The following is a 57,671-nucleotide window of genomic DNA, read 5'->3' on the forward strand; positions in this document are numbered from 1 at the left end:
GGCGCGGCAATAATTGGGGTAGGGTCCTCGTCCCGGTTGTTGGTATCGTCCAGCTCGGTGCCATTGGTACCGTCGTCTGTAATTTCGATCGAATTAAGGATTTCTTCCAGACCTGCAGGTACCGGTTCATCGACGATTACCGCAAGCTGGATAGTGAAAACTTCTCCCGCAACCACATTGCCTGCATCAAACTCGACGGTATCGCCGTTCAGTACCCAGCCGGGAGTGGAGTTGGTCGGATCGAAGGTAACAAAATCCGGCAAAGTATCGGTGATCACCACACCAGATGCATCCGCATCCCCGAGGTTTGAATACTCGATGGTGTAGATCACGGTATCGCCGGGCTCCGCGCTGATACCTCCATCATCCTTGGTAACCGCAAGATCGATGGCAACGATCGGTGCGCTTTCTGAAGTCAAATCAAAATACAGCCGCTCGGAATTGGAGCCGGTAGCGCCATCATCCAGGGAAGAAGAGAGTACCCCCATTTCATTGATGGCGATTGTGCCCTGGGCATCCGGATCGGTGGTGACCGTTGCTTCATAGGTGATTGTGACGAGAGTATCGGGCCCAATCTCTGGAATATCCGCCAGGATAAAACTCGGCACCGAGCGTGACGCGAGCATACTAATATCGCGCGTTCCGCTAGCGTCAGTTACCTCCACAACCACGCTGTCCGGGTCGAGATTCAGCTGCGGAGGAATAGTGTCTTCGATAATCACATCGTAGGCATTGGCGGTTGCTGTTGGGGCCAGCTCAACGGTCAATCGGTATTGCACGACTGTGCCAAGTGCGATCGGTGTGCCACTGATAATTTCCTTGTTGATCACAAGGTCCGGTTCTACCACCGTAATTTCATCACTGTCCTGGATGCTGGTATCAAGAGTGCCGTCGCGATCGGTGTCATAACTGAGTACTGCGGAGTTGGCCAGCACATCGCCCGCAGTATTTTCTGGGATATCCAATACGCGCAAACGGTAGGTGAGTGTCAGTGTTTCCGTGATATCGGTAAGGTTGGTGTTTTTCAGAGTGCCTAGATCAAAGGTCACCTGATTGTTGGCCGGATCGTTTACCGCAACGATGCTGGAAAGGTCTCCGTCGATCGCATCCGGGTTGCTCGCAACTACACCAATTAAATCGATAAATTCATAACCCGCGTCATAGGTATCGGTGATGGAACCGGTCAATTCGGTTTCCGGCAGAGTGATGACCAATTCAAACGTGACAAACTCGCCCAGGGTCGCTTCGTCGTTATCATTGAGGTCATCATTCTGACTGGTCTCTACCAGGTTCTTCTCAAATTGCGGCGCCGCAACCTGTATATCCACAGAGCCGCTGTCGATGTAATCATTCAGGCCTCCGCTACCATCGCTGCCATCACGCTCATTCGCATTGATTCCCGGGAGACTGGTCCAGACACCGGTTCCGGTATTGGTGATCGTCTCGCCCGCAACGGTATCAAAAAGAATCCCGCTGACGATTATTTCGATGAAGTCGCCAGGCGCAAGATCAATGATCGCTCGATCGACCGTGCGGAGGGTGTTGCCGACCAATTCGAATTCGCGGCTGATATCCGTTGCAACCCCATTGCTATTGAGAATCGCTCGGAAGCGGTTGGCGTCGATCTGCGGAGGTATGGTGTCCTCAAACCGGACGTCGTAGGCCTCACTGGCAAAGGGACCGGTTTCGGCGCTGATGGTGATCCGGTAGGAGACGCCATCACCATTGTCACTTGGTGCAGTAATCGTGGTTTTTTCTACGAGCAATTCAGGCTCGACCACGGAGATGGTTGCCTGCTCCGAGACCGATTCATCCCCCGGATCGATGACCCCATTGCCATTGGAATCAAACGTGGCAGTGGCCGTATTGACGAGGTCGGTACCTGCCTGATTCGTCGCCACATTCTGCGTTCTGACGGTATAGATCAAGGTGATTAGATCTGGTTCGTTACTGCCGTCGGGTGGGTTGGTCAGGTTGCCGAGTAAAAATAAAATATCCCCGGTAGTTCCTTCTGGTGGTGGCGCCAGTGTGTCTGGATCGCTCAGGTCTCCGCGATCGGAAGTGATTGGGCCCGTCACAATCACCTGATCAAGACTGACAAACTCCAGTCCGGGGGGAAGGCTATCCACGATTTGTACCAGCGGAATATCGCCATCGGGTATCTGGAAGGTCGTGCTGTAGGTGGCCTCCTCGCCAATGGTGACTTCATCGATTGCGTTGTCGGGGGTGACGATCGACGAGTCAATGACCAGCTTGCTGCGGGCGACCACCTCCTGCACAACGAATGTCTCGCTGCCAGTGTTTGCGTAGTCATTGGGGCCGTTCGGTGCATCGACACCGGTGCGTTCAAATTCAGAGTCGCCTTCGATGCTCGTCCAGGCTGTGGTGGCATCATTGGTGACACTTGTGCCAGCGATGATGTCATCATTGACGATGGCATCCACCTCAATGGTAACGGTTTCTCCAAGCAGTAAGTCGAAGTCCTGACCGGGGATAGTCTCGATCGTGTTGCCGGTGATTTGAAAACGATCGGTGATGTCACCGAGTCGAGAGTGGACAACACTCAGGTTGCTGACGCTGTTTAAATCCGGCGGCAGTGTATCGGTAAACACTGCATCGTAGGCATCGGTATCCGAACTTCCGGAATGCTGTATCACGATTTGGTAGGTAATCGGATCACCCGCATCGATCACACCGGTCGGTGCAATCAGGTCCTTGGTCACCCGGAGGTCGGGCTCGATCACTGTGACCCGTTCTGCGGAGACATCGCCGTGGCCTATCGGGTTATCGATATTGTCATCGGTCTCATCCCAGAAAAAACTCGCGCGGTTAACCAGGCGATCGCCACTCTGGTTGCCGATAACGTTATCTACTCGGACACGATAGGTGATGGTAATAGTTTCATCGACATCGTTATCGCGGTTGCTATTGGTGAGATCACCGAGATCAAACGTCAGGGATTGCCCGTTCTGCTGCGGATTGAGTCCGTCGGGGGTGAGAGGCACTGTCGACGAAATATCTGGGGATGAAACGACGACATCGGTAATGTCGATAAACACAAGCCCGCTATTGAGCAAGTCTGAAATGCTAGCACTCGGGCTCTGCCCCTCGGCCAGCGTCAGCGTCAGCTCGTAGGTAATCAGCTCGCCAATTACCGCTTCATTGTTGGCATTGTTGGGGGTATTGATACTGGTACTAACCAAGCGCTTGGCGATGTCATTCTCGCGAATGTCGGTAGCGGCGTCATCGTCCCAATTGGGGTCATTGATCCGTTGGCCGGTATTCTCGTCGAGAGTAAAGTTGTTGCCACCATTGACTGCGGCAAACGAATTAACCTGCGTATTATTGATGACGGATTCGTTGGAGCGGATCAGCGGCTCCACTGCAAGGTCGAACACAATGACCACCAGATTCGTGCCGTCGTCGGTGGGTTGGCCGTTATTCGCATCGCGACCGCTTTCGAGGGCACCATTAGGATTGCTGGGATCATTGTCCTGAGGGTCGGTCAGTACCAGTCCGCTGCCAAACAGGTTGCCGGTAAAGGGAATGGCATCGCCTGCGCCATTAAATACCTGCAGGTTGGTACTGCCCGCGGGGAACACGAAACCACTGGGCAGGTCTTCCACAATCGCAATATCAAATGCATCGGCGCCGCCCGTATTTTCCACTGTGATTACAAACCTCACCAGGTCGCCGGCGTCCACTCCGTCGAGGTTGGAATCAATGGGCAGCAGGTCCAGGTCCTGGCTGGTGATCGTACCGGTCCAGGGGGCGTTGCCGGTTGCGGCGGTGCCCGCCGGATCGAAAGTCACTGGTGCGGCGGGGTCGGGGTCCAGTACGCCGTTGGTATTATCGCTGGAGACAATGCCCTTGGTGATGTTGATATCGGGAGAGAGTACTTCGAGTGGCGCGGTGTCCGGATCGAGCAGCACGGTACCATTGGTGTTGGCAATCGACACTTGCGAGACATTATTGATAAACAATCCGTCGGCGAAGGCAGCATCGAGTGCCTCTACGGTAAACAAAATCTGCAGGGTGCCGCCGTTGGAGGCATCTTGGCTGATGGGAGCAAAACGCCAATCGATGGCATTGTCGCCGGCACTCACCGATGTAGTGACATTGGCCGGGTCCAGGTAACCGGGAGGAAATTCGGAAAAATCCGTGGCCGGGCCAAAGCCCCATTGATTTACCCCCGGCAAGCTGGCGCCATTACCGGTATCGACATAGCTTGGATTGGTTGCCTGAAATACTGGTAACGGGAGGTAGTCGGTTATCGTCAGCCCCTGGTGATCGAAACTGCTCAGCTCGATGGTAACCGCGAAGGTTACCAGGTCGCCCGCGCGTACCTCGTCCACATCTTCCGGTGCCGAAGAGCCATTGACCGCGAAGACCTCCTTGTCAGAATCAGCACCACCGATGGTGACGCTCTCGGAGCTTCCATCCTCCAGCGGTACGTTGATGTTGGGCAGCTCGCCGGCGATATTTGCGCTGTTGCTAACGCTGTCGAGAGTGTCGACATTCGCATTTGGGGTGCCTGCCAGCGGGGCCCCAATATACTGCTCGCGGATTTCCACCTGGTATGTGACCACTACGGTGGTGGTGCCCTGGGTGACGGCATCGGCGAACAAGTCCCCATCGAGCGTGCCGTTTGCATTGATACCGCGGTCGATCAGTTCCTGGCTGATGTCAAAACTCAGGTTGGTGGACCCGTCACCAGGGTCGGGGTTCTCGGTCACTGACACATTGCCGCTGCCGAATGCATCCGGGCCAACGCTGTTGCCATTTTCAAACAGTTCAAAAGTGGCTGAACCATCCACATAATCAAGGCCATCGCCAAGCAGGTCGCTGAGGTCCAAATTATTAACCTGCACATAATCGGAAACCTGAATAGACAAGGTATATTCCAGTCGATCACCCGGTGTTGGCCCATTGCCTTGCGGATCGCTCACCAGCGCCACGCTTTTTTGTGTGGCAAGTGCCTTCGCAGTAATGATGTCCGAGTCTCTATCGGAAATCGCCTGTCCCTGGTAGGTACCTTCAACCGCAACCTGGTTGCGGACACTTTCCATCCCGCCGTCATTGATAACAATTGGATTGCCATTGGCATCGACGTCTGGCACATAGCCGTCAAAGGATACGACGATGTCACTGCCGGACAGGGTGCCGGTGACTGGCGTCAGGAAGGTCACGATTAGTTCGGCACCGGTGCTGGTCCCTAACGGTGGTTCGGTAAGCGTATAGTCCACGCCCTCTGTGAAGGGCCCGGCAGCACCGGTCACCGTGACGTTACCCAGGTAGAAAAAATCTACTGGCACTTGATCGGTAATGACCAAATTCTCCACCGTGGACATATCGGCGAGATTGACGTTCACGCGCCACACTACTTCCTCACTGGGGCCTGTGACCGTCTCGTTGTCATCATTGATCGACTGGTTATCGCCATCACCGTCGACGGCTTCTTTGTTCACCAGTAGCACCGTCGGTGTGATCGTATCGGAAACTGTCGGGCCCACGATCGGTGGGTCGATGTCGGGATTATTCAGCGGGTCTTCACCAAAGCAAAACCCGGGACGTGAAGTTACGCTAATCGGCACGCCTACCATGGCTCTCGCAGATTCATCCACCAGCACCGAAATATCCAGCTCAAATGCGGGCTGGTTGGGCGCGTAGGACCCAAACGGCAGGGTTATCGCCAACCAGGTCGCTCCCTCTACGCTATTGGCGGCGAGGGGAGGCTGGCCCGATTGCGTGGTGTCACAGGGATGAAACTCGACGATGGCACCGCTGCTGTCGGTCCAGGCACCGCCGGTAAAGGTGTAGGTTTCGAAGGCTAAATTCAGCCCGCCGCCGCTGACCGACTGCGGGACGAGTCCAGGGCCGAGTACGGTATCGACAATTGGTGCATAGCCGGTATCGGCTCCCACATTTTCAAAGGAAACCGTGATCGTGGTGGTTTCATTGATCAGGTCTTCCGCCGGTACACTCAGGGCGTTGGCTGGCCCTGCCGCCATCAATCCGTCCCATTCGCCCTGCAGCAATTTGGAAAATGCGATATCAGTTTCCACATTACCGCGCTGCTGCTCCAGATCCCAATCCCCACCAAGCCGGGCACTGCCGGTGGCGTCGTCGGAGGCTGCCACGTCGGAACCCGTTAGCGCGGCAAACTGATCGATAAATTGTTCACCAGTGGCACTAAACGCGGTATTACAGCCGTACAGTAAAATATCGGCATCCGCCCGCAAGTGGGCTTGCCAGCTTTGCAGCTGGGCGCGGTGGCTGTCCTCGCCAGACGCTTGCAGTGAGGCGAGCGATAGTTCCTCACCGCCGATGGTAATGCCTGCAGCATCGCCATGACTGACCAGATGGATAGCATCGAAACTTTGTCCACTCTGCGCGAGGAAGTCGGTAATGGTCTGCAGACTGTCATCGATATCCATTGCCAGCAGGGTTACGCGACGCTCACCAATGGTCAGGTACAACTTACTATCGCCCTCTTCGACGGTATCGGCCTGGCCGAGCAAATCATCCACCAGTGCCTGGGCATTATCCAGCTGCAAGTCAATCACCACCAGGGTATCGCGCGCATCGGATGCGGGTGTCAGTGCCTCACTATCCTGCGGGTCAACACCAGCCGCGCTGTGGGTGTCTGATTCCAGCGTTGTCGTATCCTCGGCCAACGCCGTGAGGGATTGGTTGGCATCAACGGCTACGGTGGCATCCAGCAGAATCCGCTTTTCCAGGGCGCGATGGACGCTGCTCAGCGGGCGGCCCTGACTTACGATCGTGTGCGCCAGGGATGACCTGGAAAATACCTTCGGTTCCATTGGGTACCTCTTGTCTGTTCCGTGTGGATAGACGGATCTGCTGCCTTATGGGTCGGCCCTTCCTTGGGCACGCCAAAAATGTGATTGAACGTCGCTCTTACATCACTCGCATGCTACTCACATGCCGCTCTCGCGAATGAACACGCCAGCAATGCGTTGTACCAGCATGTAGGCCAGGCTGACCGGCTCGCCGAATAGCACAAGGTGACCTGTGCGCTGCGCGGTCGTTGGTCGGGAAGCATTGGCGTGTGCGGCTGCGGGCGGAAATTCAAAACTGATGAGGTGCAGCGCGTCAGCCGCGCGCTCGCGATCATCCGCGAGGGTTTGTACTGGGCCGCCGAAGTTTGACGCGAGTGCCGGGTCCACCAGAGCGTGGGAGGCGATGTCCTCGATATTGCGCAGCTGCACGGTTACCGGGCGCCACTGGCCATCCAAAAATAAACGGCCGCGCCGCTGGGCATTGGTGGATTCCGATAACCGTGAGAATTGTTGTGTACTCGCATAGGCGCGGCCTGCCAGCGTATCTCGCGCGGCAATGCTGAGAAATGCCTGGTTAAGGGTGAGAAACTGGCCGACATGTAACCCTGGCAGCGTCCAGTCAACATTGCCGTCAACCTTGGCGAGAACCTGCAGTTGCTGTTTGTGCGTGTGTAATTGGCGGAGTAACTGCTGCTTGCTGAGTAGGTCCTGCAGATAGACGCCCTCGAGCACATCCAGGTTTTCAGCAAAGCGATCGGCTTGTTGCCTTTGCTGGAGTAGCGCCAGCTCGGCGCGGGTACGCTGTATTCGGTACTCAAGTTCGTCATCGGCCAACTCGGCAATGGGCTGGCCGGCGCGAACAAATTCGCCACGTGCAACGAGTAATGTGCGCAATTTTGCGTTCGCTGGTGCCATGAGTGTTTGCTGACTTTCAAAGTACGTGCTTGCCGGCAGCTGTATTGGCCATGGCAATGGGGCTAGTGCCAGTATAAGCAGCGTCGCAATACACCAGAGACTGGCCGAGCGAAACATGGGCAGTAGCCTCGTATTAGAGCGCGTTGGAGTGTGCGATTCTTGCTGCGCTGCAGAACTCTTCATGTGCCGACCTTTCGCTGCCCCGGTTTTTTTTGGCTGTGTGGACTGGATCTGGCGTTGGCGCTGCAGGTGTGACCAGAAGCCTTGTATCTCGCGCACCGCAGGTAGGACCACGAGCAGGCCGATGCACAAGAAAAACACCAGTATGCCGGCGGCCTTGAACAGCAGCTGGTAGGCGGCGTAGCTGATCGCTGCAAAAATCAATAACCGGTAGATCAGGCCCGCGAGTCCAAACGCGCCGAGCAGCTTGTGCCGGTATCCGGTAGGCCGTTGGGTGTCGCGAAGCAACAACGCCCAGCACCACTGCCGCAAGGTATTGGTGGCTGTTTGCTGCAAATTTCTTTCCCGAAGGAAGTCGCTCAACAGGTAATAACCATCAAATTTCATCAGCGGATTGGCGTTGATCAGCAGGGTGGTTACCAGCGATGTTGTGAACAGGTAAAACATCAGTGTGCGGATCACACCATCATTTACCAGGCACCAGATCAATGCTGCGGCAACGCCAAGACAGAGTTCAAATGCGACTCCTGCGGCTGAAATATGTAACCGTGCCTTGCGCGGCAGTCGCCATGCATCGGTGATATCGCTGTACATGATGGGCATCAACGCGATAAGCCCAACCCCCACACTATTGGCGCGAATGCCATAGAGGCGCGCGACGCTGGCATGTCCGATCTCATGGAACAGGCTCAAGAGCAGGTAGCAAATGAAAAAGGCGAGCCCACCGAGAGGGTTCCAGCTCGCGCTGAAGTAAGCAAGGAATTCGGTACTGTGTTGACCAACGGATATTGCGCAGAATAACGCGGTAACTGTGAGCAGCAGGTAGAACCCCGGTAGCGCTGTGGCGCGGGCAAGTGGACGCAGCAGGCGGCTGCTCAGGGTTGGGACAAACAGCGCACGGCGAAAAAATAGCGTTTTCTGCAGCCTGCCAAGACCTTGCTGCATGGGCGTGATCTGCGCACGCTTCTGTGCGAGCGCATCGCTGCTGTTTTGCAGGAGCTCATTGTCACTGGCAAAGCGAAAAATGCTCTCGATTTGCTGCGGCGAAATCCTGCAGCCCTGTTGCTGGGATAACGTACTGGCAATAGCTTCCGCGCTGCCCAGATTCCATTGTTGCAAGGTCAATAGCTCCAGCTCTCCCAGTTCCAGGTACTGCCCACGCAGTGGGTCGTAGAGCAGCCAGACTTGCGTAAGCGGGTCTTCCTCCATCCGGTGAAACTGCAGGTCAGAGCGCAACGGTCGCCAGGCGCTGTCATTGGATGGCGCTGAAGGGGAGGCTAGCGGTAGCGTGGTGGCGGCATGTGACACTGGTGTAGTTACCTCATACCAGAGCCTAAACGCCGAGCCAGCGACGGGCGGTGCTGATGGGTTTGCGCAGGAGGTAGTACACGAGCGGCACTCGTGCACCGTAGATGCGCGCATGGCCGCGGGTGTTGATCCTGATGTGTGGCTGGTCCTGCTCGATGGCCGCCAGCAGCCGATAGCTGGCGGGCTGGTTTTCCCCTTCGCTGGTAAGCAGGCTGTGGTACGTCAAATGGCCTGCAATTGGTGTGAGGGGGTTGGATTCTGCGTAGAACATCACCCGCGCTGTTTCCGGCAGCGCAATGGCATCGCTGGTTGGCAGGTCGATTTGAATTCTACGTGCATTCGGCTGCACAATTTCCATGACCTTTTCCCCTGCGCGAATGCGCCGCCCGATCCACGCGGCCGGGTCGGTGTAAATGGCTACCCCGGAGCTGGGGGCTCTGATGCGGGTTTTTTCCAGCTGTGAATGCTGGAACTCCAGGTCGAGTTTGCGGATGAATAGATCGGTTTCGGCCTGGGCGAGCTTGTAGCCAGCGGCGGTTTGTTGAAAGTTATATTGGCGTGCCATGCGCAAGCGTTCGCTGTAGAGCGCGATCTCCTGCTGCACGCGGTCAATTTCTGCGGTGACCTCCGCATCTTCCAGAGTGAACAGTAGTTGGGTGTTGTCCACGCGCGCGTTCGGTGGGACGTCGATTGTACGGATTACGCCATCGGTACGTGCCGACACGATGCGCGGCTCGATAGCGGCCAGGCTAGCGGGTGCCAGTACGCTCTGGCGTACCGGCAGCAAACTCACGGCGATAATTGCGGCGGCAAAAATCAGCGGGCGTCGCTGAATCCAGCGGCGCAGAGAAAAGGATTTTGTGCCGCGCAATGCGAGGAGGGCCTGGCGCACTGCGGCCGCCAGCTCCCGAAAAACTTCCAGTTCCTGTGGCGAGAGCGGGTGCCGGCGCAGGAGTGCAATGCAGCCCAGGTCTGGTCGCTTACGCGAATATGCATTGTCTGGAGCGTCCAGCGGCATCAACACCATAAGCTGCCCGCTCGCCGCGGCCTTGTTGTTTTCCTGCGAGTCAGTGTGCTGTGGGTCAACGTGCTGGCGGTCAATCGGTGGCGGGGAAGGAATCGCGACTTCCAGCGGACCCTTATCCAAGCTCTGCTGGATATTTTCGCGCACTAGCTTTTGCCAGCGCTGGGTATCGCAAGCGGTGTTGTCTACCGCGCTTACGTTTGAGGCTGCGGTAAGAGTCAGCCTGCTGCCAGAGAAAAACAGGCAGGTATCAAAGTTCAGCAAGAATTGACTGTCGCTACAGGCAATCTGTGCCACCTGCGCAACGTTGGCTGCCTGGCGCAGCTTTTTTTCCAGCGCCAGAAAACTGTTGAGCCGTTTCAGCAGGCGCGCATCCACTAGTTTGCCCCGACCTGTTGCGCTGCAACCTTGCCGAGGCTGTTGCCTCCATCCGGGGCAAAATAGAATTGCGCTTCGCCGCTCATGCCGGAGATCAATAGGGCGTTGATGCCAGGATTTTCTGCGTCAGATTCGATTGTGCCGATCACGCGCACGGTGCGGGTTACCGGGTCTACCAGTGGCACTATGCGTTGCACAGAGGCCGTGTAGGTGCGGTCGGTCTCGGTAATCGTGACCAGGAACGTGCTGTTGAGTGTAAGCTGGTCCAGCCAATCGGAAGGAACGATGGCCTCGACTTCCAGTGCCCGGTTGTCGACCAGTTCGAACAGGGGCATCCCCACTTCGGCACGCTGGTGCGGTTCCGCGTTGCGCGTGATTACAAAGCCACTAAACGGCGCGCGCACTTCACAAAATGAATGGCGGTGTTTCAGTACTTTGGCATTGGCTACGGCTTCGGCCAGCTGCGCCTCACTCTGCACCAGCTCCAGCTCGCTGATGTTGCCACCCAGCTTTTTGAGGGAAATATTTGCATTGCGTTGCCGGCGTGCGAGATCACGCTTGGACTCGGCACCTTCCAGTTCTGCCTGCAACTCGGTGCAGTCGAAGCTTGCCAGCAGGTCGCCTTTGCTGAAGCGGTCACCGGCGCGCAAGCGCACTTCGGTGACTCGCGCGGCGAGTTCACTGGATAGTTGCACCTTGCTGAGCGCATTGAGTTTTGCCGGCGCGGTAAACGGTTGGGCCGAGCACACGCTGGCGATGAGCAGGCAGCCAACGAGAGTGACCGCAGCGCGGGAAAGTAACGAATTGTTCATAGCAGTTACCACAGGTACATCCTTGCAGCGCTTCTGGGTTACCAGTGGGCGGCCGCTGCGCCATCTTCTTTTAATTCCGCTTCCCTTTGTTCGACACCCTCCGGGCTGTATCCACCCACCGGTAACAACTCGATACTGCCGCTTTGGGTGCGCATGTCTGCCACTTGTTGCTCAATCAACGGCAGTGGCTGGCGATAATCGATGTAGAACTCGGGCTGGAAACCCACAGCATTACTCAGGCGTCCGTTGGCGCTGCGCCAGTCGGCGTAGCTGACGTCGCGTCGCACACTGGAAAGCAGGGCCTGGGTATTGGCGTGAATGCTCTCCAGCTCGGTGCCCTGGCTGGATTGCCACCGGGCGTAGGACTGACTGGCGAGGGCGCTGTCGATTTCTGCCATTTCCACTGCGTAACCATGATTGAGACGCGCGCGGTGCATATGGCTGTAGGCGAGGTCCACCTGCGTGAGTACGGCAACGGTGAGTGCGGCACGACGTACATCGCCCAGCCGTTCACTGTCGCGGGCATAGCCAACCAGGTCGCGCCCGGCTACCACGGTACCGAGCAGGTCCCAGGTGAGGCGCAGGCTGCTTTCGGCCCAGTCGTTGTAGAGCAGGTAGCTGTTATCGTCGTAGAAATAGCCGCTGCGCAGCTCCAGGCCGGGCAGCAGTTGCAGGCAGGCCTTGCGGATTTCGGCGGCGGCGATGCGCTGGCGATAGTCCTCTTCGAGCAGTTCCGGACGGTTGCGCAGGCTGTACTGTTCAAGCTCCTGAATATTCAGTTCGGCAAAGGGGCTGCGCAAAATATCGCGCTGGCCAGCGCGCACGCTAAACGGGGTGCCCGGGGGCAGGCCCATCAGCGAAGCCAGCTCCATTTTGGCGCTGTGCATATCCCCTTCCAGCGCCAGCAGTTGCTGCATCAGGTCCAGCAAGTCGCGGCGATAGGCCAGGCTGGCCTCGGTCTGGCGCAGCCCACGCTCGGCGCTCTTGCGGGATCTTTCCAGGGCGCTGCGAGTTTGTGCAATCAGTGCGGGTAATTGTTCTTCTGCCCGCTGCGCGGCCGCGGCCATCCAGAAGGCGTACTCGACATCCATGATGACGTTGTGCATCAGCTTGCGCTGGCGTTCGATCGCAATCATCACCCCATCGGCCGCCTGCTTGGCGGACAGGTAGTTGATGCCAAAATCCAGCACGTTCCACGACAGTTCCAGGCCGGCGGTGCTGTAGGTTTTATCCAGGGAGGTTGATTGGGCGAGGGATTCGTTGCCGTTTACATCCTCGCTGCTGGCAAAGTGCTGCTTGTTGCGGTGGTTGTAGCCGGCACTGGCGGCGATTTCCGGGAGCATGTCCCAGCGCGCCAGGCTCAGGTTGCGATTGGCGACAACCGCTTCCATCAACTTCAGCCGGTTGTCCATGTTGTAGGCAATGGCGCGGGCGATCGCTTCGTTGAGATCGATGGGGTCGGTGACGGGCTCCTGGCTACCAAACGCCGTTTGCCAGTCGCCGCTGGCACGCTGGTCAATGGTTGCGTCATCCATTGCAACAGGTCGCACCGAGCAGGCGGACAGGATCGCGAGGGAAACACAAAATGACGCTAGAGCAGCCACAAATCGGGCCTGACGCATAACGCTGAGTCCTTTAGGTACTTATCGACTACTTGCGCGCGGTACATCTACGCCCGCTAAATCTAGTACACGTGTGCGGAATTGCAGCTCTGGGGCCGCGTCAGGGGGATATTTCGTCACCCTAATGAACTAGAAGACGCAGGCAGTGTTCTGAGGCACAATCGAGATCAGGTAGACGGAACTGCCATCCATAATAAGACAATAATAAACAGGAGCAGCGACGATGAGAGAGGCCCGAGCCATTGGCCAATATTGAGTTTCGTGGAGTCAGCAAGCGCTACGACGACGGTCCGCCGACGGTACCGGGGCTCGACCTGGAAATTCGCGATGGCGAAATGATGGTGCTGGTGGGACCCTCCGGCTGCGGCAAGTCCACCACCCTGCGCATGATCGCCGGGCTCGAATCGATTTCTGCCGGTGACCTGTATATTGGCGGTCACCGGGTCAATGACCTTCCCCCCAAAGACCGGGACATCGCCATGGTGTTCCAGAACTACGCCCTCTACCCGCACATGAGTGTGTTCGAGAACATGGCGTTTGGCCTGCGCGTACGCAATTTCCCCAAGCTGGGTATTGAAAGACGGGTGCGCGACGCGGCCGAAACCCTCGGGCTTGCCGACTTACTGCACCGCAAACCAGGGCAGCTGTCCGGTGGCCAGAACCAGCGTGTGGCGCTGGGACGGGCCATGGTGCGCGACCCGCAGGTGTTTTTGTTCGACGAACCCCTGTCCAACCTCGATGCGGAACTGCGCGTGCAGATGCGTGGCGTGATCCACCGCCTGCACCACCAGCTGCGCACCACCTCGGTCTACGTTACTCACGATCAGGTGGAAGCCATGACCCTGGGCACTCGTATCGCCATTTTGAATGGCGGTGAACTCATGCAGGTGGGCACGCCACTGGAGCTATATAACGACCCGGACAACACCTTTGTTGCGGGCTTTATGGGCTCGCCACCGATGAACCTGCTGCAGGTGGCGAACGATGGCCGACAACTGAGCTGCGACCTGCTCACGCTGCCCCACGGGCAACTGCAGGGGCTCAACCGGGAACTGCTGTTGGGGCTGCGCCCGGAGAAGCTGGTGTACGCGGCGAGTGCGCCCGCCAACTGGCCACGCCTGACGGGCAGTATCGAGCTGGTGGAGAGTCTGGGGGCGGAGATGCTGGTGCACCTGCGCGCCGGATCTGCGCAGCTGGTGGCACGACTGGCCGGGCTGCGCGCCTTCCCCCTCGGCGATACCCTCGAGCTCGCCTTTGATCCCACCGCGCTGTACCTGTTTGATGGCGCCAGCCAGCAGCGTATCCGTTCCGGGTGCGCCAGGGCAGGAGTCAGTCAGTGCTGAACTGGCGAGGCGCCCGGCACTCTCTGTGTCTATTGCGGCTGCTTGTACTGCTGTTGCTGGCCAGCCAGGTCAACGCCCGGGAAACCCTGTCCCTGTGGCACGGGTACCGCGGTGCGGAGCGCGTCGCCTTTGAACAGTTGATCGAAGACTTCAACCGCAGCCAGGGTGATATTCAGGTGAACGCGTTGGCGGTGCCATTTGGGGGCTACGCCGACAAACTGTCTGCCGCCCTGCCGCGCGGGCAGGGGCCGGATCTGTTTGTGTTTGCGCACGACCGCCTGGGCGGCTGGGCCAGTGCCGGGCACACGGTGGCCCCGATAGATCGCCTTGTCAGTGAGCGCTTGCGCCAGCGCTTCCCGCCCAACCTTATCGACGCGATGACCTTCGCCGGCGATCTTTACGGCCTGCCACTGGCATTCAAAAGCCCGGCCCTGATTCTCAATACTGACTTGGTGGCGACTGCGCCGGCGACCACCGACGACATGGTGGCCATCGCCCGCCAACACACCGACCGTAGCGCCGGACGTTTCGGCCTCACGTATGTTTACACCGAGCCGTTTTTCCACGGCATGCTGATGAACAGCTTCGGCCCGGGACCGTTTCGCCGCGGTGGAAGCCTGGACGTGGATAGCCCGGGCAATATCGCCTCCGTTGAGATGCTGGTGGACTGGGCGCGCGAAGAGCGGATTCTGCCGGAAGAACCCAGTAGTGCCCTGGTTACCAATTTGTTCAACCAGGGGCGCGCGGCAATGGCGATCAGCGGCCCGTGGATGCTCGGCGAGATTGCCCCTGAAGTGAATTACCGCGTGGTGCCATTGCCGCTGAATAGCGAAAGCGGCCGGCCGCTGGCGCCCTGGGTGGCGGTAGAAGGGTTATTCCTTTCTGCGCGCTCGGCCAACCCCGCGGCGGCAGTCGCGGTCATGGAATACCTTACCCGGCGTCAGTCGGCCGAGCGGATGGCCATTCAGGGTGGCCAGCTGCCGGCGAATACCCGCGCCTTCGCGCATCCAAGCATCGCCAATAATGACACGGCCATGGCGTTCCGGCGCCAGTTGGAAGAGGCGGTGCCGATTCCCAATCTGCCGGCCATGACCCTGGTGTGGGTGCCGCTAAAAAACCTGTTGAAGAAAGTGGTCAAAGGCGCGGCGCAGCCGGAGGCCGAATTGCATTTGCTGCAGCGCCAGTTGCAGGGGGATCTCGCGCGGCTCGAGCGCTCCCGTGAGCGCAGTGAGGTCACGGCGCAGGTGCCCATTTGGCTGTGGCTGGTGCCCGTTGCGTTGGTGCTGGCTGCGCTGTGGTTGTGGACACGCTACCGGCGGCGGCTGATGGCCAACTGGCATGCCAATCGTACGGCCTACTTGTACATTCTGCCGGCCATGCTGGGCATGCTGGTGCTGGTGTTCTTCCCGCTCCTGTATGGACTCATCCTGTCTTTTACCGACACTACGGTATTCAACGAGCACACCCCGCTGTGGTCGCGCTTTGTCGGCCTCGACAACTACGCCGCGATCCTTGGGGATTTCGACCTGTGGCGGGGCGAGGGCGTGGCGCGCAGCCTGGACTTCGACAATTTCTACTGGACCCTGCTGATCACTATTCTGTGGACCGCGAGCAATGTCATCCTCGCCGTGGGGCTGGCCCTGATCATGGCGCTGGCCCTGGACAAGCCGATCTTCGGGCGCAATGCCTTCCGCCTGCTGTTGATACTGCCCTGGGCCATTCCCAACTACATTACCGCGCTGGTGTGGAAGGGTATGTTTCACCCGCAGTTCGGGGTGATTAACCAGGGCCTGCAGGTGCTGGGGGTGGCGCCGGTGGCCTGGTTTGACTCCATCGGCGCGAGCTTTTTCACCGGCGTGGTCACCAATGTATGGCTGAGTATCCCGTTTATGATGGTGGTGATCCTCGGGGGCCTGCAGTCGATACCGCGCGAGCTGTATGAGGTGGCGCGAGTAGAGGGCGCCGGACGCTGGTTCCAGTTCCGCTCCATCACCCTGCCACTGCTGAAACCGGTGCTGATCCCGGCGGTGATCCTGTCGGTGGTGTGGACCTTCAACATGTTCAACGTGATCTACCTGGTGAGTGACGGTGCCCCGGCCGGGGCCAACGATATCCTGATCACCAAGGCGTTCCGTATCGGTTTCGAGAAATATCAGTACGCCTACGCGGCGGCTTATTCGATCGTGATCCTCGCCCTGTTGTTCTGTTACGCGGTATGGCAGATGCGGGTGAGCCGGACCATGGAGGCGGTGCGATGAATGCTGTGATTGGCCGCCTGGGGCAGGGCAAAGCGGTTGCGCTGAGGCGGGCGCTGCGGGATATCTTTAGCTGGCGCTTCGCGCTGCTGATTGTCTCCGTCCTGATCGTAATCTATCCGCTGCTGTGGGTTGTGAGCCTCGCCTTCTCCGGGCAGCAGTCGCTGACCCTGGTGCAGTTGCCCCCCGATGCGGGTGTCGGGCAGCAGCTGCTGGCCCTGGTTCCGTTGCCGGAGCAGTGGACCCTCGCCAACTTTCGCGCGGTATTGACCGAGCAACCCTTCCTGCGCTGGATCGGCAACAGCCTGGTGGTCGCGGTGGCTACCACTATCGTTGGCCTGAGCTTGAGCTGCACGGCCGCCTATGCGTTTTCTCGCTTCCGCTTCGCCGGGCGCCAGCGGGGGCTGACCCTGTTCCTGATTTCGCAGATGTTCCCCGCGGTGCTGATGCTGATCCCGCTGTATGTCATCGTGGTGCAGTGGCTGGGGTTGGGGAATTCCTGGCTGGGATTGATTCTGGTGTACGCCATTACCGCACTGCCATTCTGCGTGTGGATGCTGAAGGGGTACTTCGACTCCTTGCCCTACGAGATCGAGGAGTCCGCGCTGCTGGAGGGCGCGAGTCGCTGGACCATCTTCATCCGCATCATCCTGCCGCTGGCACGCCCGGCCATCGCGGTTACCGGCCTGTTCGCCTTTATGACGGCCTGGAACGAGTTCATCCTGGCCTCAATTTTTATGGATGATGAATCCCGCTACACGGTGCCGGTGGGCTTGCGCTTCTTCGTCAGCGACTACGCCTCGGAGTGGGGCTACTTCGCGGCAGGGTCTATTCTGGTGTCTCTGCCGGTCATTTTGTTGTTTTTGTCGCTGCAGAGGTTTCTCGTGTCCGGGCTATCTGCGGGTGCCGTGAAGGGGTAGGCCGGACGAAAAATTTGGTTGTTTCGTAGTTTTATTACGTAGCTGGGGTGGCGCAAGCTTCCTCCCAAGCTGGCTGGTTTCTGCATTTTCGGGCGGTTTTTTGTGCTCAGGGTCTGGAATTTATTGTCTGAAATCATTACCTTAGCGCGCCTTCGCAGCACTTTTGTAAATTTACTACAGGGCCTTGAGCCCCTCGTGTCGACCCAAGGAACGCATTCATGACCAGAATCGTCGCAGATATCGGCGGTACCAACGCCCGCTTTGCGGTGGCCATTCCGGAAGGGACGGGTTATCGGCTGGATGCTATTCAGGTGGTGAACTGCGCGCAGTTTGGTGACTTCTACGCTGCAATGAGTCAGTGGATTGAGGCGCTGCCGTGCGAGATGCCAAAAGAGGCGTGCGTCGCGGTGGCGGGCCCGGTGGAAAAGACCCCGCAGGGCGGTCGCGTGACCATGACCAACCTGGGCTGGGATATTCGCGCTGAAGAGCTGTGTGCGCGTTTTTCACTTGAACGCGCGCTGGTTGTGAATGACTTTGCCGCGTTGGCGCTGTCGCTGCCGCGCCTGCCGGAAAATGACAAGTGGGCCCTGCGCGATGTCCCCGCGCAGCAGGGCGGGCCGATGGTTGTACTTGGCCCGGGTACCGGCCTCGGAGTAGCCGGCTTGGTGAGCGAAGGCGGCAGCTACCGCGTGGTGCCGGGCGAAGGTGGCCATGCCAACCTCTCCGCCGGCAGCGAGCGCGAGCTGGAGCTTCTGCGGATCCTCGCCCGCGAGCAGATGCCGGTATACAACGAGTATGTGCTGAGTGGTGGCGGGCTGGTAAACCTCTACCGCGCAGTGTGTGCCCTGCACGGCCGCCCGGCGGAAGACCTGACCCCGCCTGACGTAAGCGGTCGCGGCCTGGATGACTCCGACCCAATGTGTCGCGAAACCCTGATCGACTTCCTCAATTTCCTCGGCAGCGCCGCCGGCGACGCCGCCCTCTACTACGTTGCCCGCGGTGGCGTATTCCTCGGTGGCGGCGTGCTGCCACGCATCGAATCCCTGTTGCCGGAAAGTGCATTCGAACAGCGCTTCGTCACCAAAGGCCAGCTCGGCGACTGGTTGCAAGGTGTCCGGGTGGAGGTTCTGAAGGCCGGCTATCCGGCGCTGATCGGTGCTGCTGCCTGGTTGGAGCGCTAAGCAAACCTCTCCCTTTTTTGGCTCTGGGTTTAGCGGGTGTAGAATTGCTCTGGTCAAATTTTGGCCGATATGTATAATCCGCCCGCGATGGTGACCTCGGCCGGCTCCATTTCCTCCTCAAAACGTCTGCCGGCCCTTAATTCTCCCTCCTCCTCCCCCCCTGGGGGTGGAGGCTAAGGATATTGGGTAGGCCTAGGATGGCGGTACTCACCATAACCATAAATCCAAGGGAGAAGATGATGAGTCTGACCAACAAGCGTTTTCGCCCGGCGCTGCTGTCCGTAGCTATTGCTGCGACCGCGAGCTCAGCCGGCGTATTTGCCCAGGAAGAGGGAAACACCTCACTGGAAGAAATTACTGTTACCGGTTTCCGCAAGAGTGTGATGGACTCTATCGGAACCAAGCGCGACGCCTCGTCGGTAGTAGAAGCCATTTCTGCTGAAGACATTGGCAAGCTGCCGGATTCCTCTATTGCTGATGCAATCTCTCGTCTGCCGGGTTTGGCGACCCAGCGTCTGGACGGTCGTTCAAGCCGTGTATCCATCCGTGGCTTCGGTGAAAATGAGAGCGCCACTACCTTCAACGGTCGCGAGCAGGTTTCCATCTCTGACAACCGCGGTGTTGAGTTTGATCTCTACCCATCCGAGATCATGAGCGGTGTTACCGTTCACAAAACCCCGCAGGCCAGTATCGATGCTGAAGGCATCGCCGGCGTGATTGACATGCAAACCGTCAAGCCGCTGGAGCGCGGTGAGCGCACTGTGCAGTTCAACGGCCAGATGGAAATGACTGGATTCGATAAGTTGAATCCAGACGGCGAAGATCAAGGCCAGCGTTTCACCTTCTCTTATATTGACCAGTTCGCCGATGACACCATTGGTGTGGCACTGGCTGTAAACTCCATGAGCTCTCCGAGCCAGGAAGAGCGCTGGAACTCCTGGGGTTACCCTGAATTTGAAGTAGATGGTGAGCAATACTCAATTCTTGGCGGTGCCAAGCCATTCGTACGTTCTTCTGTACTGGATCGTGACTCGGTCATGTTGGTTGTTCAGACTCAGCCCAATGACCGCCTGAACACAACCTTTGATGCTCTGTACGTAGATTTTGCTGACGAAAAAATTCTGCGCGGTATCGAAGTGCCGTTTGCTTGGGGCCAGGGTTCCCTGTCTGCAGATTTTGCTGACGTTGATCCTGCGACTGGCTTTATCACCAGTGCAAATACCGACGGCCAGCGCGTAGTCGTCCGTAACGATTTTGAAAGCCGCAAGGCGGAGCTGACTTCTTTCGGCTTCAATGCCGAGTTTGAAGCGACCGACGATCTGCAACTGGAGTTTGATGTCAGCCACTCTGCGGTTGAGCGTCAGATCTGGAGCTTCGAAAGCTACGCGGGTACCGGCCGTGGTAACGACAACGGCGTTGCCGACAACCTGAGCTATACCTTCAAGCCGGGCAACACTGGAGTGAACTTCACTCATGAACTGGATTACAGTGATTTTGACCTGATCCAGCTGGGTGGCCCGCTGACTTGGGGTTGGAGCCAGGCGCTGAATGACAGCCTGGGTATTACTGGCACTCCGCTGGAAAACTCTGGTCAGGACGGCTTCCTGAATACTCCGGAAATTGATGACGAGCTGACCTCGTTGAAACTGGCTGCGACCCAAATGGTTGAAGCTGGTATCGTCAATGAAATTAGCTACGGTATCTCTTACCGTGATCGCGAAAAGACCAAGCGCTCGCAGGGTTACTACATGACCCTTGCAGGTTTCCCGACTGAGTTTGAAGGCACTCTGGTTGTTCCTGAAGAGTACCGTCTGGGTAGCACGTCCCTCGACTTTATCGGTATGGGTGACATGGTTGCGTACGACGCACGCGGCCTGCTGCGCGATGGTTACTACACCCTGACCGACGAAGCTTTGACTGGTATTCAGCACCTCACCGGTTCTTACACCGTGCAGGAAGCGGTTACCGCTGCGTTTGTACAGGCTAACTTCGAAACTGAAGTTGCAGGCTTCCCGCTGACAGGTAACCTGGGTGCGCGCTACGTGCACACCGACCAGCGCTCCGAAGGCTATGCCGGTGATGTTCTAGACGGACTGGTTGTCGGTGTTGAGAACAACGTTGATCACGACTACGGTCATTTCCTGCCCAGCTTGAATATGGCGCTGGCACTGACCGATGCCCAGACCGTGCGTTTTGGTGCTGCCAAGACCATTTCCCGTGCACGCATGGATGAGATGAACTCTTCCGTAAGTGTCACCCCGGGTACCAATGAAGATGCTAACGGTAACTTCTGGTCTGTGGGCGGCGGTAACCCTGTGCTCGAGCCGAAAGAAGCTATCGGCGTAGACCTTTCCTACGAAAACTACTTCAGCGAAGAGGGTTACTTCTCTGTTGCGCTGTTCTGGAAAGACCTGAGCAACTGGCATTTTGATGACAACTACGTAGTCGACATCGCTGAAATGCCTGGATACGATCCATCGCGAGCCCCTGCTGGAGCTGGTTCTCTGGCGACTCGCTACAGTAAGGTGAATGGTGGCGGTGGTACGCTGCAGGGCTACGAACTGTCTGGCTCCCTGCCGTTCAACATCTTCCATGAGAGCCTTGATGGTTTTGGTCTTATCGCCAGCCACACTGGCCTGAGCCAGGACATCGAAAACCTGAATGGCGATGAGTATGAACTGCCAGGCCTGTCTGAGAGTATCCAGACTTTCACTGTGTACTACGACAACCACGGCTTCTCTGCTCGTACCAGCCTGCGTAAGCGCGATGACTTCAAAGGCGAAGTGTACGGTACTGGCTTCAAAACCGAACAGGTGGACGTAGTTGGCGAAACCCTGGTTGATGCGCAAATTGGTTACGATTTTGCGGAGTCCGGCATCAGTGGTCTGGAAGGACTGTCCGTATTCCTGCAGGGCCAGAACCTGACCGACGAGCCGTTTACCACCCTGAGTGGCGACAATTCTTTGCAGGTTCGCGACTACCAGAGCTACGGCAAGACTTACCTGATGGGCTTCAGCTACAAGCTGTAATGCCTAGGTTAGTCTAGACCTTAGGTCGAAAGCCCTTGCAACCTGTGTTGCAGGGGCTTTTTTTTGTCTGGGCGTTCTTATAAACGCATGTGGGATGGTGTTCCGAGCAATGTATACTTTTTGCTAGATTAGCAGTGCAGCATCCCACAAGACTCTTTCATTGACAGGCTTGCGAAATAACGTGAATAACAAAGTAGTAAAAAATCTGGTTATCTTAGGTGGCGGCACGGCCGGCTGGATTACGGCCGCGCTGATGTGCAAGGTGCTTGGCAAATCAATCAACATTACTCTGGTTGAGTCGGACAAGATTGGTACCGTCGGCGTTGGTGAAGCCACCATCCCGCCGATCATTAACTTTAACCAGGCACTCGGTTTAGACGAGAAAGAATTCCTGCGTGAAACCAAGGGTACTATCAAGCTGGGTATCCAGTTCGAAAACTGGTTGACGCAGGGTGATAGCTACATGCACGCCTTCGGCACGATCGGTAAAAATTTTCCTTTCTGTGACTTTCACCATTTTTGGGTTCGCCATCGCCAGAATGGCGGAACGGAAAGCCTTTGGGATTACTCGCTGAATTATCAGGCTGCAAAAAACAATAAATTTTCCCCTTTGAGCCAGATCAAAGGTACTAACCTGCCGGGCATTTCATACGCATATCACTTTGATGCGGGTCTGTATGCGCAGTTTTTGCGCAAGTATGCAGAGGCCAAGGGTGCCACGCGTATTGAAGGGACCGTAGATGAAGTCAAGCTCAACCCTGAAAGTGGCTACGTCGAAAAATTAGTTCTAGAAGGTGGCAACGAGGTACAGGGCGACCTGTTTGTTGACTGCACCGGTATGGCTGCAATGCTAATTCACAAAGCATTGGGAGTCGGCTATGACGATTGGTCTCATTGGCTACCATGTGACCGTGCGCAGGCCGTACCCAGCGCGCTGGTAAAACCCATTGTCCCTTATACGAGGTCGATTGCACATGAAGCTGGGTGGCAGTGGCGGATACCGCTGCAGCATCGCACAGGTAATGGGATAGTGTATTCCAGTCGCCATTGGACAGATGAGCAGGCGCGCGAAGTTCTCATTTCCAATCTCGACGCGGAACCCCTCGCAGACCCGAAAGTAATTCGCTTCCGCACTGGTCGTCGACGTGAGGCGTGGCGTAAGAATGTTGTGGCGATTGGGCTTTCCAGCGGGTTTTTGGAGCCGCTGGAGTCAACCAGTATTCATATGATTCAGTCTACAGCTACGCGGCTGATAAAATGCTTTCCACATCGCGGAATTCGTGCGGAAGAGGTGGCCGAATACAATCGCCAGTCTCAGGTGGAAAGTGAGCGCATTCGCGATTTTATCATTCTGCATTACAAGGCTAATCAGCGTCGCGACAGTGAGTTCTGGCGACAGTGTGAGGAAATGGCGGTTCCGGATTCCCTGCAGGAGAAAATAGAGTTGTTTCGCAAGTCTGGGAAGGCGTTTAGGGATTTTGATGATTTATTTACTGAGGTCGCATGGCAGCAGGTGCTTATCGGGCAGGGTGTAATGCCTGAGGATCATCATGTGATAGCCGACGGACTAAGTGATAGTCAGCTGACTGATTTGATGGGTAGCTTGCAGACCCTGATCCAGGGTACGGTAAAGCAGCTACCTTCCCACGAGCAATTTCTTGCCAGTATTCAGGGCGCGGCCAAATAATTGTGCTTAGTTAATACCCGCCTCCTGCTTGCAACCTGACCTCCTGCGTCGGGGGTAGGCAGAGGGCGGATTTTTGCGGCCGGTACTTATTCGCTTTTACATTGCGCACCAAATAGCCAAGTCGCTGCCAGCGGAAATTCTTCCCGCCAGAACGCTTCATTGTGCGCACCTTGCGGGTCCAGCTCCGCATGCCATTGCGCTGCGGGCACATTGTTCTCCAGCAGCGCCTGCATCTTGCGATGCCCCGCGCTCATCTCGTCGCCCTCCAGTGCTCCGGTTAACAGATAGGTGCGGGTTTCCTGCAACCGCGGGTTACGTTTAGTCGAGTCAAACATCTGCGGTGCTATCCAGTAGGACGGGGAGAAGATTCCGGCCATGCCGAACACATCCGGATAGCGGTTGATGGCGTGGTTCGAGATCAGCCCGCCCATGGAGCTTCCCATTACCGCAGTATGTTTACGCCCAGAGAGCGTGCGGTATTCGCGGTCGACAAGCGGCTTCAGTTCTTTCACCAGGAAGTCCACATAGGCATCCCCTTCGCCGGCACCAAAACGTTCGTTGTCGTAGGGGTTAAGTTCGGTCATGCGGTGCTCGCCACCGTTGTCGATACCCACAACAATCAATTCGAGCCCACACTGTGCCGACAACCGGTTGAGGCTCTCATCCACGCCCCATTCACCCGCATACGAAGTGGCGTTATCAAACAGGTTCTGGCCATCGTGCATGTACAGCACGGGATAGCGCGTGTCGGAGCTCTGGTAATCCTCGGGCAGGTACACGCGATAACTGCGTTCCCGTTGCAGGGTGCGCATTGGGATGGCGGGGATGACGTGCACATTTGGCTCGGCGGTGGAGTTTGTGGCTGGTGATACGTCGGCAATCGCGGGCAGGGTCGCAAGCCACAAGGCGGCCAGGGTGAGCTTGTTATACATTGTTGTCTCTCTTGCAGCTGGGGCAGTTTGGCAGTATCTGATGTCTGGCGTAAGCGTGCTTCAGCCTTGGCTGGGGAGGAGGGGCACGCAGGCACGAATAGCGGGAAAGGGGGTGCCCCGCACGGGCGGGGCTAGAGGGTGCTGAATCAATGCGCAGTATTGGTAAACGCGTTACACACCATTACATCGATATCCAGCGAGCCGATGACACGCTCGGCGGTGTTGCCGCGCAGCAGTGAGCCGGTTTCGCCGTACTGGTTCAGGGTGCCCATGACGACCAGTTCTGCGTTGATCTCTTTGGCGATCTCCGCAACCACTTCGTTGGTATAGCCCTGCTTCACGTGAATGCGATCAGTTGGTACGCCGGTTTTAGTGGCCAGTTTGGCCAGGGCGCCGCGATCCGGGTATAGCATGGAGTCGAGGTAGGCGTTTACCAGGTGCAGTTCGGCTCCATATACCTCGGCAATGTAGCTGGCGCGCTCGGTGATCTGGCGGTTCAGTTGGCGTTGCTGGGTGGTCTGCGCCTGATAGTTGACGGTAGCTAGAACAACCTTACGGCGGTCCTGTGCACCGGGGCGAATCAGTACTACCGGGCATTTGGCCTGCTTCAGTACCTGCCACTTGGATTCGGCGAAGGTGAAGCGGCTGCTGCTGCGGGCGTGGACCGGCAGGTAGATCATTTCTGCGTTGCAGCGCTTGGATTCCTGGATGATGGCTGCCTGCCAGTCGCTCGACCAGCACACGGTGATATCGAACTCCACCCCGGCCTCTTCAATCGGCTTGCGAATCTGGTCGCGGAACCAGAATTCATCACGGAACAGGTGATCATTCACCGCGCGGGTATCCACGGCTTCACCGTCAACGGCGACGAATACGGCCAATTTGGGTTGTGGGTTGCGCTCACGGGCGGTGGCCAGGGCGCGGTCCAGGGCTACGTGGCGCTCATCGTTGGGGTCTACCACCACGAATACGACGGGTTTGTCCTGCATGTTCACTCCTACAAATTTGGAAATCTGGTCCCTAAGTTTTCTCTCTGCGCAGTGTTTGTTCTTCTCCGACGCAGAGTCACCGCCCCTGTTGTTATTGGCTGTCTGTGCATGTGGGCGGCCCCTCGGACGGGGAGTCAAGATTATCACCGACCGTCGATTTTTTCATCTACGCCCCGCCGCGGGAGGATGAATCTGGGGGGGGAGCGGGGTACATTAGGGTTATGTGATGACCGTTCTGTAACAACGGAGGGAAGATAATGAGAAAAATGACCAGTTTGGCGGCCCTGATTTCAGCGGCAGCCCTGACCATGAGCGGATGTACCGACAGCGACGTCGAGCCCGCAAAGAGCGCCTCTGCGGCAGCACCGGCAGCGCAGAATGTAGCCCAGACTGAGCCGGCCAGCGACAAGAGCGCGGCCACCGATCCGTTCTGGAACAACGCGACCATCTACTTCATGCTCCCGGACCGTTTCCACAACGGTAACCCGGACAATGACCTGTCCTACGGCCGTAAAGGCGATGCCGCCCATATGCGCGGTTTCCACGGTGGTGACCTGCGCGGTGTGATCCAGAAACTCGAAGAAGGCTACTTTACCGACCTGGGTGTCGACGCCATCTGGATGTCTCCGATCATCGAGAACGTGCACGGCTACGACGAGGGTGACAAGCGCACTTACGCGTTCCACGGCTACTGGCCGAAAGACTGGACCACCGTGGATGCCAACTTCGGCACCGAAGAAGAGCTGGCGGAGCTGATTGCCAAAGCGCGCAGCAAAGGTGTTCGCATCTTTCTGGACGTGATCATCAACCACACCGGCCCAGTTACCAGCGAAGATCCGCTGTGGCCGTCCGACTGGGTGCGTACCAACCCGCAGTGCGATTGGAGCAGCTTTGCCCAGAATGTCACCTGTGCGCTGACCGACAACCTGCCAGATATCCTGACCGAGAGCGAAGAGCCGGTGGACCTGCCGCCTCAGCTCACCGAAAAGTGGCAGCGTGAAGGCCGCCTGGAGCAGGAAGTTGCTGAGCTGGATGCCTTCTTCGAGCGTACCGGCTACCCGCGTGCGCCCAAATACTACATCGTGAAATGGCTGACCGACTGGGTGCGTGAATACGGTGTGTCTGGCTTCCGTGTCGATACTGTTAAGCACGTTGAACCGGAAATCTGGAACCTGCTGAAGAAAGAAGCGAGCCTGGCCTTCGCTGAGTGGAAGGCAAACAATCCGCAAGACAAACTGGATGATCGTGAATTCTTCATGGTCGGTGAGGTTTTCCATTACGGCGTGAACAATTTCGCCAGCAGTGAAGGCCGTTACTACGACTTCGGTGATCGCAAGGTCGATTTCTTCGACCACGGTTTCGACAGCCTGATCAATATGGGCTTCGCGGCCCACGCCTCCCAGGATATGGAAAATATCTTCAGTGACTACTCCAGCATTCTGCATGGTGGTGAGCTGGAAGGTGTTGCTGTCCTGAACTACCTGGGCTCTCACGATGACCACCACTCGTTCGATCGCGAGCGCAAGCAGGTGAAAAGCGCTGCTCTGAAACTGATGCTGGCACCGGGTGGCGCACAGATTTACTACGGTGATGAAATTGCCCGCCCAATGATTGATGAGCAGGCCTACGGCGATGCGTCCATGCGTGTGCCGATGGACTGGGACAGCATTCAGCAGAGCGAAACCAGCGAGATCCTGAGCCATTGGAAAAAGCTCGGTCAGTTCCGTCAGTCACATATGGCGGTAGGTGCTGGTGTGCACAAGCAGCTGAGCGAAGCGCCCTACATCTTCTCCCGTACTTTGGAGCGTGATGACACCGAAAGCGATCGTGTCATGGTTGCAATCGATATGCCGGCCGGTGCGAAAAGTGTAAAGGCGGGTGATGTATTTGCCGAAGGCGCAGTAGTAAAAGACTACTACTCTGGTACCGAAGCGGTTGTCGAAAATGGCGAGCTGAAATTTGATACTGCATTCGACATTCTGCTGCTTGGCCAGAGCGAAACCAGCCAGGTGAGCGCGCGATAACTATTGAGTAACGAATTTTCGAAGACGTATTTCGAGTCCACATACATCCTTGTGTGAACCAACCCTCTCTTTCTCGTCGAAAGGTTTGCCGATATCAGTGTTCTGATATCGGCTTTTTTTTGCCTGCCATTTCTGCAAGTTGTGCATGTTTTCACAATTCTGGCGGGGCCGATGACTACGCCCCGGGGGGGAGGAGGTACGCCTCGGTAAAAAAGGAGTAACGTAAAAGCTCGCCCCAAAAAAGGGCGTGACAATATACTGAGAGGTCGTCAGTAAAATAATAAAAGCCGCATGTATAACCATGACGGTCGTCCGGATAACAATAACTCCCGGAGCACAGCGATGATTTCTGCCCTGAAGAAAGCCGGAGTGGCTCACTCCGTTGCTAGCCTTTGCCTGCGTGTTTTTCTTACGCTGGCATTACTCCTTCCATTAAGCGCGAGCGCGCAAACCTGGTCTGAAGCCTGGTTCCGCGGCACCCCGAATAACTGGGGCACCACGGCGATGGAATACGATGCCGATGAAGGTGTCTGGTTCACCGAGCAGACTTTTGATGCCGCAAACCCGCGCTTCAAGATCAGTCACTACGAGAACTGGGATGAAGCTTACCCGGCAGCTGACTATCAGGTTAGTAATGGCCGCTATCGCATTACCTTCGACGATGCCCGCAAAGCGATTAGCGTAGCCGAAGTGGTCGAGCCGCCGCCCGAAAATTCCCCAACCAGTATCTGCTTCGATAATCCAGGTAATTACGCACAGCCGCATATTTATTTCTGGAATGCGCAACCCGGCGGTAGTGTGAATAATTTGGCGGGCTGGCCCGGCAATGCGATGACCGCATCGGGCGACTATTTCTGTTACGACTTTGAGTCACACCTGAATAATGGCGTGATGCCAACTTCACTGAGCATCATTTTCAACAATAATGGTGCGCCGCAAACTGCGGACCTTACCTACGACGGCAACCCCTGTTACATCCAGAACCAGTGGCAAGCAGCTGATGCTTGCGGACTGGACTCCGAGCCGGTAGTCGATCTGCCGCCTACCACGCGCCCATTGCTGGAACAGCCGCTGAATTTCCCAATTTCCGGTAATGTCACCGGCGGTAGTTACCGTTTTGAAATCGCCTACCCGAATCTTCAGGGCCAGTTTATGTCCCCGGTGATGGTGATTTCCGATGGCATTAACGATTCCATCTACGTGGTGGATAAATCTGGCTCCATTTTCATTTTTCCGAACCGGGAAGATGTGGCGCCCGGCGAAGTGAGTACCCTGTTGAATATCGACAACGAGGTGCGCAACTACCACGAGCAGGGCCTGCTCAGCATGGCGTTCGACCCCAACTACGCCAGCAACGGATATATTTATATTTATTACATCCACGGCACCGACGATAACGAACGCGCCCCGGATGGCAGTTACGGCGACGCGATCCTCGCGCGCTGGACAGTAGATAATCCCAGCAACCCGACCCAGGTGGTTGCCAACTCCAATGTGGAAATCCTGCGTATTCCGCAGCGTGGCCCGGACCACAAGGGTGGCATGATGCAGTTCCACCCCGAGGACAATAACCTGTACCTCGGTGTTGGTGATGGTGCCTACGGCCACAGTGCCACCATGAGTTACCCGGAAGACCCCCGCACCAATAACGGCGCACAGGAAACCGATAACCTTCTCGGTACTTTTATCCGCATTAAACCGCTGGCACAGCCGGTGGACGGCAAGTACTACGAAATTCCCGCAGATAACCCGTTTGTTGGTGCACCCGGATTCCGCGAAGAAATCTGGTCTTATGGCCACCGCAACCCATGGCGCTGGAGCTTCGATACCGAGGCGCCGTACACCCTGTGGGAAACCGAAGTCGGCCAAGCGGGCTTCGAAGAAGTCAATCTGATTGAAAAAGGGAAGAACTACGGCTGGCCGGTGTGTGAAGGCACCAACAACCGTGGTGACCTTGGTGGCGACCCCGCTAAAAACTGCAGTACCGATTTCGAACCGCCGCGCGATGGTTACGCCCATCCCACCGGTTACTCCATTATCGGTGGCGTGGTATATCGCGGAAATTCGCTGCCAGGCCTGAGCGGTCGTTTCGTTTTCGGTGACTACGTGACCAAACGTATCTGGTCGATTGTCGACGGCGAAGCCAAGGAGTTAATCAGCGAAGCTTTCCCGGAAAATATCGCCTCATTCGGTACCGACCTGAGTGGTGACACCTTGTTGGTCTCCACCTACGGTGTGGAGTACGGCGGCCAATCGACGATCTACAAAGTTGTCGATGACGATGCGCAAAGTGCGGTGATACCGGCAAAACTTTCTGCCACCGGATTGTTCGCCGATGTGCAAAACCTGGTGCCGGTTTCTGGCGTACTGGAATACGACCTGAACACCGATGGCTGGTTTGACGGCTCCGATACCCGTCATTTTATTGCCCTGCCGAACGACAGCCAGATCACATTCGACGGTACCAATAACTGGGACCTGCCGATCGGCTCGGTACTGGTAAAACACCAGAGCATTGCTACCGCAGATAACCCAGCCAAGCCATTTACCACGTCTGTGCTGTTTCGGCAGGACACCGGTAATTGGCAGGCCGCAAACTATTACTGGAACAGCGATGGTAGCGACGCTGACCTGGTTACTGAATCACTCACAGTGATGGACGGCGGTATCGAGAACCGTCAGAGGGCCGTGCAGTCTGCCGCCGACTGCGGATCCTGTCACATCGGAAGTGGCAGTCGCGAGCCTCTGGCGGTACATACTCGTCAGCTGAACAAAAACCTCCAGTACGGCGAAGGTGCTGAAAGCATCGCTAACCAGCTGGATGTGTTCAACAACATCGCACTGTTTACGCAGAATATTGGTGGTGCCGATACCCATGGCAGCTTTGTTGATGCGGAAGATACCGGTGCCGATCTGGACGAGCGTGCGCGCGTCTACCTCGACACCAACTGTTCGCACTGTCACGCCAGCGGCTTTATGGATCTGCAGTACGACACGCCGTTGGACGAAATGCGTCTGGTAAACGTGGAAACCACCGGTGGTGCCGCACGCCTGCGTCCGTTCGATCATGCCAGCAGTCTGATCTACATCTATCAGACCACCGATAACAACCGCATGCCTAAGGGCACCCTGTATACCAACCCAGTGGCAGAAGCTCTGTTCCGCAATTGGATTGACAGCGTCAATGCGCAGAAGGTTGGTATCGTGGTGCGTGCCGATGACAATCGCCTTAATGCGGGTGACGCATTGAACGTCGATGTACTGGCACTGTACGACAACGGATTTACCGTACCGGTGGATGTTGCTCCGAGTGTGACGTCGAGCAATTCGTCGATCGTAACGGTGGAGTCGGTGAACCAAAGCACTATCGTGTTGCGTGCGGGTACCACTGAAAATGGCACCGCGACGATTACCGTGCAGCAGGGTGGATTTACCGAAACTCTGGATGTCGAAGTCACGGGTATTGAGGTCAGTATTACCAAGCTGGAAATCGCCCCCGGCAATGTCGCCCTGGATAGCAGTCGCCAGCTGGTTGCCTACGGTGTGCGTGCCGACGGTACGCGCGCAAATGTATACGGGCAGGTTGTTTGGTCCGTGACCAGCGGCCCGGCGACTATTGATCAAAGTGGCCTGGTTACCCGTAATGGGCAAGGCGCGGTTACGGTGCAAGCCGTGTTGGGCGAGTTCACCGCAACGGCCACTCTGGAAGAGGGCTTTAATGGAATTGCTGTCCGTTACGACAATCCGGAAGGTTGGGATCAGGTATTCGTCCACCTCTGGGTAACCGTAAATGGCCAGGACCAGGCGCTCACTCAGTGGCCTGGGCTGTTGATGTCCGGTCCCGATACCGAAGGTTGGTGGAGCCATTCAGTAGACGAAGCTGATCTGGAAAATGGTGAAGTCAATCTGGTGTTCAACAGTGGGAACGGTCAGCAGACCGGTGACCAGCGCAACATCAATGAGTCCTCCAGTTTTGTCGGCGGTGCCTGGGAACCGTGGGTTCCGGAAGCGCCGGTGGGTGGCGACACCTCGCGTGTGTCGGTGATTGGCGGAACCACGGCCGATGGCGAGCGCGATTATGCAATCGGCAGTGTGATTACCGTGAATGCAGATGCAGCTCCTTTGGGCACCGAATTCGGTGGCTGGAGTGGCGATGCGGCGCCTTACATCGTCGGTGATCCGTCGCAGCCTCAGGTGCAACTCCTGATTCCGCAGCACGACTTGTCGCTGGTGGCACTCTTCCCGAGCAGTAATAACGACTACCAGGCCGGGCAGAATTTCTACGCGGCCCAGTGCGCAAACTGTCATGGCGATCAGGGGCAGGGTGATGTTGCACCGGCTCTGGCAGGTACCGGCAGTAATTGGGATCTCAATGTACTCACGCAGTACATCGAAGACTTTATGCCGATGGATGCCACCGCCAGTTGTGCGGGCGACCAGCCGGGTGCTTGTGCCTATGAAACGGCCCGCCTGATTGTGGACGAAGCCTGGAGCACGAGTAATTGTTCCGGCAACGACTGCGATGGCAGTAACCTCGATGCGCGTAACATGCGTCTGCTGACCCGTGAGGAATACCTCAATAGCGTCAGCGACGTCTTCGGTATCGCCTTCGATGAGTCTGTGATGGGGCCGGTGCCGACAGATGGCTTGTTCCGCAACTTCGACACCGCCTCCTTCCTCACGGCCGGCAACGACCGCACCCTGGGGTACGAGCAGGTTTCGGAGCAGGTTGCCGACATGGCGGTTTCCCAGTTCGGCTTTAACAGCTTGATTGATGGCTGTGGCGATAACCGCTGTGTGGTCGACACACTTGGCTTCCGCCTGTTCCGTCGTCCGCTGACGACTCAGGAAATCGATCGTTACACCGGCTTGTACACCAGTGAGGACGATGGCCGCCTGGTTGTCCAGGCCATGCTGATGTCGCCGCACTTTATGTACCGTTCCGAGCTGGGTGAACTGGATAGTACGACCGGGCTGTACCGCCTGAACAACTACGAAATCGCGACCCTGCTTTCCTACACCTTCTGGGTAACCACGCCAGACGATACCCTGTTGCTGGCTGCGAGCGATGCAAACTTTGATGTGGCCGCACAGGTAGACCGTCTGCTGGCGGACCCGCGTGCAGAACGCGGACTGCGCCGCTTTATTTCCGGTTGGCTGATCAACAATCAGTATCCGTTCCCGGCGATCAGCAGTGCGGATCTGATTTCGGCATTCAAAGAAGAGACCGTCGGCTTCGTGCTGGAAAATATTCGCGGCAACAACGCATTCAGTGAGTTGCTCTCTGCGAATTACACCTGGGCGAACGGTGAACTGGCAGCGCACTATGGCTTGCAAAACACCAATGGTGACTGGTCTATTCGCAACTTCCCCAATGGTGACGCGCGCAGTGGCACTGGCCTGCTGGGTCACGGCAGCTTCCTCGCTTCCCGCACCAGCACCGTAAACCCGGCGCCGATCAAGCGTGGTGTTTACGTGCGCGAGGTACTGATGTGTCAGGAATTCCCGCCACCTGCGGCCGCGGACTTCAACGTGGTGTTTGAAGACAGCGACAGCAATCGGGAAGCCACTGCACGGCATACCTCAGATCCGGCCTGTGCTGCCTGTCACCAGTTTATTGACGGTGTTGGCTTCGGCTTCGAGCGTTTCGGTAGTGATGCCCTGTATCGCACCATCGAAACCATCGGTACCGGCGAGCAGCGCGAAATTGACGATAGCGGCAGCATCAAGAGCCTGTACAGCGCGGCTACAGTGCTAGACCCGGCGAGCGAAAGCTACGACTTCTACTCAGTACCGGAGCTGGCATCGCTAATTGCCAGCAGTGATCAGGGCGAAGCCTGCTTTGCACGTCAGTTCTACCGCTACGTGGTTGGGCGCGAAGAAGGCACAAGTGATGACCTGATCATCCACGCGGTCAGTGAAGACCTGCGCAATGGCGGTGGCATGCGCGACATGTTGCGTACGCTGGTTCTGTCTGACGCCTTTACTCTGCGTCGCTAAATTCGGGAGATAAAAACAATGAAACTGCTGAATAAACTTGGTTTTGCTTCCGTAAAGGACTCCACCAGCCAGTCGCGCCGCAAGTTCCTGCGCAACCTGGCACAAGCCGGCATGCTGTTGCCGGTGGCCAGTAGCATGCTCGGGCAGCGGGTATTTGCGAATACCGGCTATGCGCAGCGCGTGCTGTTCCTCTACTATCCCAACGGTGTGGTGCCCTATAACTGGGTGCCACAACAGGGGCCGGGTGCCATCAGCGGCAGCCAGGAGCTGAGCTTTGGCTTGGGGCCGCTGTCTTCCTGGCACGATCGCATGATTGTGCTGCAGAACATGACGCTGGATATCGGTAGCGGTGCCGGAGCCCACTACAACGATATGCGCGGTATTCTTACCGGTAACAATGAAATCAGCCGCGAAAGCGCCAGTATCGATCACTTGATTGCTGAGCAGTTGGGCAACGAAGGTGTATTGAGCCTCGGTGTGCGTACCGGCGGCCGCTCTGACATCATGATCTCCAAGCCGCGCGGTTACGATAGCGGCGCCCGCCCGATTCCGAACAACGACCCGGCGGATGCCGCGCAGAAACTTGCCGTTGGTATTAGCGGTGGCGGCAGCGGTTCTGGTGGCAGCAGTGCAGACAAACAGGCCTATTACGAAGCGATTCTCAACGACTTCGACGGCCTTGCCGAAGTCACTCTCGACAGTGCCCGTCGCGATAAACTCACTCTGCATGAAAATGCACTGAAGCGTTTGCGGGATCTCGCGGGGAATCAGGTAGGCGAGTGCAGCTTCAACACCAATGTGATGAGTGACCCGTATGCCAGTTCCTCCAGTCAGCTAACACCCACCGAATGGCAAATGTTCCCGCATTTGGCGCGCGCGCAAATCGATAACATTGTCGGCGCCTTCTCCTGTGGCCTAAACCGGGTCGCCACGCTGCAGCTTTCCAAAGGGGATGAGAACGGCAACCTGGTGAACTATTCGTTCGACGAGTGCTGGCAAATGTCGCAGGACGCCATTAGCCAGGGTATCCAACACAGTAATGGCAGTGGCACCGTTGGTTCCATTACCCGCTGGTACAACGAATTCGCCAGCCACAGTGCCTCGCATCGCCCGGGCGATGTGCCGCACACCGCACAGGTGCGCTGGTATCACAGTCTGCTCGCCTACACTCTGCAGCAGCTCGACAACAGCGGTTTGCTGGATGACACCCTTGTGGTGATGTTCTCAGAAGTTGGCGATGGCTCGAAGCACGGTGGTGCAGCCGGTGCTGTGACCCTCGCCGGTGGTGCCGGTGGCGCCTTGCAAATGGGCCGGATCATCAATTGTGGTGACGGCGTCAACAACGGCCAGCGCATTTACGGCACACATCAGCTGTTTGGTGATGTGGCCCGTTATATGGGGGTAACCAGTTTGCCGGAAAGCCACTGGTCTGGTGGCGTTGTGTAACCGCTTCGATCAGTCCGACACAAAAAAGCCCCGGTTCATCGGGGCTTTATTATCTGATTAGAAGAAATGTTGTAATGAACTATTGCTGCTCGGAAGGCATGTTTTCCAGAGCGCTTTTCAGTTCGGTCAGTTTCTCTTTCACACGTGCAGCGTTGTCCGGCCCAATGCGAATCATCAGTTTGTGCAGGCCGGGCATCTTTTCCATTTTCTCGTCTTCGAATTTGTAATACACCGTGGGGCGGATCAGTTTAACCGGGCCGTCGACTTCCGGTGCGGCCAGTGCCTGGTCGATGGCGGCGAGTAGCGCTGCATGGAAGTTTTTGTTCTTGAGACCGAGTTCGCCATAGGCCTGCTTAAGGCGCGGGTACCAGAACTGATACAGGTTCACCGCGGTGTCGGTATCTACCATGGCGAACAGGCGTACCGGTGCATCGTAGCGCTGGTAGTTTTCCTGCGACAGAACATAAACCTTTTGTCCGTCCGGGCGGATCTCCAGTTCTTTTACCGCAATTTTTCCGTCGACGTTTTTAAACGGACGGTTCTTGTGCATCAGGTCGCCCTTGGTTGCCGTGTTTACAGCGGCTACCCATTTGCGCACCACTTCGTCGGGTACAATCCAGCGGGCGAGAGTGCCATCGCTGGAGAGACTGACCAGGTCGTTGGCGGCCTCTTTGTCGCTGTCATTCAGCGCGGGTAGCTTGCGCGGCTCTTCCGCGGGTGGGGTGGGTTCGGGCGCGGGGGGGATGACGGGTTCCGGTTCTTCCAGTTCAACTTTGGGCTGAACTTCGGGTACCGTCTCGGGCACGGCCACCGGTGTTTCGGGTTGGTTGGCTTCCTTGATTACGAACCAGTAAATACCGGCAATGACTGCTACGGCCACCAGTACGGCAACCAGCCACTCTTTGATTCCACCCATATGACAATCCTCCCTTTAAAACGCCGCGCACCAAATTTGGCGCCCCAAAAATCAGTGTAAACCACTGACTGTGAAGTCTAAGACAGTATCAGGTTGGAAAGGTTTCGGATACGGGAGCGTGTGGCAGGCGGGGACGAGGGGTGGGAAGAAGGTGCGGGGCGCGCAGAGGCGCCCCGCGGAGTATCAGAGCGAGTATCAGAGCTAGAGATCAGTGCTGGAGCTTGAGGATCTGACCGGACAGCGCAGGCGCAGTCAGGGCGACGGAAGCGCTGAGGTCATCGGCAACCACCAGTTCTACAGTACCTTGTTTAAGAGTACCTTCCTGCAACTGGTTGGTAAGGGTGTACTTACCCGGAGCCAGCTGCCACCGCTTGATCAGGTCAGATGGCACAGCCAGGTCCACCGCGCTGTCGCTACCGGCGAAGTTAGCAACCACCAGCAGGCGATCGTCACCGGCCCAGCGCGCAAAGCTGTACAGCTTGTCGGAGTAGTTTTCACCCTGCGCGCGGTTGTGGCGGTGCAGGTCCAGGTACTCACCAGAGAGTGCCGCACTCTGGCTACTGAAAGTCAGCAGCTCGCGGTAGAAGTCACGCAGGGACTGTTCGCCGGCGGAAAGCTGTTCACTGTTGAACTGCCCTTCATTGTGCCAGCGGCGAATGCTGGGAACAGACCAGTAGTCGAAGATGGTGGTGCGGCTGGTCTTGCCGAAGCCGGCATCGCCGTCGCCCGGCTCGCCCAGTTCCTGGCCGAAATAGATCAGCGTCGGCGCACCGCTCACGGTAGCGGAAACCACCATGGCCGGGATACCTGCCTGCGGGTTACCGGCAAATTCCGGCGAGGCGATACGCTGCTCGTCATGGTTCTCCATAAAGCGCAGCATGTTGTCTTCGATACCGCTCAGGCTTTCCTGAATCTCCACCAGCGGATCGGTGCCGGCTTTGCCTTCCATCACCGCACGGATAGCATCGTAGGTGCCTACCTTGTCATACAGGTAGTCCATCTTGCCCAGGTGGATGTAGTCCCGGTACAGCTTCGGCTGGTAGATTTCTGCCAGCAGCAGCGCGTCGGCTTTTTGCATTTTGATGCTGGAATTCAGGTAGCTCCAGAACTCCACCGGCACCATGCCAGACATATCGTAGCGGAAGCCGTCGACACCGAAGGCGAGCCAGTAGTCGGTGATCTGGCGGAATTTCTTCCAGCTATCCGGAACGTCCTGCTCCGCCCAGAAGGCCGCATGCGCACGGAAGTCTTTTTGTGCGTAGTCTGCCGGCAGTTTCGCGAAGTCGTAACTGCCGTCCGGACGCACACCGAAGTTGATCTTCACGGTTTCGTACCAGTCGCCCTGCTGCGGTTGCGGGGCGCGGCTGCCGTTGCCGGTCCATTTGGCTGGTACTTCTTCAAACTCACCATCCACCAGTGCATGGGCTTCACCGTTTAGCGGCTGGTAACCGTCGGTCGCAACCGGCACCTGGAAGGGCTCACCGGGCACATAGTAGAAGTTGTTGTCGCGCGCATAGGCAACGCTGCTGTCGTCGTCCGCGCCGAAGTCACGCACACCCTCGGGCTTGGCTAGGGACTGGTAATTACGCGCAACGTGGTTGGGAACGATATCGATAATGACCTTGAGGCCGGCGGCGTGGGAGCGTTCGAGCAGCGCTTTGAATTCTTCCAAGCGCTTGCTTGGGTCGTTGGCGAGGTCCGGGTTTACCGAGTAGTAGTCCTTGATCGCGTAGGGGGAGCCGGCACGGCCTTTCACCACGTCCGGATCATCATTGGCGATACCGAATTCGGTGTAGTCGCGCACTACCGCGTGGTGCAGCGCCCCGGTGTACCAGATGTAGTCGGCACCCAGGTTGCGGATTTCCTGCAGCGCCTTGGGGGTAAAGTCGCTGAACTTGCCCACGCCATTTTCTTCAATGGTGCCCCAGGGTTTGTTGGTGGCGTTGGTGTTGCCGAACAGGCGGGTCATCACCTGATAGATCACCAGCTTGCCGGACATACCTTCTACAGAAGCTTCAACCGCTACCTCAGTATTGGACTGAGTCTGTGCACTTTCCGCTGCTTCCATCTTTTTGTCACAGCCACTCAGGGTGGCGGATGCGATGGAAGAGGCGAGTATGAGCTGAATAAACTTTTTCATCTTCTCTCTATTCGCTTTTTGTTTACTGGGCGACCGACAGGGACTGGCTTGCGCCACTCCAGGGGAACTTTACATGCAGCGTTTTTTCACGCTTGTTGTACCAGGCGGTGTTCTCGGTCAATTCTTTTTCGCGCTTCACCAGGGCAATGGTCTGCTCACCCTGCTGGATGGAAGTAGGTAGGGTTACGTTGTGCAGTACCAGCTCTACATTGCGGCTTTCCGGGGCGCCGGTGTAGCCGTCACCTTCACGGGTAAAGGTGAAGTCGATACCGGCTTCATTGCGCTCGCCACTGAACAGCAGTTTTTCGTACTGGCCTTTGGCAAAGGCATTGGCAGTTACGCCATCGTCTTCGTACACCGTGCCGGAGGACTGTTGCACTGACTCGTGCGCGTAGTAATCCAGGCGCAGGTATTCACTGGAGTATTCCTGGGTGTTTTTCATATCCGCCACGGTGGGGATGAACGCACCGGCGCGTACCAGTACCGGAATGGTTTCAAGGCTCACCTTGATCGCGGCCTTGTCGCCGCCGTACTGGTTGTCGTTCCAGTAGTCGAACCAGATTCCGCCCGGCAGTTCTACAGATACACTGCGGGTATCTTCCATCACCGGTGCCACCAAGAAGTCGTTACCCCACAGGTAGGCACTCTTGTTATCCATCAGTTCGAGATTGTTTTCGTTCTCGAAGAACAGCGGACGCATCAGCGGCATACCCGTCTGGCTATTCTCAAACGCCAGGGTGTAGTTGTACGGCAGCAGGCGGTAACGCAGCTTGATGAACTCGCGGGTAATGTTGCGGGTCTTGCGGTCGTGGAACACCGGCTCCGGGGCGATGTGTTCCTGCGCATGCGGACGGTACACCGGCTGGAAGGTGCCGTACTGCAGCCAGCGGATATACGGGGTGCGTTCAAAGCGCTCGCCATCGGCAAAGCCGCCCAGGTCGGAGTGGGTGTAGGCAAAGCCGAGCAGGCCCATTTGCAGGGACAGCTCAACCTGCGGTTGCAGGCCACCCCAGCCGCGCGACACGTCGCCAGTCCACGGGATCATGCCGTAGCGCTGTGAACCCGGGAAACCGGCGCGCATCATAATGAAGGGGCGCTCGTCCGGGTTGTTGGCTTTTTCGTTTTCGAACAGCATCTGCGCCCAGCGGTGGCCGTAGGCGTTGTGGATTTCATCCGCCATGCCGATCGCGTGCACGGTGTCGGACGGGTGCACTTCGGGTTCACCCAGATCGCCCCACCAGCCGGAAACGCCTTGTGCCTTTAGGTCCTGATAAATATTCCAGAACCAGTCGCGGCCGTCTTCGGAGAAGACGTCGATCAGGCCGGTGTTACCGAAGTAAAAATCAAACTGCTTGGGTTTGCCGGCGAGGTTTTTCGCCAGTGCGTTGCTGGCTACTGCCTCATCCCAGCGCTCGGAGGTGGAGAGAACAAACGGCTCGGTAACCAGGATGGTTTGAATGCCCTGTTCTTTCAGCTCCGCCATCATCTCGACTGGCTGCGGGAAGTTTTCTTTGTCCCACGCCAGGTTGCCCATGTGGCCTTTTATGTCCGGGCCGAACCAGTACAGGTCGAGCACCAGCGCGTCTACCGGAAAATCTTCGTCGCTGAAGGCCTGGATGGTTTCGCGCACTTCCTGCTCGGAGCGGTAGCCGAAGCGGGAGGCGAAATTGCCCAGCGCCCAGCGCGGTGGCATCGGCTGGCGGCCGGTAACGTCCACGTAGTTTTCGATCAGTTTGGGGTAATTCTCACCCGCCACCACGATGTAGGCACTGCGCCCACCCACGGCTTCAAACTGCATCACGCTTTCTTCGCTGGCGCCAAGGTCCATGGTGCCAGTGGCACTGTTGTCGAACAGCAGTACGTATTTGTTGCTGCTCATTACCGCCGGCATGGAGAAGTACATCTGCTCGGATTCGGTGGAGTAGCCGTAGTGCGCCTTGTTGTACAGCGGCAGGCGATGACCGCGGCGGTCCATGCCCAGCACGCGCTGGCCACCACCGATTAGTTTCTCATCGTCGGTGAGGTTAAAGCGGAAGCCGCGCATGGTCTGGTTGGCGAAGAAGCCGTGCTCTTCACTCAACAGCGGCTTGCCGTCGTGCAGGTATTCGATCGCAAACGGCGACTTGTGGATCACCGCGGTGATGTCGCCAAGGGAATAGCGCAGCGCTTCGGTGGAAACATTCAGTTCCGCCTGCACATCTTGTTGCAGTTGCTGGTGTGCACGTGCGAAGGAGGGCAGCTGCTTCATACCCTCGCGCTGGTAGTGCACTTCCAGTGCGCCAGAGTTCAGCGGGGTCAGGGTTACCTGGCTGTCGCTGGTTTCAATCACCAGCTTGTCATCGAACAGCGTGTGTTCCTGGTAGCTGCGCGCGGTATCCGCAAATGCTGGTTGCAGGGCGGCGGCCAGCGCTGTTGTTAAAACAGTTTTCAGGCCGAGTTTTTGGAACAGCCTGGTGGGCTTTTTGCTTTTCACTACTTTCATCGTCGCTTTCGTCTGTCTTTTTGTTTAAGTACGGTCGTTTTTTAAAATATTTCGGCAACCAGTACATCGCTCGGGGCGAGTACCAGTTCCTGCAGCGGTTGGGATTTGCCGCTGGTGATGTCGGTGGCAGTGGCCTTATCGCCAAGGACTTCCGCCATGTGCGCAACGGGTAATTCGCGCGCGCGGTCGCTCTTGTTGATGGCTACCATCACCGTTTCATTTTCGTCGTAGCGGAAGTACACGTAGAGCCCGTCGATGGGGGCAAAGTGTTTGAGCTCGCCACTGTGAATTACGTCTTTTTGCTTGCGCCAGTTAAACAGGGTGCGCACATACTGCTGCGCTTCGCGCTGTTTGCGGCTCAGCTTTTTGCCGGTAAACGCGTTGACCTTGTCGCCCGCCCAGCCACCGGGAAAGTCGCTGCGTACCACACCATCGTCGCGGCGCTTGGGGCTCTTCGCCAGGATTTCATCTCCGTAGTAAAACTGCGGGATGCCGCGCATGGTGGCGATATAGGCCACCGCCATACGGAACTTGCCCATGTCTTCATCCAGCTGGCTATACAGGCGGCTCATATCGTGGTTGCCGGCAAGGATGACTAGATTGTTGGGGTCGGGGTAGAGCACGTCATTCGCCAGCGACTCGTACAGGGTGACGAGGCCGGTGCTCCAGGTTTCCGGTTTTTCCAGTCCATCGCGCAGGCCATAGAGCAAGGGGAAATCCATCATGCTCGGCATGTGGGATACATAACCGTTGCGGTTTTTGTTGCCCGCTTGCCAGTAAGCTACCAGGGCCGCTTGTCGGGTCCACTCTTCACCAACGATGTTGAGGTTGGGGTACTCCCGCATCAGGCGTGCGGACCAGTCGGTAAGAAAGTCCGCATCGGAATACGCATAGGTGTCTACACGAATGCCAGACAGGTCCGCATATTCCACCCACCAGATCGCGTTCTGGATCAGGTAGTTGGCCATGCGCGGGTTGCGCTGGTTGGGGTCCGGCATGGTGTCCACAAACCAGCCATCGGTGAACAGCTGGTGGTCCTTGTGGCTGGCATAGGGGTCCATGTGCACGGTGCGGGCGTGGTTGGTGTATTCGTATTCGCCCTTGGCGACGCCCTTGCCGTTCAGCCAGTCGTCCGCCGGCAGGTCATCGAGCCACCAGTGTCCGTCGCCAATATGGTTGGGCACCATGTCCTGGATAACGCCAATGCCTTTTTCCTTGGCTGCCGCTACAAACGCGCGGAAGCTCTCGTTGCTGCCGTAGCGGGAGTCGATGCGATAGAGGTCTGTCGCCGAGTAGCCGTGGTAGGAGTATTGCGGCTGGTCATTCTCGATAAGCGGGTTCGGCCAGATCTGGGTGAAACCCATACCCGCGATGTAGTCGAGGTGTGCCTGCATACCGGCGATATCACCACCGTGACGGCCGTTCGGGTCGGCGCGGTTGGCTTCTTCTTTGGTATCCGCGGTGTTGTCGTTACTGGGGTCGCCGTTGGCGAAGCGGTCCGGGGTAATCAGGTAGATGGTGTCGCTGGAGTCAAAGCCCTGGCGTTCGGCGGAGCCGGCGCGACGCTGCTTCAGCTCATAGCTCAGCGTGTGCTGCCAGTCGCTCTTGCGCAGTTGAATCTGCAGGGTGCCGGGTTTGGCATCGGCGGATACCGACAGGTTGATAAACAGGTAATTGGGATTCTGTTCGCGCTCGGTGCCGGTCACGGTTACGCCCGGGTAGTCGAGGCTGACTTCAGCACCGGCGAGGTCGTTGCCGTGCAGCATCAGCTGCAGGCTCGGCTCGGCCATACTCGCCCACCAGAACGGCGGTTCGGCACGCTCCAGCTGCGGCGTGGATGAGAGGTCGCTCGCGGCGGCGACTGCCGAGGACGCGATTCCCATAGAGGGAGCGGATACGAGCGTGGATGTCAGCGCAAACATCAGGCTGGCGGCCAGGCGGCGAGTAGGCTTGGACATGGCGGGCACCTGTTGGAATCCAGTCGGGTCGCCTCAGCGGCAACTCGTTAGAGTGCTCGGCGAGACTTTCCGGTTAGTTTCCCCATTGTGCCCAAGGGTTAGATCCTTGTTATCCCCCTCTGGTGAGGGGGAGAAGGGCGCTAATTTTTGCTCCTAAAAGAACCGCGTCCAAATCCAGATTTGTGGCGGGTAAACGCTGTTCTTGTGGTCATTTCATCTGTCCCAGCGCCTCGCCAAAGATACGGTTGGCCATACAGATATCGCCATGCCCCGCGTGCTGCTGGCCAGAGTGGCTGTGGGTCCCATGAATCGCATCAGCCAGCAGCTGCAGGGTTTTCGTATTGGGTACCGGCCCGAGCCCGTTTGCCGCGCTGTTGTTGTGCTGAATCGGCAGCTTGCGCCCCTCGTGCACGGTGCCCCAGATGGCGATGTCCTTGATCTTCTCTGGCGCGATGGTTACCGGGTTGTCGGCAAGAACCGTGAAGTTCGCGAGTTTTCCCGGCACGATACTGCCAACTTTCTCCTCGAGCCGCAGCGAGTAAGCCGCGTCCAGCGTTACCGCCTTGAGTGCACCCAGGCGGCTGGCGCGCTGGTCTGGCCCTGCCAGCCGGCCCGACACGGTCTTGCGGTTCACCGCGCTGTGCATCAGAAATAGGGGTTGGGCGGGAGCCATGGGCATGTCCGAGTGGAACGAGTAGGAGATGCCGGCACGCTCGATATCGCCGATACGCACCATGTTATCCGCCCGCTCCGGGCCCAGGCCGACCTTTGCGTACTTGTCCCCGAGCATCACCAGGTAGTAGGGGTTACCGCTAAAAATCGCCCCGAGCTTGTTCGCCCTCTCGATCTGGTCCTTTTCTGTTACCGCGATGTGGACCAGCACGGTGCGGTGGTCATGCCGGGGCTTGCGCCGCATATTCTCTTCCAGGTTATCCAGCACCAGATCGAGGCCGGCATCGCCGTTCACATGGACGTGGATCTGATAGCCGGCGTCCCAGTAGATGCGGAATGCCTTGGAAAAGTTCTCCGGTTGCATAATCCACTCGCCGTGGTGTCCATCCAGGTAGGGTTCGCGCAGTTGCATCAACTGGGAGTAAACCGCGCCGTCGGCAAACAGCTTGATCTGGTCGGGGGTGATGCTGGTCATGCCTTCGCCCCAGCTCAGGGTCTTTTTCACCTCCGCCACGGCATTGTCCGGGAAGGCTTCAAAAATGGAACGCCCATCGGGAATAAAGTAATAGCGGAAGGGCGAGTCCGGTGGCGATAGCACTGCGTTTTCCGCGGCCTGTAATTCCTTCGAATAGAGGCCGCCGGGCTCCGAGGCGAGAGTAATTCCGTTCGCATGCATATATTGCTGGGTCAGTTCCAGGCCCTTATGGAACTTCTGCGGGCTGGTGATTACCGACATTAACTTGGGGGCCCAGGTAAACATACCGCTTTCCCAGAAGTGCCCCTTGGCCAGGTCGGTTTGCTTCTGTGCGGCCTCTGGCAATGCATCAATAAATGCCTGGTCGATGCCGAGTGTTTCCAGCGCCTTGGTATTCATAAATGCTTCATGCCAGGAGCGATGGATCACCACAATCGGCCACGTGGTACTCACTTTATCAAGCAGTTCTTTCGATAATTCGCCATGAAACAGCTGGTGAAAGCCCCAGGAAAACAATACCTCATTGGGATCTTTCAGCTTTGCGTTGGCCTCCTTCAGGCGCGCACGATATTCCTGTTCATTATTTGCTGCGGGAATAGTGCCGTAGGGCATCTGCCAGGTTTCGATGGCAATAATTTCCGACGACATGGTAAGTGCCGTCAGCATCGGGTGATCGTGCTGCGCAATTAATCCCGGCACCAATACCTTATCGGCAAAGGTGCGATCCACGGTAAATTTTTGCTCGCCCGCAGCGGCCCGCAATTCCGCCAACGAGCCCGTTGCCACAATGCGGTCGCCAATCACTGCTACCGCCGTGACACTCGGTTTGTTTGGCGAAAGCGTAACAATTTCTTTCGCCACAAAGATGGTTGCGGGTTCGGGCGGTGATGCAGCCTCGGCAATGGACTGCAAACTCACACTCTGCGCCAACGCCAGTTTTGTCAGCAGCAAAAAGCCGCCCGCGGTGGCCCACCGAAATAGGTTTATCAGCATTCTTTTCACCCGATTTTTCTCACGCGCGGTTAAATATCTGCTCAAGTTTAGAACGCCTTACACATTTGGGTTCTACGTGAGTTTTTTCACACTTTCCCGCCTGTTTTCACGCCATGAAACCCCTTGTGCTTGCTGGCCTGGCGCGCACTTCCTCCACGCCCCGTACAGGGGGGAGGTCAGCCCGCGCATGAATTCGCACCATGCAGTCAGGGTCCTTCTATGGCTCGTGAAACCACATAAAAATAAATCAGGTGAGATGATGAAGATGAACAGAAAAGCCCTGGCGGTGGCCGGGTTGCTGCTATTTGCCAGCAGCGCCGCCCATGCCGAGTGGTTCCTGCGCGGTACCCATAACAACTGGCAAGCAGACCAGATGACCGATGTCGGCAGTAACACCATGCTGGCGGAAGACGTCGTATTTACCGCTGCCGGTCAATTTAAGATCGATCGCTGGGGCGACTGGAGTGAAAACTACGGCGCGAACCAGCAGCAAAATGGTCCGGATATCACCATTGCCGCGGGTACCTGGGATATCGAGTTCTACACCGATACCAAGGACTATAGCATTCAGCCTGCCGGCACTCCCGATGCCGATAACGACGGCGTACCCGACAGCCAAGACCAGTGCGCAAATACGCCTTCAGGTGCTCAGGTGGACGCAAATGGTTGTGAAGTGGTTGTCACCCTGCAGCTGCATATGCGCGGCACGCACAACGGTTGGGTGCCCGGTGACCTGCTGAGCGATATCGGCGGTGGCCTGTACAGCGCCTGTCGTAACTTCACCGCCGGTGACGGTGGTGGCGGCCCACGTTTCAAGATTGACCCGAACGGCGGCTGGGGCGGTGACGAGTTCCCTGCAGCAGACGTATCCGCCAGCGGCTGGACCGAAGTCGTGGTAAACGGCAACAGCCTGAGCATTAGCAGCGTTACCACCGACATGGCCGCCAACTGCGGCATCGGCGTGGTCGATTCTGATAATGACGGCGTCCCCGATTCCGCGGATCAATGTCCCAACACTCGCGTCGGTGCCGATGTCGATACTAACGGCTGTGAGATTGTGCCCGATCTGGCCCTGCACCTGCGTGGCACGCATAACGGTTGGGTAGCCGGCGACCTGCTGGCGCGCGTTGCAGGCACCAATAGTTACGAGGCCTGCCGTAACTTTGCTGCCGGTGATGCCAACGGTGGTCCGCGCTTCAAGATCGACCCGGATGGTGGCTGGGGCAGTGATGCATTCCCGGCGCAAGATGAAGCGGCCAATGGCTGGACTTACATTCTCGTCGATGGGAACAGCAACTCTCTGGTCAACGTAGACACGGGTCTCGGTGAAAACTGTGGCGCAGCCCCGCAAGACACTGATGGCGACGGCGTACCCGACGGCACCGACCAGTGCCCGAACACTCCTGCCGGCACCAACGTGGATGCCACCGGTTGTGAAGTGACGGTAACCCCGCTGAGCGATTTCCGTAACCGCAGCATGTACTTCGTATTTGTGGACCGCTTCCACAATGGCGACACCAGCAATGACGGTGGTAACAATCCCGCCGGCACTTCCGCGAGCAAGCAAGCCGGTGGCCTGTCCGAGTGGAAGAAGTACTGGGGTGGCGACATCCAGGGTCTGATCGACAAGCTGGATTACCTGCAGATCCTCGGCATTACCGCCATCTGGGTAACCCCGCTGAACGACAATATCGACAACACCGGTAGCGATGGCGCTTACCACGGTTACTGGGGTCGCGACTTCTACGAAGTGGACGAGCACATGGGTGACTGGGCGCTGGTCGATCAGCTGGACGCCGAGATGGAAGCCCGTGGCATGAAGCTGGTTCTGGATATCGCCCTCAACCACTCCAACCAGGACGACCAGTACGAGTTCGGTTCCCTCTACAAAGAAGGCACCTTCATCACCGACTTCCTGCAGGATGACGGTACCTGGTACCACCGCAATGGCGCCATCGCTGACTGTGGCGACAGCGACCCGAGCACCCAGTGCTTCGGCGAGTGGGACGACCCCTGGGCCTACACCAACAAGACCCTGTTCAACCTCACCGACTTTAACCACGGTGTAAGCAGCAACAGCGTTGCCGACCAGTACCTGATCGATGCCGCAGTCAAATGGATGCAGCACGGTGTAGATGCCTTCCGTATCGACGCCATCAAGCACATCGAGCCGAGCTTTATCAAACGCTTCAACGATGCTGTGCGTGCGGTTGACCCGGATGTGTACATCTTCGGCGAATGGTACGGTGCAGGCGCTAACGACCCAGTATCCATGGCGTTCCTGAATTCTGCGAACGGCAAATCTGAGTTGTTGGACTTCAATCTGCGCGACAAAATCGAAGCGGCAATCGCCGGTGACACCACCATGACCGAACTCAATGCCCACATTGAGTCCCGTCCTGGCGCGATGGGTGGCAACGGCCGTGAAAGCTGGCAGCCGATCTTCCTCGACAACCACGACGCAACCCGTACCAGCGTATTCCTGCAGACCTCCGGTGCTGTGGATAACGGTCGTACCGGTAAAGGCTTCAGCAAGGCACTGGCGGACGCGCGCCAGAACCTGGGTATGGCGCTGGTGATGACCCTGCCGGGCATCCCGACCATCTACTACGGAAGTGAGCAGAACTCCGCCTGGTTCGACGCCAATGGCGACGGCCAGATCGGTCACGATCCGTACAACCGTGAAGCCATGCCGTCCTTCAGCGAAACCAGCGATGCGTTCCTGATGATCAAGGCACTGGCAGAACTGCGTGCCCAGAGCCCGGCGCTGGCCTCCGGTAGCTACAACGAGCGCTGGGTGAACGGCGACATCCTCGTATTCGAGCGTGTTTCTGGCTCCGATAGCGTGATGGTTGCGGTAAACCGCGGTGGCAGCACCTCCATCAACGTGAGCAGTCTAAGTCTGGCCGACGGCCAGTACAACAGCCACACCAGTGGTGATGTGGTCAACGTGAGCGGCGGTTCCGCAGTACTGAACCTCGACGCAAACGAAGTGATCGTCCTGCACTAAGTTTCTGCAAGGCATCACAAAACAAAAAGCCCCGGGGTAAAACCCGGGGCTTTTTTTATTACCTGTAAAACTTTGAAAAATGTCTGGCAGACTGCGGCTAATTTTTCTAATTCGCCTGGCTTACCGATGTTGATCAATTAGGATCGGATTGCCATCCGGGTCTTCAATCACAATACTACCGGGGCCAGAGTCGCCGGTAGCGTTATCGCTCGCAATTTTCACTCCGCGTTTTACCAGTTCATCACGCAGTGCACGTACATCGGTAAACGCGTCGGTTGCCTGTGCGGATTGGTCCCAGCCGGGATTGAAGGTGAGCATATTCTTGTCGAACATACCCTGAAACAACCCAATGACATGGTCGCCATTTTTCAGGATGGTCCACCCCTGCCCACAGTCGCCACCCATGGATTCAAACCCGAGGTTCTCGTAAAACTTCTTGGATGCCTCGATATCCTTCACGGTGAGGCTAATTGAAAAGGCACCTAAATCCATAGCGCGTTCCTTTGTATTAATGGGGACGGTAGAAGTGAGTTCTTCGGCCGTTAGCTATTGGTATCTGATTCCGTGTTGCCTTCCTGCTCTTGCTCTTGCTTGGCCCGCTCCGCTTTGGAGATATAACGCGGCTTCTTTTTCGGGTTCAGCTTGTCGTTGGCCTTCTTGGCCTTCTTCTTCAGGATCTGGTTGACCTTCTTTCTTCGGTTCATGGTTCGCTGGTGCTCGTACTGCTAAGCGGGGCTAGACTGGGGGTGGCCCCGTCACTCATGACAGTCGTTCATGACAGAAGGCGCAATGGGCCATCATAACGTCACCAGCCCAGCGAACCAACGTATGCTACAGTGCGCGCCCCGTCTAACGGCACTACTAAGCGCACAACCCCTTTTAGCGAGCACGCATTATGAAACCCTGGATTGAACTCGGCACCGCCCAGGTCCCCAATAACGGCGGCGTGCTTACCCTGCGCCAGCGGGACCAGGAGTTCTCCATCTCCCTGTCTGGCCCCCGTGGCGAGCTGATGAACAGCCGCCGGTTCAACAGCGAGCAGCAACTGTCGGTGCTGGGTTGTGCACACCTCGACAACAAGAAGAATGCCCGGGTGCTGGTGGGCGGCATGGGTATGGGTTACACCCTGGCGGCAGCGCTGGACGCGGTGACCGATTCCTCGGAGGTGATCGTCGCCGACTTGATCCCGGAAGTGGTGGAGTGGAACCGCGGGCCACTGGGGGAATGTGCCGGGCGCCCGCTGGATGACAGTCGCGTCGTCGAGCATATCGGCGATGTCGGCGAGTTGCTGGTGAACCGCAGTGGCGAATACGACGCCGTGCTGCTGGATGTAGACAACGGCCCCGAGGGCTTGACCCATTCCGATAACAACTGGCTGTATTCCATCGAGGGCACCAGCAGCATCTACAAAAGCTTGGTACCGGGCGGCGTGCTGGCGGTGTGGTCGGCCTCACCGGATGCGGTGTACGCCAACCGGCTGAAAAAAGCGGGTTATCAGGTCGAGGTTAAAACCGTGCGCGAACGCCCGGGCAAGGGCGCCCGCCATGCGATCTTTCTGGGCAAGAAGCCGGCTGGGCAAGGCGGGCGCAAGCGTCGCTAACCGACGCGGGAGTGCACGCTAAATTTGATTACAGCGCGTGCTTTTGCCAGTCGTACTCCATCTGCTTGGCGGTTGCTTCCGCTAGCGCTAAGTCGACGAGTTTGGCAACCAGATACAGGCTCATATCGATGCCAGCAGAAATCCCGGCGGACGTTACAAATTTCCCGTCCTCCACCCAGCGCTGCTCCGCCAACACCGTGAGATCGGGATAGCTTTCCTGCAGGTCCGCCAGATCTTGCCAATGGGTGGTCACGCGCAGGCCACTGACCTGCCCGACCTCGGCAAGGATAAACGCGCCGGTGCACACCGAAGCTACATGGGGCGTTTTGGGAGCAACCTCGGCCACCCACTTAATCACCTTAGGGTTTTTCACCGCCTCCGTATGCACTCCGCCCACCACGATCAGCAGGTCCATCGGTGGGTGGTTGTCGAAGGTGAAGTGCGGGTTAATGCCATAACCGCCACGGGCCATTACCGGCCGTTTGTGTTCCGCCACCAAAAATACGTTAAATGCATTTTGCGGGTTGGATAAGCGGCTGGCGGTGGAAAACACCTCAAATGGCCCAGAAAAATCCAGCACCTCGGCGTTGTCATAAATAAAGATGCCTACGTTCATGTCGGATCCCTCCCAATAAGAGAACGTTATTCAACCCGCTGCCAGACCTCGTATTCGACGCGCTTGCCGTCTTTCCAGCGCTCGTTGTACCAGTGCGTATCTTCGATTCGGGTGTTAAACGCAAACTTCGCTCCGGCCGCCTGACCGAAGGAATTGTAGTGCAAGGTCTCGGTGTACTTTCCATCTGCAAGTTCGTAAGTGCCGGTTCCGGACGCCCAGAAGTCAGCGCCCTTCATGGAAGTAAAGCTGAAGTGGGAAGTGGAAATGACCTTCAGCGCCTGCATATCGAGATCCTTGTAGTCCACCAGCGTACCACTGCCATCCGCATAGTTCCCGGAAACCAGTTTCCAAACCCCAATCAGCTCATTCGCCGCCGACACTGAGCTCATCAGTGTCAGTACTACTGCTGCAATTAGTCTCTTCATGCTACTCCCTGTACTTTCGTTAGGATTATTGGTTATCGATATTTTCAGTCTTTTCAGTGTTTAGTTGCTCCTCACGAGCAGCTTCGCTGCGTTTGATCGCTAGCAACTCCTCGTCGGTGAGCGCCTTGTAGCCGCGCCACATGGGCCAGCCATAACCCCAGCGGAAGTCCGTGGGCAGGTAGGGGGTGCCACCAATGCGCACACCGCCGAGCATCAGCAGCGCAATCTCTTCCTCACCGGTTTTCTCCACACAGGCCTGCAGCGCCTCGTCTGCCGCCTCGCGCTCTTTAAAGGTGCCGCCCTTCCAATAGGCGTAATCGTGCGCTGTGCAGCACTCCAGCCACAGTTCTTCCTGTTCTATGGTTCCGTCCGGAAAGGCGCTACAGCCATCGGAGGTAAATGGTTTGATCTCCACAGCAAGTGAAGGAGTGCCAACTAACATCAGCAGCACCAAATGCACGAGTCTTGTGGGGGAGAGGAAATACTTAGGCATTGCACAGTTTACCGTTAATCAATTACCACTCGATCCCCATGGCTCGGTGGGGTAGAGGTAACGGTAAATAGTAGATCCTCGCCATGTACATTGCGAAGTTGATGGGGTGTGCCCGCGGGTACATGGATACCTTGCTGCGGATGTAGTAAATGCGTCGTATCGTCTACGTCAATCGTGGCAATACCGGATAGCACAAAAAAGAACTGCTCTGCGTAGTTGTGGAAGTGGCGTACCTCGCCACAGCCGGGAGGTACGCGCTCCTGAATCACACTTAGGTTAGGCGATCTCACCAGGTGCCAGCCGTCGCAGGCATTACCCCATGTGTAGTGTTCAGCAGTCTCTGATGAGATCATATGTTGATTGTCAGCCTGTACGAAATAAGCGTGTGCTAGTTAAGAGTTATGTAGCGTTTCTTACTAGCGAGGTACATGAACATCCGGATTTCCGTAGCTAACTTGTTGATAAATAGTCAGCGGAAGTAAGGCTGTATCTGCGATGGGTGAAAAGAACGCGATATCAAATACGTAAAACGCTGAAACGAGTACATTGTTCGATGATCCAGTGTTTTCCGCATGGAAGCGGCAGAAGTCATAAGTTACGCCGCTATAAATCCTGGTAGTGCTTGTGCACTTGGTGTCATTTTTGTACAAGTCGTAGCCAATTTCAAAGTTCGACTTCGTGACAGTCTTCATGGAGCCGCAGGCTGCCAACAACAAAGAAGTTGAAAGAAGTGATATTTTTTTAATCATGTCGTTCCTTAAATGGCTAAGTTAATGATTTGTAGAGTCAGAGCTTATGTTTGCGCAGTGTTAGCTCGGTTCATTCTTTTCCATGGGGTAGTAATACACTTTTAGCGTGCGTTTTTTACCGTACAGGATAAGGCCTAGTGATGTAAGAGTTGCGGCAAAGAAGCTGAAAGTTACAGCTATAAATAGGCCGACGAGAGGACCTCCAATTATCGCGCTACCACCAGTTAACGGCTCGCTACCCCAATAGAGCTTTACTAAACCCATTGATGCGAGTACACCTGATATTGCAAATAGCGGCACTATCGACAAGGTCATGCCAACAAAAATAATCTTGAATATAGATCTTGTTCTAAGCCGCTTTACTTCATATTCGTGCATCAGGTTTTCCTACAACTAATGGTATGTAATTGAATTGTTGTTTGGCAATGTATTGTTAGTTCGAAGCCTCATGGGGCAGGCTATCGATGATGAATCACTTGTATATCAAGCATCGTTGAGCAGGCTTTCTTTTATACAGCATTGGGAATGCACATGGGTTTCCGCTAGGAGAAAATCCCTCACATGCCTCCCTGTTGATGGTATCGTCTTGGACTACTTCATGAACCAAAATTCTCTTTGGTTTGCTCATCCGAATAAAAGCGCGGACATCGCGAAAACAGGAAACTTTTTCATGTTGCTTAACTTAAGTTTTACATGACGCCGCGCTCTGAGGAAAAGTTGTCCGACAGCAGCACCTTGTTATGTATGGTCCAAGTCTCTAGCTATCTTATTCATGACTTTTTTAATTCGAGAGTAGGAATAGGGCCAGTTCGCCGGCTCTAAACTACCAAACACTCTCAATATCCTATCGATTTTTTTGATTGCCTTTCTCTGCGCTGTCAAATACTGGGAAGTTTGATCCGCAAGCGGAGTTCTTAAAATTCTAAAATACTCCTCTCTTGCACCGTTTATAGCCACAAGATCAAGATCCAAGCTCCAGCGCATAGAGACAATGTTGTGGCTCTCAAGTAAATTCAATTTTTCTGTGTGATTTACGTTGGGATTTCTGAGTAGTTTTTCCCTGTCGGTAGCACTAGGTATTATGTCTTTAACAAGATCTTCATCTTTGTATTCAGCTTTGTATTGCGGGAAACCTTTTGGGTTTAAGCTTGATGCGTAATCATCATTTGCATATGGGAAGAAAAAGTCCTTATCGACGATAAGTGAAAATGGAATGTCAAGTTCCTTGAGGAGGTAGATTGTATATTTTGCTTTGTCAACGCCTTCTAAATTCAAGTAGGAAAGTCCATTAACTTCATAGTCTTTACCAGAGGTCTCTCCAATTTTTTTTATGACTTCAACTTCATTTTTGCTTTCTGTAACGACGATATAGCTAGAAAAAAAGAAGTCACTATTTCGATAGCGATAAAATTGATAATACTTAAAGTCATCAAGGTCATATTTATCAAAGAAATTTTCTGGGAGCTTATTAACTTTACTAATAAAGCCACGCGAAGAATCAGCCACCTTCTTAAATGAGACAATCTCTGTATGGTCAACCTGGTCGATCATTTGAGATGAATGAGTAGTAAAGAAAAATTGTAAAATATTTTCCGTTGAAACCAGCTCTTTGAAATAGTCAATAAGTTCTTTTTGGGCCTGAGGGTGTAAATTGGTTTCTGGCTCCTCAAGGCCAATAATAATATTCTCATCCCTAGCTTTCCCCAGTAGGTTGTACAGAGAAATTATCGTTAAGCTTTGTATGCCTGACCCACATTCTATAAGTGGGTGAGACAGGCCTGATTCGTCTATCTGTATTCCTACATCGGGTAAGAAATCTTTATAACTTATATCTTTTGAGTACTTGATTGTAATATTGAAAGGCTTTTTAACTGGAAATTCTGCTTTGGCGTCGCTAGCTATTTTCTTTAACGCATTTGATTCAAGGTATTGAATGGCAGATTTAAATTTAACGGTATAGTTATCTCTAGATTCAGTAGCTTCCTTCATTTTCTCCTCGACAAGAAGCTGCAGTACGCTTGATTCAGCTTGATCTAAAGCATTTGCATCTCTATTTGGAGGGATTAGTATAAACTCGATCTGGGTTTTTACCGATGCTAAACACCCATCATCCTGAGTCCATTCTCGACCTGATTTGTATTTGATCGATCTGCTGCAACCTATAGCATTTTGAGTAAAGCTGGCTTCTATTATGACCTTATTTCCGTGGATATACCTAGCTGGCATCCTCGCCCGGTCAAAATCTTCAAAGTGAACTTCTATCTTTGATACTGTTCTTGGCCTAAAACTATGAAGACCATTCTTAAATGCATCTTCTTCCTTTTCGTAATTGAAAAAAGCATTTAGAGCTCGCAGTAGACAAGATTTCCCTGAGTTGTTCTGACCGACGATTGCATTAATTGATCCAACCCAAATGTCTGCCTTTTCTATGGATCTAAATTTCTTAATAATTATTCGAGATATCTTCATAGATTGCTCTAACTACTATTCTTTGCATAACGCCGCGCTCAGCCGCGGCCAACTTTGGGCGCTTTATGCGCAATAATGGGAACGAAGCGGCCGCGCATAAAGTGTACAAAGTTAGACGTCGGACCGCAGCGCTTTGTTAGCCATCAGCTACTAGAGTGAATTGCTCGTATATAGACCATGCTAGAAACACCAAACATAAGATAAACATTGGTGCCGATTTTACAATTTGACACCAACTTTTTCTTTTTACCTTAACTAACCCTAAGATCTCTTCATATTTAGTTTTCGAGGGTCCCTCTATGTATGCTCCCGCGATCATTTTCTCTATATTTTTCTCGAAATCATTAAACTTCTTCTTAACTGTGATCTCGGAAAAGACCAGAGAATAAAAATATAAGCCGGTTATCACGTACGCAAATATTTTTATCCCGATACTTCCAGAAACGCTCCAGCAACCGAGAATGGCTACAAACAACCAGATTGATTGGCGCTGTAAAGATTTCCTATATTCATCAATATTTCGAATATAAGCTACTAATTCCTTTTCAATTTTAATATTTCTTGCTTTCAAACTAACTCCCTATAGTTCCGTTTATTGACTAACAGTTTCATTCAAAAGCCGCAGATATAGGCATTATGTCTAGATGCGGCCATAAGCATCCTTATGTAGACATAGTGTCTAAATATGGATGTCTAGATCTGGACATGGCACCGTGGCTAATTTTGCACTTACAGTGCTAGCCTGAGGTTCCCCTCTACCTCACCAATTAGCGACTCCGGCACATTGTGTTCTCTCGCCAGCTCTCGCCAATTCGAAACCTGTTCCACCACTGCCTCAACAACCCCATCAATCTTCCGCTTACTAAACAGCGGGCTCACCGTTTCCAGGCTGTATAAATCTGCACGGGTAAAGTCGTCCCGCCTGCCGTTTAAGCTCATCCAGTGGCTGTTCACCCAGCGGCTGCCGGGCTTGTAGCTGTAGGCGAGGTCGTAGGCGGGGGCCAGTTGCCAGGTTTTACCGTTGAGTTGGAAGGCAAAGTTCTTGGCATGGTCGTCGTGGTTGCGGGCGACGATGTTGAACACCATGCGGCGCAGCAGTTGTTCGGCATCGGTGGCGGGGAGTTTCAGTTGCCGCGCCACGGCGAACAGTTCGCCGTAAGAGTATGAGCCGGGCACCTTGTAATCCACGTGGGCAATGCCGTTTAAGGTCTGGATATGGGTTTTGTGGTTGCCGCGGCGGTCGAAGCGTTCGGTAATAAAGTGTCGGCGGTCGCCTTCGGTGAGCAGGTGGCTGGGCATCATGTGGATGCCGCAGGCGGTGGCCATTTTGTAGTAGACGTATTCCATGGCGCCGAAGCCCATGGGGTCGCCGAAGGTTTGTCTGTTTTTGTTGTGTTCGCTTACACCGTCGAACTTCATCAGGTAGTGGGTGAAGCCTTCCGGCACGTCGGTCTGCCCGGAGCGTACTTCGGTGAAGTCCTGGTTAAACGCGAGTACCGCCTTGGGGCGGGCGCCGCCGGCGCTCATGCCCACGGAGAGCAGGGCGAGCATTTCTTCCGGGTGGGCGGCGCGCTCGTCGTTTCCATTCGGGCCTAAATTCACCTGGAAGCCTGCGCGGCTGTCGAGCACTTCCTGGGCAATGCCCACCAGTTCGTCGATGGCGATGTGCTGGGAGGCGTTCAGGTGTTTGAGGCGGGTGGCGGGGGCGTATTCCAGTGCGCCCATGCCGCGCTTGCCGGTGTATTGCAGCCGTTGCAGTGGGGTGATGTCTGCGGGCTGTTTGCCCTGGGCGGCCATCCACGCGTTCAGTACCGCGTTGCCGAAGTCGTCCGGCAGGGAGTCGGCAATCATGCCGTTCAGGCCGCGGTAGGTGTCGAAGCTGAGCTGCGGGAAAGAATAGATGCGCTTGGCCAGCGGCATCTTGAGTGGCGACAGTTCGATGCCGGTATCGATAAATTCGGGGGTGTATTCGAAGGCGCCGAGGCCGGTGTCGGTATCAAAACTGACGGCGCCTACGTTGTGGCTCTTGGCCTCGCCATTGGGGCCGTGGCCGTCCGGCAGGTGCACGCTGATGACTTCCATTACCATGCGGTTGTGTCCTCATCCGTGTCTTGATCGCCCTCTTGCTTGTGCTGGCCGGAGGCCCGTTGCCGCTGTTTGCCCTGGAGCTTGGCCAGTTGTACCGGCGAGGGGGGCTGGGGTGGCAGGAAGTTATCCAGCTGGGTGGTGAGGTCGAGGGCCTGGAGTATGGCGACCAGCGCTTCCAGCTGGACCTTGCCTTTCTCCGCATTCATTACCGCTTTGCGGCCCACGCCGGCACGCTCGGCCACCTCCAGTTGGGTGAGGTCGAGGTTGAGACGGGCCTGCTTCAGGCGCTGGCCGAGGAGCTCGGCAACGGCGGCAGGGGATTTCGCGGTGTAGTCCATAATGTCCTTTCTATGGGATTTTAAGCCGCTTTTGTTCGATTATGTCCCAATTGTGGGACTTTGTTAACACTTTATGTTAGGACCCTAAATAAGGACTTTGCTCGGTTTTAAATATTTAAAGTGTAGATATAGGGACTTTATGGTTTGTTGTGCGTTTTGTGCGTTGCTGGCATTTTGCACACTTTTCCGGCGGGTGTACCCCCAACTCCGCCCCCTCTAGGGAGGATGGCTGGGCTTGTGATGGCTGACAGAATTCATCCACAACCAGAAATACGGTAATCAGCGCACAGTGCGCAGGCGGCAAATTGGCCGGCAAGCGCGTGCGCTAGCCCACAATAAACAGGCGAATACAGCGATGAAGAAACAGCCCAAGCTTCCCTTTTGGCAGGTGTGGAATGTCAGCCTCGGTTTCCTCGGGGTGCAATTTGGTTTTGCTCTGCAAAACGCCAACGCCAGCCGAATCCTGTCGGACCTGGGTGCCGACCTGCACTCCCTGTCCCTGTTCTGGATCGTCGCGCCGCTGATGGGCCTTATCGTACAGCCGATTGTTGGCTCTGCGTCTGACCGCACCTGGAGCCGCTTCGGCCGTCGTAACCCTTACATTTTGTTCGGTGCCATTGCCGCGGCGCTGGGTATGGCGTTTATGCCGAATGCCAGCATTGTGGTGGCCTTTATTGCACCCATCCTGTTTGGTGGTGTGATGCTGGCGCTGATGGATGCCGCCTTCAACGTCACCATGCAGCCTTTCCGCGCGCTGGTTTCCGACATGGTGCCTTCCGAGCAGCGCACCGTGGGTTACTCGGTACAGTCCCTGCTGATCAACATCGGCGCGGTCATGGGTTCCATGCTGCCGTTTATCCTCACCAACGTGATTGGGCTGGAAAATACCGCGCAGGCCGGTGAAGTTGCGCCTTCTGTTATCTGGGCCTTCTATATCGGTGCTTCGGTGCTGCTGGGCTCGGTGCTGTGGACCGTGTTTCGCACCAAGGAATATCCGCCGGAAGAGTACAACGCGTACAAAGGTATCGACGCGGAAGAAGTGGCCCGCGAGCGCGCCGAACGCAAATCCCTGCCACAGCGCCTAGCCGGTTTCTTCGCCCTGCTGGTGAGCATGCCGAAAACCATGCGTCAGCTGGCGGTGGTGCAGTTCTTCTCCTGGTTCTCCCTGTTCATTATGTGGGTCTACACCACCCCGGCCATCACCCAGCACGTGTGGGGTGTGGAAGCCAAGTGGTTTGATCACGATTACTTAGCCACCGTTGGCGAAATCCCCGCACACATCGCCGCCGCCAAAGGCGCCGCTGGTGACTGGGTAGGTATTATCTTTGCCGCTTACTCGCTGTTTGCTGCGCTCTTCTCCATCGTGCTGGCGCGCGTAGCGCACACCATCGGCCGCAAG

Annotated in this window: 35 protein-coding genes (1 of these 35 running past the window's edge); 12 read left to right on the top strand and 23 right to left on the bottom strand. The window is 56.2% G+C overall.

The window, feature by feature from the left end; all coding sequences use genetic code 11:
- From AS89_RS0100075 to AS89_RS16460, 5 genes are all read right to left on the bottom strand, one after another.
- On the bottom strand, nucleotides 1-6,824 hold a 6,824-nt coding region (locus AS89_RS0100075), incomplete at its 3' end, for a DUF4347 domain-containing protein (RefSeq protein WP_010130152.1).
- Nucleotides 6,825-6,941: 117 nt separating this feature from the next.
- Nucleotides 6,942-9,206: a site-2 protease family protein gene (locus AS89_RS0100080; RefSeq protein ID WP_158217325.1), complete on the bottom strand. Its 2,265-nt coding sequence runs from the start codon at nucleotides 9,204-9,206 to the stop codon at nucleotides 6,942-6,944.
- A gap of 25 nt (nucleotides 9,207-9,231) precedes the next feature.
- Nucleotides 9,232-10,608, bottom strand: a complete 1,377-nt coding sequence (locus tag AS89_RS0100085) for an efflux RND transporter periplasmic adaptor subunit (protein WP_010130154.1) — start codon at nucleotides 10,606-10,608, stop codon at nucleotides 9,232-9,234.
- On the bottom strand, nucleotides 10,608-11,420 hold the full coding sequence (locus AS89_RS0100090; protein ID WP_010130155.1) for an efflux RND transporter periplasmic adaptor subunit: 813 nt from the start codon (nucleotides 11,418-11,420) through the stop codon (nucleotides 10,608-10,610). Before AS89_RS0100090 ends, AS89_RS0100085 begins: the two co-directional genes overlap by 1 nt.
- Nucleotides 11,421-11,458: 38 nt before the next feature.
- Nucleotides 11,459-12,955, bottom strand: a complete 1,497-nt coding sequence (locus AS89_RS16460) for a TolC family protein (RefSeq protein WP_010130156.1) — start codon at nucleotides 12,953-12,955, stop codon at nucleotides 11,459-11,461.
- 329 nt (nucleotides 12,956-13,284) lie between these two features.
- Here AS89_RS16460 and AS89_RS0100100 point away from each other — a divergent pair, with 329 nt between their 5' ends.
- From AS89_RS0100100 to AS89_RS0100125, 6 genes are all read left to right on the top strand, one after another.
- Nucleotides 13,285-14,385 carry an ABC transporter ATP-binding protein gene (locus AS89_RS0100100; protein ID WP_010130158.1) on the top strand — a complete coding sequence of 367 codons (1,101 nt, stop codon included), beginning with the start codon at nucleotides 13,285-13,287 and terminating at the stop codon, nucleotides 14,383-14,385.
- Nucleotides 14,379-16,643 (top strand): extracellular solute-binding protein, encoded by a 2,265-nt coding sequence (locus tag AS89_RS0100105; RefSeq protein WP_010130159.1) that lies wholly within the window; start codon nucleotides 14,379-14,381, stop codon nucleotides 16,641-16,643. Before AS89_RS0100100 ends, AS89_RS0100105 begins: the two co-directional genes overlap by 7 nt.
- The gene (locus tag AS89_RS0100110; protein ID WP_010130161.1) at nucleotides 16,640-17,560 is read left to right on the top strand and encodes a sugar ABC transporter permease; all 921 of its coding nucleotides are present in this window, start codon (nucleotides 16,640-16,642) and stop codon (nucleotides 17,558-17,560) included. Before AS89_RS0100105 ends, AS89_RS0100110 begins: the two co-directional genes overlap by 4 nt.
- Before the next feature lie 218 nt (nucleotides 17,561-17,778).
- On the top strand, nucleotides 17,779-18,741 hold the full coding sequence (glk, locus tag AS89_RS0100115) for a glucokinase (RefSeq protein ID WP_010130162.1): 963 nt from the start codon (nucleotides 17,779-17,781) through the stop codon (nucleotides 18,739-18,741).
- A gap of 239 nt (nucleotides 18,742-18,980) precedes the next feature.
- Complete coding sequence (locus AS89_RS0100120; RefSeq protein ID WP_010130163.1) at nucleotides 18,981-21,770, top strand: TonB-dependent receptor; 2,790 nt, start codon at nucleotides 18,981-18,983, stop codon at nucleotides 21,768-21,770.
- 181 nt (nucleotides 21,771-21,951) lie between these two features.
- Entirely contained in the window at nucleotides 21,952-23,457 is a 1,506-nt protein-coding gene (locus AS89_RS0100125; RefSeq protein WP_010130164.1) for a tryptophan halogenase family protein, read from the top strand.
- Nucleotides 23,458-23,543: 86 nt separating this feature from the next.
- On the opposite strand, the gene AS89_RS0100130 is transcribed toward AS89_RS0100125, so the two are convergent.
- Together AS89_RS0100130 and AS89_RS0100135 are read right to left on the bottom strand one after the other, a co-directional pair.
- Nucleotides 23,544-24,389: an alpha/beta hydrolase gene (locus AS89_RS0100130; RefSeq protein WP_010130165.1), complete on the bottom strand. Its 846-nt coding sequence runs from the start codon at nucleotides 24,387-24,389 to the stop codon at nucleotides 23,544-23,546.
- 146 nt (nucleotides 24,390-24,535) lie between these two features.
- A complete protein-coding gene (locus AS89_RS0100135) occupies nucleotides 24,536-25,378 on the bottom strand; it encodes a universal stress protein (protein WP_010130166.1) in 843 nt (280 codons plus the stop codon).
- 257 nt (nucleotides 25,379-25,635) lie between these two features.
- On the opposite strand from AS89_RS0100135, the gene AS89_RS0100140 reads away from it, so the two are divergent.
- The 3 genes from AS89_RS0100140 (at nucleotide 25,636) to AS89_RS0100150 (ending at nucleotide 34,848) form a co-directional block, all read left to right on the top strand.
- Entirely contained in the window at nucleotides 25,636-27,402 is a 1,767-nt protein-coding gene (locus tag AS89_RS0100140; protein ID WP_237709605.1) for an alpha-amylase family glycosyl hydrolase, read from the top strand.
- Nucleotides 27,403-27,744: 342 nt separating this feature from the next.
- Nucleotides 27,745-33,402: a PQQ-dependent sugar dehydrogenase gene (locus AS89_RS0100145; RefSeq protein ID WP_010130170.1), complete on the top strand. Its 5,658-nt coding sequence runs from the start codon at nucleotides 27,745-27,747 to the stop codon at nucleotides 33,400-33,402.
- Nucleotides 33,403-33,420: 18 nt separating this feature from the next.
- On the top strand, nucleotides 33,421-34,848 hold the full coding sequence (locus AS89_RS0100150) for a DUF1552 domain-containing protein (RefSeq protein WP_010130171.1): 1,428 nt from the start codon (nucleotides 33,421-33,423) through the stop codon (nucleotides 34,846-34,848).
- A 79-nt stretch (nucleotides 34,849-34,927) separates the two neighbouring features.
- On the opposite strand, the gene AS89_RS0100155 is transcribed toward AS89_RS0100150, so the two are convergent.
- The 5 genes from AS89_RS0100155 to AS89_RS0100175 form a co-directional block, all read right to left on the bottom strand.
- Nucleotides 34,928-35,764 carry a DUF3014 domain-containing protein gene (locus tag AS89_RS0100155; protein ID WP_010130172.1) on the bottom strand — a complete coding sequence of 279 codons (837 nt, stop codon included), beginning with the start codon at nucleotides 35,762-35,764 and terminating at the stop codon, nucleotides 34,928-34,930.
- A 208-nt stretch (nucleotides 35,765-35,972) separates the two neighbouring features.
- Entirely contained in the window at nucleotides 35,973-37,904 is a 1,932-nt protein-coding gene (locus AS89_RS0100160; protein ID WP_010130173.1) for an alpha-amylase family glycosyl hydrolase, read from the bottom strand.
- 22 nt (nucleotides 37,905-37,926) lie between these two features.
- Nucleotides 37,927-40,386, bottom strand: coding sequence for a glycoside hydrolase family 31 protein (locus tag AS89_RS0100165; protein ID WP_010130174.1), 2,460 nt, complete (start codon nucleotides 40,384-40,386; stop codon nucleotides 37,927-37,929).
- Between the two features lie 41 nt (nucleotides 40,387-40,427).
- Nucleotides 40,428-42,344, bottom strand: coding sequence for a glycoside hydrolase family 13 protein (locus AS89_RS0100170; RefSeq protein WP_010130175.1), 1,917 nt, complete (start codon nucleotides 42,342-42,344; stop codon nucleotides 40,428-40,430).
- Between the two features lie 208 nt (nucleotides 42,345-42,552).
- The gene (locus AS89_RS0100175; RefSeq protein WP_010130176.1) at nucleotides 42,553-44,484 is read right to left on the bottom strand and encodes an amidohydrolase; all 1,932 of its coding nucleotides are present in this window, start codon (nucleotides 44,482-44,484) and stop codon (nucleotides 42,553-42,555) included.
- A gap of 259 nt (nucleotides 44,485-44,743) precedes the next feature.
- On the opposite strand from AS89_RS0100175, the gene AS89_RS0100180 reads away from it, so the two are divergent.
- The gene (locus AS89_RS0100180; protein WP_010130177.1) at nucleotides 44,744-47,494 is read left to right on the top strand and encodes an alpha-amylase family glycosyl hydrolase; all 2,751 of its coding nucleotides are present in this window, start codon (nucleotides 44,744-44,746) and stop codon (nucleotides 47,492-47,494) included.
- 120 nt (nucleotides 47,495-47,614) lie between these two features.
- On the opposite strand, the gene AS89_RS0100185 is transcribed toward AS89_RS0100180, so the two are convergent.
- The gene (locus AS89_RS0100185) at nucleotides 47,615-47,986 is read right to left on the bottom strand and encodes a VOC family protein (protein ID WP_010130178.1); all 372 of its coding nucleotides are present in this window, start codon (nucleotides 47,984-47,986) and stop codon (nucleotides 47,615-47,617) included.
- Nucleotides 47,987-48,036: 50 nt separating this feature from the next.
- Nucleotides 48,037-48,198: a DUF2986 domain-containing protein gene (locus AS89_RS18335; protein ID WP_010130179.1), complete on the bottom strand. Its 162-nt coding sequence runs from the start codon at nucleotides 48,196-48,198 to the stop codon at nucleotides 48,037-48,039.
- A 191-nt stretch (nucleotides 48,199-48,389) separates the two neighbouring features.
- On the opposite strand from AS89_RS18335, the gene AS89_RS0100195 reads away from it, so the two are divergent.
- Nucleotides 48,390-49,094, top strand: a complete 705-nt coding sequence (locus AS89_RS0100195; RefSeq protein WP_010130180.1) for a hypothetical protein — start codon at nucleotides 48,390-48,392, stop codon at nucleotides 49,092-49,094.
- Between the two features lie 28 nt (nucleotides 49,095-49,122).
- Here AS89_RS0100195 and AS89_RS0100200 read toward each other — a convergent pair whose 3' ends face one another.
- The 9 genes from AS89_RS0100200 to AS89_RS0100235 all read right to left on the bottom strand — a co-directional run bounded on the left by AS89_RS0100200 (nucleotide 49,123) and on the right by AS89_RS0100235 (nucleotide 56,272).
- Nucleotides 49,123-49,710, bottom strand: a complete 588-nt coding sequence (locus AS89_RS0100200; RefSeq protein WP_010130181.1) for a DJ-1/PfpI family protein — start codon at nucleotides 49,708-49,710, stop codon at nucleotides 49,123-49,125.
- A gap of 26 nt (nucleotides 49,711-49,736) precedes the next feature.
- Nucleotides 49,737-50,135, bottom strand: a complete 399-nt coding sequence (locus tag AS89_RS0100205; RefSeq protein ID WP_010130182.1) for a hypothetical protein — start codon at nucleotides 50,133-50,135, stop codon at nucleotides 49,737-49,739.
- Nucleotides 50,136-50,160: 25 nt separating this feature from the next.
- Nucleotides 50,161-50,577: a hypothetical protein gene (locus AS89_RS0100210; RefSeq protein WP_100169201.1), complete on the bottom strand. Its 417-nt coding sequence runs from the start codon at nucleotides 50,575-50,577 to the stop codon at nucleotides 50,161-50,163.
- A gap of 65 nt (nucleotides 50,578-50,642) precedes the next feature.
- Nucleotides 50,643-50,918, bottom strand: coding sequence for a cupin domain-containing protein (locus AS89_RS18340; protein ID WP_373419101.1), 276 nt, complete (start codon nucleotides 50,916-50,918; stop codon nucleotides 50,643-50,645).
- Nucleotides 50,919-51,437: 519 nt separating this feature from the next.
- Nucleotides 51,438-51,755, bottom strand: coding sequence for a hypothetical protein (locus AS89_RS16465; protein ID WP_010130188.1), 318 nt, complete (start codon nucleotides 51,753-51,755; stop codon nucleotides 51,438-51,440).
- A 360-nt stretch (nucleotides 51,756-52,115) separates the two neighbouring features.
- Nucleotides 52,116-53,846, bottom strand: coding sequence for an ATP-dependent nuclease (locus AS89_RS0100220; protein WP_010130189.1), 1,731 nt, complete (start codon nucleotides 53,844-53,846; stop codon nucleotides 52,116-52,118).
- Between the two features lie 136 nt (nucleotides 53,847-53,982).
- On the bottom strand, nucleotides 53,983-54,417 hold the full coding sequence (locus AS89_RS16470; RefSeq protein ID WP_010130190.1) for a hypothetical protein: 435 nt from the start codon (nucleotides 54,415-54,417) through the stop codon (nucleotides 53,983-53,985).
- Between the two features lie 158 nt (nucleotides 54,418-54,575).
- Nucleotides 54,576-55,934: a type II toxin-antitoxin system HipA family toxin gene (locus AS89_RS0100230; RefSeq protein ID WP_010130191.1), complete on the bottom strand. Its 1,359-nt coding sequence runs from the start codon at nucleotides 55,932-55,934 to the stop codon at nucleotides 54,576-54,578.
- Nucleotides 55,928-56,272 carry a helix-turn-helix transcriptional regulator gene (locus AS89_RS0100235; RefSeq protein ID WP_010130193.1) on the bottom strand — a complete coding sequence of 115 codons (345 nt, stop codon included), beginning with the start codon at nucleotides 56,270-56,272 and terminating at the stop codon, nucleotides 55,928-55,930. Before AS89_RS0100235 ends, AS89_RS0100230 begins: the two co-directional genes overlap by 7 nt.
- A 355-nt stretch (nucleotides 56,273-56,627) precedes the next feature.
- Here AS89_RS0100235 and AS89_RS16475 point away from each other — a divergent pair, with 355 nt between their 5' ends.
- Nucleotides 56,628-57,671, top strand: the 5' portion of a protein-coding gene (locus AS89_RS16475) for an MFS transporter (RefSeq protein ID WP_010130195.1). The gene runs 456 nt beyond the window's last position; only the first 1,044 of its 1,500 coding nucleotides appear in the window; the start codon lies at nucleotides 56,628-56,630; its stop codon lies off the right edge, out of view.

The sequence above is a fragment of the Microbulbifer agarilyticus S89 genome (assembly GCF_000220505.1).
In the GTDB taxonomy this organism is placed as follows: domain Bacteria; phylum Pseudomonadota; class Gammaproteobacteria; order Pseudomonadales; family Cellvibrionaceae; genus Microbulbifer; species Microbulbifer agarilyticus_B.

What these genes read in the sequence shown, in the direction of transcription:
- AS89_RS16465 (WP_010130188.1), bottom strand. Translation starts at nt 51,755, where the DNA reads ATGCACGAATATGAAGTAAAGCGGCTTAGAACAAGATCTATATTCAAG.
- AS89_RS0100200 (WP_010130181.1), bottom strand. Translation starts at nt 49,710, where the DNA reads ATGAACGTAGGCATCTTTATTTATGACAACGCCGAGGTGCTGGATTTT.
- AS89_RS0100110 (WP_010130161.1), top strand. Translation starts at nt 16,640, where the DNA reads ATGAATGCTGTGATTGGCCGCCTGGGGCAGGGCAAAGCGGTTGCGCTG.
- AS89_RS0100145 (WP_010130170.1), top strand. Translation starts at nt 27,745, where the DNA reads ATGATTTCTGCCCTGAAGAAAGCCGGAGTGGCTCACTCCGTTGCTAGC.
- AS89_RS0100160 (WP_010130173.1), bottom strand. Translation starts at nt 37,904, where the DNA reads ATGAAAAAGTTTATTCAGCTCATACTCGCCTCTTCCATCGCATCCGCC.
- AS89_RS0100230 (WP_010130191.1), bottom strand. Translation starts at nt 55,934, where the DNA reads ATGGTAATGGAAGTCATCAGCGTGCACCTGCCGGACGGCCACGGCCCC.
- AS89_RS0100210 (WP_100169201.1), bottom strand. Translation starts at nt 50,577, where the DNA reads ATGTTAGTTGGCACTCCTTCACTTGCTGTGGAGATCAAACCATTTACC.
- AS89_RS0100220 (WP_010130189.1), bottom strand. Translation starts at nt 53,846, where the DNA reads ATGAAGATATCTCGAATAATTATTAAGAAATTTAGATCCATAGAAAAG.
- AS89_RS0100090 (WP_010130155.1), bottom strand. Translation starts at nt 11,420, where the DNA reads ATGAACAATTCGTTACTTTCCCGCGCTGCGGTCACTCTCGTTGGCTGC.
- AS89_RS0100155 (WP_010130172.1), bottom strand. Translation starts at nt 35,764, where the DNA reads ATGGGTGGAATCAAAGAGTGGCTGGTTGCCGTACTGGTGGCCGTAGCA.
- AS89_RS0100130 (WP_010130165.1), bottom strand. Translation starts at nt 24,389, where the DNA reads ATGTATAACAAGCTCACCCTGGCCGCCTTGTGGCTTGCGACCCTGCCC.
- AS89_RS0100195 (WP_010130180.1), top strand. Translation starts at nt 48,390, where the DNA reads ATGAAACCCTGGATTGAACTCGGCACCGCCCAGGTCCCCAATAACGGC.
- AS89_RS0100140 (WP_237709605.1), top strand. Translation starts at nt 25,636, where the DNA reads ATGAGAAAAATGACCAGTTTGGCGGCCCTGATTTCAGCGGCAGCCCTG.
- AS89_RS18335 (WP_010130179.1), bottom strand. Translation starts at nt 48,198, where the DNA reads ATGAACCGAAGAAAGAAGGTCAACCAGATCCTGAAGAAGAAGGCCAAG.
- AS89_RS0100165 (WP_010130174.1), bottom strand. Translation starts at nt 40,386, where the DNA reads ATGAAAGTAGTGAAAAGCAAAAAGCCCACCAGGCTGTTCCAAAAACTC.
- AS89_RS0100185 (WP_010130178.1), bottom strand. Translation starts at nt 47,986, where the DNA reads ATGGATTTAGGTGCCTTTTCAATTAGCCTCACCGTGAAGGATATCGAG.
- AS89_RS0100175 (WP_010130176.1), bottom strand. Translation starts at nt 44,484, where the DNA reads ATGCTGATAAACCTATTTCGGTGGGCCACCGCGGGCGGCTTTTTGCTG.
- AS89_RS0100150 (WP_010130171.1), top strand. Translation starts at nt 33,421, where the DNA reads ATGAAACTGCTGAATAAACTTGGTTTTGCTTCCGTAAAGGACTCCACC.
- AS89_RS0100135 (WP_010130166.1), bottom strand. Translation starts at nt 25,378, where the DNA reads ATGCAGGACAAACCCGTCGTATTCGTGGTGGTAGACCCCAACGATGAG.
- AS89_RS0100180 (WP_010130177.1), top strand. Translation starts at nt 44,744, where the DNA reads ATGAAGATGAACAGAAAAGCCCTGGCGGTGGCCGGGTTGCTGCTATTT.
- AS89_RS0100235 (WP_010130193.1), bottom strand. Translation starts at nt 56,272, where the DNA reads ATGGACTACACCGCGAAATCCCCTGCCGCCGTTGCCGAGCTCCTCGGC.
- AS89_RS0100120 (WP_010130163.1), top strand. Translation starts at nt 18,981, where the DNA reads ATGAGTCTGACCAACAAGCGTTTTCGCCCGGCGCTGCTGTCCGTAGCT.
- AS89_RS16460 (WP_010130156.1), bottom strand. Translation starts at nt 12,955, where the DNA reads ATGGATGACGCAACCATTGACCAGCGTGCCAGCGGCGACTGGCAAACG.
- AS89_RS0100205 (WP_010130182.1), bottom strand. Translation starts at nt 50,135, where the DNA reads ATGAAGAGACTAATTGCAGCAGTAGTACTGACACTGATGAGCTCAGTG.
- glk (WP_010130162.1), top strand. Translation starts at nt 17,779, where the DNA reads ATGACCAGAATCGTCGCAGATATCGGCGGTACCAACGCCCGCTTTGCG.
- AS89_RS0100170 (WP_010130175.1), bottom strand. Translation starts at nt 42,344, where the DNA reads ATGTCCAAGCCTACTCGCCGCCTGGCCGCCAGCCTGATGTTTGCGCTG.